56 protein-coding genes and 1 pseudogene (2 of these 57 only partly in view) are annotated in these 55,876 nt (G+C 61.3%); 39 read left to right on the top strand and 18 right to left on the bottom strand.

All coding sequences use genetic code 11. The features are described from left to right. The 5 genes from HFO99_RS01045 to HFO99_RS01065 all read left to right on the top strand — a co-directional run. Positions 1 to 508: the 3' portion of an invasion associated locus B family protein gene (locus HFO99_RS01045; protein ID WP_011653884.1), read on the top strand. It extends 2 nt beyond the left edge of the window; 508 of the gene's 510 nt are visible here — the last part of the coding sequence; the start codon is cut by the window's left edge — 1 of its three bases falls inside, at position 1; its stop codon occupies positions 506 to 508. A 250-nt stretch (positions 509 to 758) separates the two neighbouring features. Further along, positions 759 to 1,985, top strand: coding sequence for a 23S rRNA (adenine(2503)-C(2))-methyltransferase RlmN (gene rlmN, locus HFO99_RS01050; RefSeq protein ID WP_222358568.1), 1,227 nt, complete (start codon positions 759 to 761; stop codon positions 1,983 to 1,985). A 93-nt stretch (positions 1,986 to 2,078) separates the two neighbouring features. Beyond that, positions 2,079 to 3,032: an ABC transporter substrate-binding protein gene (locus HFO99_RS01055; protein WP_222358571.1), complete on the top strand. Its 954-nt coding sequence runs from the start codon at positions 2,079 to 2,081 to the stop codon at positions 3,030 to 3,032. A 129-nt stretch (positions 3,033 to 3,161) separates the two neighbouring features. Beyond that, the gene (locus HFO99_RS01060; protein ID WP_222358574.1) at positions 3,162 to 4,040 is read left to right on the top strand and encodes an ABC transporter permease; all 879 of its coding nucleotides are present in this window, start codon (positions 3,162 to 3,164) and stop codon (positions 4,038 to 4,040) included. Further along, entirely contained in the window at positions 4,037 to 4,831 is a 795-nt protein-coding gene (locus HFO99_RS01065; protein ID WP_222358577.1) for an ABC transporter ATP-binding protein, read from the top strand. Before HFO99_RS01060 ends, HFO99_RS01065 begins: the two co-directional genes overlap by 4 nt. Before the next feature lie 67 nt (positions 4,832 to 4,898). Here HFO99_RS01065 and HFO99_RS01070 read toward each other — a convergent pair whose 3' ends face one another. After that, positions 4,899 to 5,540, bottom strand: a complete 642-nt coding sequence (locus HFO99_RS01070) for a LysE family translocator (RefSeq protein WP_222358579.1) — start codon at positions 5,538 to 5,540, stop codon at positions 4,899 to 4,901. Positions 5,541 to 5,729: 189 nt separating this feature from the next. After that, positions 5,730 to 6,581: an SDR family NAD(P)-dependent oxidoreductase gene (locus HFO99_RS01075; protein ID WP_222358582.1), complete on the bottom strand. Its 852-nt coding sequence runs from the start codon at positions 6,579 to 6,581 to the stop codon at positions 5,730 to 5,732. Positions 6,582 to 6,758: 177 nt separating this feature from the next. Here HFO99_RS01075 and HFO99_RS01080 point away from each other — a divergent pair, with 177 nt between their 5' ends. The 3 genes from HFO99_RS01080 (at position 6,759) to HFO99_RS01090 (ending at position 11,132) form a co-directional block, all read left to right on the top strand. Then, the gene (locus tag HFO99_RS01080) at positions 6,759 to 7,982 is read left to right on the top strand and encodes an argininosuccinate synthase (RefSeq protein ID WP_222358585.1); all 1,224 of its coding nucleotides are present in this window, start codon (positions 6,759 to 6,761) and stop codon (positions 7,980 to 7,982) included. A 325-nt stretch (positions 7,983 to 8,307) separates the two neighbouring features. After that, on the top strand, positions 8,308 to 10,029 hold the full coding sequence (locus HFO99_RS01085) for an AIPR family protein (protein ID WP_222358588.1): 1,722 nt from the start codon (positions 8,308 to 8,310) through the stop codon (positions 10,027 to 10,029). 461 nt (positions 10,030 to 10,490) lie between these two features. Beyond that, positions 10,491 to 11,132, top strand: coding sequence for a LysE family translocator (locus tag HFO99_RS01090; RefSeq protein WP_222358591.1), 642 nt, complete (start codon positions 10,491 to 10,493; stop codon positions 11,130 to 11,132). Positions 11,133 to 11,195: 63 nt separating this feature from the next. Here the strand turns inward: HFO99_RS01090 and HFO99_RS01095 are convergent, their stop codons facing one another. Beyond that, complete coding sequence (locus HFO99_RS01095; protein ID WP_222358594.1) at positions 11,196 to 11,627, bottom strand: hypothetical protein; 432 nt, start codon at positions 11,625 to 11,627, stop codon at positions 11,196 to 11,198. Positions 11,628 to 11,851: 224 nt separating this feature from the next. Here HFO99_RS01095 and HFO99_RS01100 point away from each other — a divergent pair, with 224 nt between their 5' ends. From HFO99_RS01100 to ppa, 4 genes are all read left to right on the top strand, one after another. Next, positions 11,852 to 13,939, top strand: a complete 2,088-nt coding sequence (locus HFO99_RS01100; RefSeq protein WP_222358597.1) for a M3 family metallopeptidase — start codon at positions 11,852 to 11,854, stop codon at positions 13,937 to 13,939. A gap of 157 nt (positions 13,940 to 14,096) precedes the next feature. Further along, positions 14,097 to 15,917, top strand: a complete 1,821-nt coding sequence (typA, locus tag HFO99_RS01105) for a translational GTPase TypA (protein WP_222358600.1) — start codon at positions 14,097 to 14,099, stop codon at positions 15,915 to 15,917. Positions 15,918 to 16,164: 247 nt separating this feature from the next. Further along, complete coding sequence (locus HFO99_RS01110; RefSeq protein WP_017966220.1) at positions 16,165 to 16,671, top strand: GNAT family N-acetyltransferase; 507 nt, start codon at positions 16,165 to 16,167, stop codon at positions 16,669 to 16,671. A gap of 202 nt (positions 16,672 to 16,873) precedes the next feature. Further along, positions 16,874 to 17,410 carry an inorganic diphosphatase gene (gene ppa, locus HFO99_RS01115; protein WP_222301084.1) on the top strand — a complete coding sequence of 179 codons (537 nt, stop codon included), beginning with the start codon at positions 16,874 to 16,876 and terminating at the stop codon, positions 17,408 to 17,410. Between the two features lie 4 nt (positions 17,411 to 17,414). Here ppa and HFO99_RS01120 read toward each other — a convergent pair whose 3' ends face one another. Both HFO99_RS01120 and HFO99_RS01125 read right to left on the bottom strand, forming a co-directional pair. After that, a complete protein-coding gene (locus HFO99_RS01120) occupies positions 17,415 to 17,726 on the bottom strand; it encodes a DUF167 domain-containing protein (protein WP_222334685.1) in 312 nt (103 codons plus the stop codon). Continuing rightward, complete coding sequence (locus tag HFO99_RS01125; protein WP_025396317.1) at positions 17,723 to 18,013, bottom strand: YggT family protein; 291 nt, start codon at positions 18,011 to 18,013, stop codon at positions 17,723 to 17,725. The genes HFO99_RS01120 and HFO99_RS01125 overlap by 4 nt, the downstream gene beginning before the upstream one ends. Positions 18,014 to 18,152: 139 nt before the next feature. Here HFO99_RS01125 and HFO99_RS01130 point away from each other — a divergent pair, with 139 nt between their 5' ends. Then, a complete protein-coding gene (locus HFO99_RS01130) occupies positions 18,153 to 19,403 on the top strand; it encodes an MFS transporter (RefSeq protein ID WP_222358603.1) in 1,251 nt (416 codons plus the stop codon). Between the two features lie 6 nt (positions 19,404 to 19,409). Here the strand turns inward: HFO99_RS01130 and HFO99_RS01135 are convergent, their stop codons facing one another. From HFO99_RS01135 to hemC, 6 genes are all read right to left on the bottom strand, one after another. Then, complete coding sequence (locus HFO99_RS01135; protein WP_222358606.1) at positions 19,410 to 20,183, bottom strand: glutamine amidotransferase; 774 nt, start codon at positions 20,181 to 20,183, stop codon at positions 19,410 to 19,412. Beyond that, positions 20,152 to 20,637 (bottom strand): TerB family tellurite resistance protein, encoded by a 486-nt coding sequence (locus tag HFO99_RS01140; RefSeq protein WP_222358609.1) that lies wholly within the window; start codon positions 20,635 to 20,637, stop codon positions 20,152 to 20,154. The genes HFO99_RS01135 and HFO99_RS01140 overlap by 32 nt, the downstream gene beginning before the upstream one ends. Before the next feature lie 17 nt (positions 20,638 to 20,654). Then, on the bottom strand, positions 20,655 to 22,277 hold the full coding sequence (locus tag HFO99_RS01145; protein WP_222358614.1) for a heme biosynthesis protein HemY: 1,623 nt from the start codon (positions 22,275 to 22,277) through the stop codon (positions 20,655 to 20,657). A gap of 4 nt (positions 22,278 to 22,281) precedes the next feature. Further along, complete coding sequence (locus HFO99_RS01150) at positions 22,282 to 23,553, bottom strand: COG4223 family protein (RefSeq protein WP_222358617.1); 1,272 nt, start codon at positions 23,551 to 23,553, stop codon at positions 22,282 to 22,284. Positions 23,554 to 23,891: 338 nt separating this feature from the next. Continuing rightward, the gene (locus HFO99_RS01155; protein WP_222358620.1) at positions 23,892 to 24,599 is read right to left on the bottom strand and encodes a uroporphyrinogen-III synthase; all 708 of its coding nucleotides are present in this window, start codon (positions 24,597 to 24,599) and stop codon (positions 23,892 to 23,894) included. Between the two features lie 7 nt (positions 24,600 to 24,606). Beyond that, positions 24,607 to 25,536: a hydroxymethylbilane synthase gene (hemC, locus tag HFO99_RS01160; RefSeq protein WP_222358623.1), complete on the bottom strand. Its 930-nt coding sequence runs from the start codon at positions 25,534 to 25,536 to the stop codon at positions 24,607 to 24,609. Between the two features lie 72 nt (positions 25,537 to 25,608). Here hemC and tsaD point away from each other — a divergent pair, with 72 nt between their 5' ends. The 5 genes from tsaD to HFO99_RS01185 are packed head-to-tail and all read left to right on the top strand — an operon-like array spanning position 25,609 to position 29,090. Next, positions 25,609 to 26,730, top strand: coding sequence for a tRNA (adenosine(37)-N6)-threonylcarbamoyltransferase complex transferase subunit TsaD (tsaD, locus tag HFO99_RS01165; protein ID WP_222334677.1), 1,122 nt, complete (start codon positions 25,609 to 25,611; stop codon positions 26,728 to 26,730). Then, the gene (locus HFO99_RS01170) at positions 26,727 to 27,710 is read left to right on the top strand and encodes an NAD(P)H-dependent glycerol-3-phosphate dehydrogenase (RefSeq protein WP_222358626.1); all 984 of its coding nucleotides are present in this window, start codon (positions 26,727 to 26,729) and stop codon (positions 27,708 to 27,710) included. Before tsaD ends, HFO99_RS01170 begins: the two co-directional genes overlap by 4 nt. A 9-nt stretch (positions 27,711 to 27,719) precedes the next feature. Then, positions 27,720 to 28,013 (top strand): YciI-like protein, encoded by a 294-nt coding sequence (locus HFO99_RS01175; RefSeq protein WP_003543605.1) that lies wholly within the window; start codon positions 27,720 to 27,722, stop codon positions 28,011 to 28,013. A 1-nt stretch (position 28,014) separates the two neighbouring features. Further along, positions 28,015 to 28,446, top strand: a complete 432-nt coding sequence (locus HFO99_RS01180) for an EVE domain-containing protein (RefSeq protein ID WP_222358629.1) — start codon at positions 28,015 to 28,017, stop codon at positions 28,444 to 28,446. Continuing rightward, positions 28,443 to 29,090 carry a class I SAM-dependent methyltransferase gene (locus HFO99_RS01185; RefSeq protein ID WP_222358633.1) on the top strand — a complete coding sequence of 216 codons (648 nt, stop codon included), beginning with the start codon at positions 28,443 to 28,445 and terminating at the stop codon, positions 29,088 to 29,090. Before HFO99_RS01180 ends, HFO99_RS01185 begins: the two co-directional genes overlap by 4 nt. A gap of 53 nt (positions 29,091 to 29,143) precedes the next feature. Here the strand turns inward: HFO99_RS01185 and HFO99_RS01190 are convergent, their stop codons facing one another. The 5 genes from HFO99_RS01190 to speB all read right to left on the bottom strand — a co-directional run bounded on the left by HFO99_RS01190 (position 29,144) and on the right by speB (position 33,675). Then, positions 29,144 to 30,115, bottom strand: a complete 972-nt coding sequence (locus tag HFO99_RS01190; protein WP_222358636.1) for an ornithine cyclodeaminase family protein — start codon at positions 30,113 to 30,115, stop codon at positions 29,144 to 29,146. A gap of 158 nt (positions 30,116 to 30,273) precedes the next feature. After that, positions 30,274 to 30,921 carry an amino acid ABC transporter permease gene (locus tag HFO99_RS01195; protein WP_170257126.1) on the bottom strand — a complete coding sequence of 216 codons (648 nt, stop codon included), beginning with the start codon at positions 30,919 to 30,921 and terminating at the stop codon, positions 30,274 to 30,276. Further along, complete coding sequence (locus HFO99_RS01200) at positions 30,918 to 31,586, bottom strand: amino acid ABC transporter permease (RefSeq protein ID WP_222358639.1); 669 nt, start codon at positions 31,584 to 31,586, stop codon at positions 30,918 to 30,920. The genes HFO99_RS01195 and HFO99_RS01200 overlap by 4 nt, the downstream gene beginning before the upstream one ends. A gap of 145 nt (positions 31,587 to 31,731) precedes the next feature. Beyond that, a complete protein-coding gene (locus HFO99_RS01205) occupies positions 31,732 to 32,529 on the bottom strand; it encodes a transporter substrate-binding domain-containing protein (RefSeq protein ID WP_222358642.1) in 798 nt (265 codons plus the stop codon). An 84-nt stretch (positions 32,530 to 32,613) separates the two neighbouring features. Continuing rightward, positions 32,614 to 33,675: an agmatinase gene (gene speB / locus HFO99_RS01210; RefSeq protein WP_222358646.1), complete on the bottom strand. Its 1,062-nt coding sequence runs from the start codon at positions 33,673 to 33,675 to the stop codon at positions 32,614 to 32,616. Positions 33,676 to 33,936: 261 nt separating this feature from the next. Here speB and HFO99_RS01215 point away from each other — a divergent pair, with 261 nt between their 5' ends. The 5 genes from HFO99_RS01215 (at position 33,937) to HFO99_RS01235 (ending at position 38,897) form a co-directional block, all read left to right on the top strand. Beyond that, positions 33,937 to 35,013, top strand: coding sequence for an extracellular solute-binding protein (locus HFO99_RS01215; RefSeq protein ID WP_222358649.1), 1,077 nt, complete (start codon positions 33,937 to 33,939; stop codon positions 35,011 to 35,013). A gap of 87 nt (positions 35,014 to 35,100) precedes the next feature. Further along, positions 35,101 to 35,985, top strand: a complete 885-nt coding sequence (locus HFO99_RS01220) for an ABC transporter permease (protein ID WP_222358652.1) — start codon at positions 35,101 to 35,103, stop codon at positions 35,983 to 35,985. Further along, on the top strand, positions 35,982 to 36,821 hold the full coding sequence (locus tag HFO99_RS01225; protein ID WP_222248932.1) for an ABC transporter permease: 840 nt from the start codon (positions 35,982 to 35,984) through the stop codon (positions 36,819 to 36,821). Before HFO99_RS01220 ends, HFO99_RS01225 begins: the two co-directional genes overlap by 4 nt. A 10-nt stretch (positions 36,822 to 36,831) precedes the next feature. After that, positions 36,832 to 37,896, top strand: coding sequence for an ABC transporter ATP-binding protein (locus HFO99_RS01230; protein ID WP_222358654.1), 1,065 nt, complete (start codon positions 36,832 to 36,834; stop codon positions 37,894 to 37,896). A gap of 131 nt (positions 37,897 to 38,027) precedes the next feature. Continuing rightward, a complete protein-coding gene (locus HFO99_RS01235) occupies positions 38,028 to 38,897 on the top strand; it encodes a LysR family transcriptional regulator (protein ID WP_222248928.1) in 870 nt (289 codons plus the stop codon). A gap of 115 nt (positions 38,898 to 39,012) precedes the next feature. On the opposite strand, the gene HFO99_RS01240 is transcribed toward HFO99_RS01235, so the two are convergent. After that, a protein-coding gene (locus HFO99_RS01240; RefSeq protein ID WP_222358657.1) for an IS5 family transposase occupies positions 39,013 to 39,773 on the bottom strand; the annotation gives its coding sequence in 2 pieces (ribosomal slippage) (positions 39,013 to 39,446 and positions 39,446 to 39,773; 762 coding nt in all). Positions 39,774 to 40,032: 259 nt separating this feature from the next. Here HFO99_RS01240 and HFO99_RS01245 point away from each other — a divergent pair. After that, positions 40,033 to 40,386 carry a RidA family protein gene (locus HFO99_RS01245; protein WP_222248926.1) on the top strand — a complete coding sequence of 118 codons (354 nt, stop codon included), beginning with the start codon at positions 40,033 to 40,035 and terminating at the stop codon, positions 40,384 to 40,386. Between the two features lie 73 nt (positions 40,387 to 40,459). Here HFO99_RS01245 and HFO99_RS01250 read toward each other — a convergent pair whose 3' ends face one another. Further along, the gene (locus HFO99_RS01250) at positions 40,460 to 40,954 is read right to left on the bottom strand and encodes a hypothetical protein (protein ID WP_222301122.1); all 495 of its coding nucleotides are present in this window, start codon (positions 40,952 to 40,954) and stop codon (positions 40,460 to 40,462) included. A 314-nt stretch (positions 40,955 to 41,268) separates the two neighbouring features. Here HFO99_RS01250 and sdhC point away from each other — a divergent pair, with 314 nt between their 5' ends. The 15 genes and pseudogenes from sdhC to HFO99_RS01325 all read left to right on the top strand — a co-directional run. After that, on the top strand, positions 41,269 to 41,664 hold the full coding sequence (sdhC, locus tag HFO99_RS01255; RefSeq protein ID WP_222248922.1) for a succinate dehydrogenase, cytochrome b556 subunit: 396 nt from the start codon (positions 41,269 to 41,271) through the stop codon (positions 41,662 to 41,664). A 10-nt stretch (positions 41,665 to 41,674) separates the two neighbouring features. Then, complete coding sequence (sdhD, locus tag HFO99_RS01260; RefSeq protein WP_222248920.1) at positions 41,675 to 42,055, top strand: succinate dehydrogenase, hydrophobic membrane anchor protein; 381 nt, start codon at positions 41,675 to 41,677, stop codon at positions 42,053 to 42,055. Between the two features lie 6 nt (positions 42,056 to 42,061). Continuing rightward, on the top strand, positions 42,062 to 43,903 hold the full coding sequence (sdhA, locus tag HFO99_RS01265) for a succinate dehydrogenase flavoprotein subunit (RefSeq protein ID WP_222301124.1): 1,842 nt from the start codon (positions 42,062 to 42,064) through the stop codon (positions 43,901 to 43,903). A gap of 18 nt (positions 43,904 to 43,921) precedes the next feature. Continuing rightward, entirely contained in the window at positions 43,922 to 44,701 is a 780-nt protein-coding gene (locus HFO99_RS01270; RefSeq protein ID WP_017989667.1) for a succinate dehydrogenase iron-sulfur subunit, read from the top strand. A 315-nt stretch (positions 44,702 to 45,016) separates the two neighbouring features. Then, positions 45,017 to 45,532, top strand: coding sequence for a protease inhibitor Inh/omp19 family protein (locus HFO99_RS01275; RefSeq protein ID WP_222249349.1), 516 nt, complete (start codon positions 45,017 to 45,019; stop codon positions 45,530 to 45,532). Positions 45,533 to 45,596: 64 nt separating this feature from the next. Next, positions 45,597 to 46,760: a cell division protein ZapE gene (gene zapE, locus HFO99_RS01280; RefSeq protein ID WP_222358660.1), complete on the top strand. Its 1,164-nt coding sequence runs from the start codon at positions 45,597 to 45,599 to the stop codon at positions 46,758 to 46,760. 176 nt (positions 46,761 to 46,936) lie between these two features. Beyond that, positions 46,937 to 47,899: a malate dehydrogenase gene (mdh, locus tag HFO99_RS01285; protein ID WP_003543522.1), complete on the top strand. Its 963-nt coding sequence runs from the start codon at positions 46,937 to 46,939 to the stop codon at positions 47,897 to 47,899. Positions 47,900 to 47,935: 36 nt separating this feature from the next. Next, positions 47,936 to 49,129, top strand: a complete 1,194-nt coding sequence (gene sucC, locus HFO99_RS01290; protein WP_170278713.1) for an ADP-forming succinate--CoA ligase subunit beta — start codon at positions 47,936 to 47,938, stop codon at positions 49,127 to 49,129. A gap of 8 nt (positions 49,130 to 49,137) precedes the next feature. Continuing rightward, positions 49,138 to 49,629 (top strand): DUF1579 family protein, encoded by a 492-nt coding sequence (locus HFO99_RS01295; protein WP_018497678.1) that lies wholly within the window; start codon positions 49,138 to 49,140, stop codon positions 49,627 to 49,629. 13 nt (positions 49,630 to 49,642) lie between these two features. Further along, a complete protein-coding gene (sucD, locus tag HFO99_RS01300) occupies positions 49,643 to 50,545 on the top strand; it encodes a succinate--CoA ligase subunit alpha (RefSeq protein ID WP_017966256.1) in 903 nt (300 codons plus the stop codon). A gap of 170 nt (positions 50,546 to 50,715) precedes the next feature. Further along, positions 50,716 to 53,700 (top strand): 2-oxoglutarate dehydrogenase E1 component, encoded by a 2,985-nt coding sequence (locus HFO99_RS01305; RefSeq protein ID WP_222336167.1) that lies wholly within the window; start codon positions 50,716 to 50,718, stop codon positions 53,698 to 53,700. A 16-nt stretch (positions 53,701 to 53,716) separates the two neighbouring features. Then, complete coding sequence (locus HFO99_RS01310) at positions 53,717 to 54,025, top strand: YciI family protein (RefSeq protein WP_033181816.1); 309 nt, start codon at positions 53,717 to 53,719, stop codon at positions 54,023 to 54,025. A gap of 39 nt (positions 54,026 to 54,064) precedes the next feature. Then, on the top strand, positions 54,065 to 55,324 hold the full coding sequence (odhB, locus tag HFO99_RS01315) for a 2-oxoglutarate dehydrogenase complex dihydrolipoyllysine-residue succinyltransferase (protein ID WP_222358663.1): 1,260 nt from the start codon (positions 54,065 to 54,067) through the stop codon (positions 55,322 to 55,324). A 95-nt stretch (positions 55,325 to 55,419) separates the two neighbouring features. Beyond that, positions 55,420 to 55,602, top strand: a pseudogene (locus HFO99_RS01320) (DUF4241 domain-containing protein); the annotation flags it as partial. Then, positions 55,599 to 55,876: the 5' portion of a hypothetical protein gene (locus HFO99_RS01325; protein WP_222358666.1), read on the top strand. It continues 253 nt past the right edge of the window; only the first 278 of its 531 coding nucleotides appear in the window; the start codon lies at positions 55,599 to 55,601; the stop codon falls past the right edge of the window. The pseudogene HFO99_RS01320 and the gene HFO99_RS01325, both read left to right, overlap by 4 nt.

The raw sequence follows: 55,876 nt of genomic DNA on the forward strand, positions 1-55,876 counted from the left end.
GTTTGTAAAAAGTATCGTATCCGCTCTCGCACTCACCCTTGTTATGGCCGGAGTTGCGACAGCGCAGCAGGCCGCGCCGAACCGCATCCAGCAGTTCCAGGCATGGGGCGCCTACTCCTACAAGTCGGGCAACAGCACCGTCTGCTACGTGCTTTCCGTTCCGACGGCAAAGCAGCCGGCAAGCGTCGACCACGGGGACAATTTCTTCATCGTCTCTCAGCGTCCGGGCCAGAACATCTCCTACGAGCCGCAGGCGATGATGGGCTACACGGTCAAGGAAAGTTCGAAGATCAACGTCGTCATCGACAACAAGACCTTCGTGATGTTCACCAAGGACAAGGCCGGCTGGGTCGAGAACGCGGCGCAGGAGCCGGCCCTCGTCGCCGCGATGAAGACCGGTCATTCGATGACGGTGAATGCCGTTTCGCGCAAGGGCACCGGCACCTCCTACAGCTATTCGCTCTCGGGTATCTCGGCTGCGTTGAAGCAGATCGAAACCTGCAAATAAGCGGTCCTTTAGGCCGAAGAGTTTCATGGGCCGGCCTTGCGCCGGCCCATGCCGTTTCCATCTATGGTGACGCGCGGGCAAAATGATGCTAAAGCCGGCGCCAACAGCGGACAGATCGCGATTTCACTCGCCGTTCCGCCATTCAACTTCTGCCGATGTGCTGTCATGCGCCCACAGGTCTTCCGGCTTACCGCTGAAGTCCACGGGGTTGCGAGGAGCAGCCACATGTTTGAATTCGGGATGAATGCCTATGTCCGTCATGGATGCGATCGTTGTCACCAAGCCGCAGACCCGCCCGCCCGTCAACATCGAGAAACCATCGTTGATTGGCCTGTCGCGCGAGGAGATGGGGGCGGCACTCCGGGAAAAGGGTGTGGCCGAGAAGCAGATCAAGATGCGCGTCTCGCAGCTCTGGAACTGGATCTATGTGCGCGGGGTCTCCGACTTCGACCATATGACGAATGTCGCCAAGGACATGCGGGAAATGCTGAAGCAGCATTTCACCATCGCACGTCCCGAGATCGTCGAGGAGCAGGTCTCCAACGACGGCACGCGCAAATGGTTGCTGCGCTTTCCCGCCCGCGGCGCGGGGCGTCCCGTCGAGATCGAGGCCGTCTACATTCCGGAAGAGGGCCGCGGCACGCTCTGCATCTCCAGCCAGGTCGGCTGTACGCTCACCTGTTCCTTCTGTCATACCGGGACGCAGCGTCTGGTGCGCAACCTGACGGCGGAGGAAATTCTTTCGCAGCTGCTGCTTGCCCGCGACCGGCTTGGGGACTTTCCGGACCGTGAAGCGCCGCAGGGTACGGTCATGCCTGCCGAGGGCCGCAAGGTCAGCAACATCGTCATGATGGGCATGGGTGAGCCGCTTTATAACTTCGATGCCGTCAAGCAGGCATTGCTGATCGCCACGGATGGTGACGGCCTGTCGCTGTCCAGGCGCCGCGTGACGCTTTCCACCTCCGGCGTCGTGCCGGAGATCTTCCGCACCGGCGAGGAAATCGGCGTCATGCTGGCGATTTCGCTGCATGCGGTGCGCGACGATCTGCGCGACATTCTGGTGCCGATCAACAAGAAGTACCCGCTGAAGGAGCTGATCGAGGCCTGCCGGACCTATCCCGGCCTTTCGAACGCGCGGCGCATCACCTTCGAATATGTGATGCTGAAGGATGTCAACGACAGCCTGGAAGACGCCAAGGGGCTGATCAAGCTGTTGAAGGGCGTGCCGGCGAAGATCAACCTTATTCCATTCAATCCCTGGCCCGGCACCAATTATCAGTGTTCCGACTGGGAGCAGATCGAGAAGTTCGCCGATTTCATCAATTCGGCGGGTTATGCCTCGCCGATCCGCACACCGCGTGGCCGCGACATTCTTGCCGCCTGCGGCCAGCTGAAATCGGAATCCGAACGTATGCGCAAGACCGAACGTCTGGCCTTCGAGGCGATGATGATCGCCAATCACGGCGCTGACGACTGATCAGCAAGTTTGATCCTCGCTACAATTCTCCGCGATTGATTTCAGGGGGCGCTTTTCCTAAAAGTGCCCCCAAAATCATTCAGGAGGATCCCCATGCGCCCGATTTTACTCGCTCTTGCCGCCAGTTTGGCCCTTTCCCTGCCCGCAAAGGCCGATGACGTCACCGTCGCCGTGACGGCGATCGTCGAACATCCGGCGCTGGATGCAGCACGCAAGGGCGTTCTCGATGCGCTGATGGCTGCGGGCTACAAGGAAGGCGAGAACTTGAAATTCGTCTTCGAATCGGCGCAGGGCAATCCGGCGACGGCGGCCCAGATCGCCCGCCAGTTCGCCGGCGACGAGCCCAATGTCATCGTGCCGATCTCGACTCCCTCGGCCCAGGCCGTCGTTTCCTCGACGCGTGACATTCCTGTCGTCTTCACGGCCGTGTCCGATCCGCTCGGCGCCCAACTCGTCAAGGATATGGACAAGCCCGGCGGCAACGTCACCGGCCTCTCCGATATGTCGCCTGTCGCCGAACACCTTGCGCTGATCAAGGAGATCCTGCCCGATGTGAAAACCATCGGCTATCTCTACAATTCCGGCGAAGCGAATTCCGTTTCGCTGCTCGCCGTGTTGAAGGCTGAAGCCGAAAAGGCTGGCCTGAAAGTGGTCGAATCGGCCGCCACGAAGTCGGCTGAGGTCCAGGGTGCGGCACGCGCGCTCGTCGGCCGCGCCGATGCGATCTACATTCCAACCGACAACACGATCATCTCCGCGCTTGAAGGTGCTGTCGCGGTTGCCGAGGAGAGCAAGCTGCCGCTCTTTACCGCCGATACGGATTCGGTTTCGCGCGGTTCGATCGCCGCCCTCGGCTTCAACTATTATGATGTCGGCAAGCAGACCGGCGAGATCGTCGTGCGCGTGCTGAAGGGCGAGAACCCGGGCGACATCGCGGTCAAGACCGCCGCCGGCAGCGACCTCGTCGTCAACAAGGCGGCCGCCGAGAAGATGGGCGTCACCCTGCCGCAGAGCGTGCTTTCCCGCGCTACCAAAGTCATCGAATAAGGAAGGCGACTGCCGTCGCTGATCGAGTTTGCAGCCGCTCCCGTTTGCGCGGGGGCGGCTGATCGTATTAAAAGCCTGATGTTTCGCCTGAGGCGCGGAGCGGAAACGGAAGAAAAGGGGCTGAAAGCCTTGAGCCAAATCGCATTCTGGGGGGCCGTCGAGCTCGGACTGGTCTATTCCTTCGTCGCTCTCGGCGTCTATCTCGCCTTTCGAGTTCTCGACTTTCCCGACCTGACGGTCGATGGCTCCTTTCCGCTTGGCGCGGCGGTGACGGCCGTGCTGATCATTGCCGGCGTCAATGCTTGGCTTGCGGCTCTGATCGCTATGGCGGCCGGTGCCGCTGCGGGCATGGTGACGGCGCTGCTCAATGTGCGCTTCAAAATCCTCAACCTGCTCGCCTCGATCCTGACGATGATCGCACTGTTCTCCGTCAATCTGCGCGTGATGGGCAAACCCAATGTCGCCCTCATCAATGCCGACACGATGATCAGCCCGTTCTTCGGCCATGGCCTTCGCGATTTCTACGTGCGGCCGCTCTTCGTCGGTGTTCTGGTCGTCATCGCGCTCATCCTGGTCTGGCGTTTCCTGGAAAGCGATGCCGGCCTGGCAATGCGGGCGACCGGCGCCAATGCAAGGATGGCGCGGGCCCAGGGCGTCGATACCAGCCGGCAGATCTATCTCGGCATGGCGATCTCGAATGCGCTGGTGGCGCTCGGCGGCGCGCTGTTTGCCCAGACGAACGGCTTTGCCGATGTCACCTCAGGCGTCGGCACAATCGTCGTCGGTCTGGCCGCCGTCATCATCGGCGAGACGCTGCTCGGGCGCCGCGGTCTGCTGATCGCGCTTGTTGGATGCGTGCTCGGCTCGATCCTCTATCGCATCGCGATCCAGCTGGCGCTTTCGAGCGACGTCATCGGCCTGCAGGCGTCCGATCTCAATTTCGTCACAGCCGTGCTGGTGACCGTGGCGCTCATCCTTCCCCGTATGCGCGGAGGTGTTGCGTCGTGATCAACCTCAAGAACATCAAGGTCGTCTTTGGGCGCGGCACGCCGCTGCAGAAGCAGGCGCTCTCGGGTGTCAGCCTGACGATCGAGGAAGGCTCCTTCGTCACCGTCATCGGCTCGAACGGCGCCGGCAAATCGACGCTGCTCGGCGTGCTCGCCGGCGATGTGCTGGCGAGCGAAGGGCAGGTGCTGATCGGCAATAGCGACGTGACGCGCAAGACGACGGCGGCGCGCGCCGGGCTGGTCGCCCGTGTCTTCCAGGACCCGCTGACTGGAAGCTGCGGTGCGCTGTCGATCGAGGAGAACCTGGCGCTTGCCGCGCGGCGCGGTGAGCGGCGCGGGCTCGTCTCCGCCCTTGGTGCAAAACGGCGCGAGCATTTTCGCGCGAGGATCGCCGAGCTCAATCTCGGGCTGGAGAACCGCATGAAGGACCGCATGGACCTGCTTTCCGGTGGCCAGCGCCAAGCGGTCTCGCTCGTCATGGCGACGCTGGCGGGCTCGGAAGTGCTGCTGCTCGACGAACATACGGCGGCCCTTGACCCCGGCATGGCGGAATTCATCATGGGCCTGACCCAGAAGATCGTTTCCGAGCGCAAGCTGACGACGCTGATGGTGACGCATTCGATGCGGCAGGCGCTCGACTATGGCCACCGGACCGTGATGCTGCATGGCGGCGAGATCGTGCTCGATGTCGCCAGCGACAGCCGCAAGACGTTGCAGGTCGAGGATCTGATCGCGATGTTCCGCAAGATGCGCGGGCAGACGCTGGATGACGATGCGTTGCTGATCGGCTAAGGCCGACAGCGTGCTGATCGGCTAAGGCCGACAGCGTGCTGATCGGCTAATCTAAGCGATCGCGGGGCTATTTCGCCTGGGTGAGCAGGATCTTCGCAGCGAAGACCGAGAAGACGCCGGCGAAGGTATAGTCCATGCCGCGCAAGACTTTCTTGTTTTTCTGCAGCCAGGAGGCCAGCCAGTCGGCAGCAAAGACGATGCTGGCGTTGACCGGCATGCCGATCAGGATGAAGCAGAAGCCGAGAAAGAGCAGCTTTTGGGTGACGGCTGGATCGCCGGCGCTGACGAATTGCGGCAGGAAGGTCATGAAGAAGATGATGACCTTGGGGTTCAGAAGATTGACCCAGAAGCCTGACGAGACGTTCGAAAGTGGCGTGCCCTTCTGCTCCTCGACCTTGGCGACGGTGAGCTTCGAGCCGAAACGGATCGCCTGCATCGCCAGCCAGAGCAGATAGGCGGCACCGCCGGTCTTCAGGATCAGGAAGGCGGTCGGCGAGGCGGTGATCAGCGCCGAAATGCCGAAAGCGACCAGCATGGTGTGGACGACGATGCCGAGGCTGGTGCCGACGACAACGAAGAGAGCCGCCTTCTTGCCCTGGGCGAGCGCGCGGCTGATCGACAGCGTCATGTCGGGGCCTGGGGTCGCCGCAAGCAGCAGTGTCGCGGCGGCGAAGGCGAGAAGGGTCGGCAGGCTGGGCAGAAAATCCATGACACACTCTGAAAGCCGGAAAGGATCTAAAGCATGTTGCGCAAAAGTGTGTAGCGGTTTTGCGGCAACGACATGCGTAAAAACAAAGACCTAAAGCGCGAGGAGCGAATCCGAAAAATCGCTACGCGCTTTAGGGATCTCCTACCCGGCTTTCAGAAAATTACCAATCAAACCTTCTGATGGTACCGATTACTTCTGTTCGAGGAAGGCCTTGAACTTATCTGCATAATCCTTGTGCCAGCGTGACAGCGGCGGGCGGTTCTCGACAATATCGCCGGCTGCCCAGAGCATGCGGCGCTCGTCGACCGGACGCGCGACGTCATTGTCGGGGCAGAGGATATAGAAATCGCCGCGTTCGAGGCTCTCGACCATGAAATCGACCGTCTGCTCGGCGGTCCAGGCGGCGGCCGGTTTTTCGGCGCGGTCGCCCTTGGTGAGGTCGGTGAAGACGAAGCCGGGGATCAGAAGATGGGCGGAAATCTTTCCGCCTTCGGTGTTGCGAAGCTCGTGCTGCAGCGCTTCGGTGAAGACTTTCACGCCAGCTTTGGAGATATTGTAGGCGGGGTTGCCGGGCGGCGTGGTGATGCCCTGTTTGGAGCCGGTGTTGATGATCAGGCCCGGCTCGCCATGCGACAGCATCTTCGGGCCGAAGGTGCGCGTGCCGTTGATCACACCCATCAGGTTGACGGCGAAGATATTGTCCCAGTTCGCCTGCGGGCTGAAGATCGAGGTTTCTGGACCGATGCCGGCATTGTTCATCAGCACGTGCACACGGCCGAAACGCTGGAGGACGGCGCGCTCGAGCGCTTCCAGCGAGTCTCTGCTGGCGACGTCGGTCTCGACCGCCATCACATTTTCCTCGCCGGCAATGGCCTTGAGTTCGTTGGCGGCGTCGGCCAGCCGATCGCCGCGGAGATCGGCGATTGCAACGCTCATGCCGCGTCCGGCGAAATATTTCGCCGCGGCAAGACCAATGCCGGAGGCGCCGCCGGTGATGACGGCAACATTAGATGTCTTGAAAATGTCTTGAATATTCGTCACGGGGGCAGCCTCTCCTCGAGCATTTGCGGACGCTGGCGAATATGGGCTCCGCTTTGGCGCTGTCAAACGGTATCGGCACCATCAGCGTCGCACTTGGCCTTGCGTCACGCGCCAATCTCGCTAAAAGTGCCGCGACACCGGGTTTTGCCGGCCTTTTATGCAACGGACCTCATCATCATGGCATCATACAAAGACGTGAAGAAAGTCGTTCTCGCCTATTCCGGCGGCCTCGACACCTCGATCATCCTGAAGTGGCTGCAGACGGAGCTGGGCGCCGAAGTCGTCACCTTCACCGCCGATCTCGGCCAGGGCGAAGAGTTGGAGCCGGCGCGCAAGAAGGCCGAGATGCTCGGCATCAAGGAGATCTATATCGAGGATGTGCGTGAGGAATTCGTGCGCGATTTCGTCTTCCCGATGTTCCGTGCCAACGCCGTCTACGAAGGCGTCTACCTGCTCGGCACCTCGATCGCCCGTCCGTTGATTTCCAAGCATCTGATCGATATCGCCCGCAAGACGGGTGCGGATGCGATCGCCCACGGCGCGACCGGCAAGGGCAACGACCAGGTCCGATTCGAACTGTCCGCCTATGCCCTCAACCCCGATATCAAGATCATCGCGCCGTGGCGCGACTGGGCGTTCAAGAGCCGCACCGACCTGCTGGCCTTTGCCGAACAGCATCAGATCCCGGTTGCCAAGGACAAGATGGGCGAGGCGCCGTTCTCCGTCGACGCCAACCTTCTGCATTCCTCTTCCGAGGGTAAGGTTCTCGAAGACCCCTCCAAGGAAGCGCCTGAATATGTGCATATGCGCACCATTTCGCCTGAGGCAGCCCCCGACAAGGCAACGACCATCAAGGTCGGCTTCGAAAAGGGTGATGCGGTTTCGATCAACGGCGTGCGCATGAGCCCGGCGACGCTGCTGGCTGCGCTCAACAATTATGGCCGCGACAACGGCATCGGCCGTCTCGACCTCGTCGAGAACCGCTTCGTCGGCATGAAGTCGCGCGGCGTCTACGAGACACCCGGCGGCACGATCCTGCTTACGGCGCACCGCGCCATCGAATCCATCACGCTCGATCGGGGTGCTGCCCATCTCAAGGACGACATCATGCCGCGTTACGCCGAGCTGATTTATTACGGCTTCTGGTTCTCACCGGAACGCGAGATGCTGCAGGCGCTGATCGACAAGAGCCAGGAGCATGTCGAAGGCGAAGTGACGCTGAAGCTCTACAAGGGCAATGTCATGGTCATCGGCCGCGAAAGCGAAAAGTCGCTCTATTCTGACAAGCTCGTCACCTTCGAGGACGATCAGGGCGCCTACGACCAGAAGGATGCGGCCGGCTTCATCAAGCTCAATGCGCTGCGCCTACGCACGCTCGGCAAGCGCAACCTCGCGAAGTAATCACGGTTCGCCTTCGAACTGGATATGAGCCCGCCGGCATTGCCGCGCGGGCTTTTTCGTGGAGTGAGGTAGCAAACGCCCACCAAATTCTTAGAGCGTTCTGGATGGCCGGATTGCCCAACAACGGACATCGGCTCGGCTTGGATAGATGTCCGTTACGGGGCCGCTTTCCGCCCGTCAAGTTTCAAGCGTGTTAACTGGGTTAGCTGACTTCGCGTGACCGCTTTCGTGAAAATCCTTGACAGAAATGAGTAGCCGATGTCGATAAAGGCTAGAACGAGGCGCCCGTCCACGGGAGGGCCATAGGGCAGGCGCGAGGGGGAACATGGCAGACAATTCACAGCAAATTCTGGACGACGTGCTGTCGCAACAACGTCAGGACCTCATCCCTGAGGTTTCTGAGCATGACTATTTCGAAGTTTTCTGTGCCGAGCAAATTCTGAAGGATTTCGATCTCTCTTATGACGAGATTCAGAGCGGAATCGTCGACGGCGAACACGACGGCGGCGTCGACTCCGCTTATGCTTTTGTTAATGGCGAACTGATTTACGAGGACTTCGATACGTCGCCCTTCAAGAAAGACGTGCAAATCGAGCTGCACATCATTCAGTCGAAGACATCGGGTGGCTTCAGTGAAGTCCCGGTCAACAAGCTCATTTCCTTAACACGACATTTATTGCGGCTCGACGCGGATTATAGTCAGCTTCAGCAGTATAACCAGGCGGTAAAGGCGGCGATTGATAACTTCCGCGTCGCCTATCGCAGCTTGGCCTCCCGGTTCCCCAACTTGCGAATCTGCTACTATTACGCGTCAAAGAAAGCGGACGCCCATGTTCATGCCAACCTTCAACTCAAGGCGGATGAGCTGAAGCAGGTCGCCGAAGAACTCTTCCAAGGCGCTGCGGTTTCGGTTGAATTCCTGGGCGCGCGCAAGCTCCTCGAGCTAGCCCGGCGCCGACCCAAGACTGCGTATGAGCTTCGCGTCAGCAAGAGCCTCAGCGCGGTCAACGGGCACGGCGTCTTGAGCACGCTCAGCGAGTATAATAAGTTCCTCCGGGGCGGCGGCGACAAGGTCAAGGCGGAGCTTTTCGAGTCGAACGTTCGTGACTTCCAGGGAGATACGGAGGTCAACGCCGAGATCGGAAATACACTCAGAAACGAAAAGACGGTTGAGTTCTGGTGGATGAACAATGGAGTCACGATCCTAGCGAGCCGTGCGACACTCAACGGCGACAGCGTCACGATCGAGAATCCGCAGATCGTGAACGGGCTTCAAACCTCCACCCAGATCGCGCGGTACTTTCAGAGTGAAAAAGGTGACGATCATCGAAACGTAATGGTCAAGATTGTGTCATCGGATAACGAGGAAACCCGGGACAAGATCATTAAGGCGACCAATAGCCAGAACGCGGTTCAGCCTGCGACTCTCAGGGCGACCGACAAAGTTCAACGAGATATCGAGGAGACGCTGAAGTCCACCGGGCTCTATTACGATCGCCGGAAGAACTTCTACAAAAACGAGGGAAAGCCGGCAGACAAGATCATCAGCATCCCGCTGATGGCACAAGCGGTGATGTCCGTGGTTCTCGCCAGGCCCGACACTGCGCGAGCGCGCCCGTCATCGCTCATCAAAGACAACTCGGTATATTCCCAAGTTTTCTCGGAAACGCACCCCATCGGCATGTATTCGAACGCGGCCGCGCTGATCCGACATGTCGATAGGGTCCTGAAGAGTCGCTCTGAGATGAGCGCACGTGATCGCTCAAATTTGCGCTTCTATATTCTTTTCTGGCTGAGTTGTGTGCTCGTCGAAAAGACCAGCCTCACGACCAGCGACCTGGCCGGCATCGACGTCAAGGCTGTGGACGATTCCGATATCGAGGCAGCAGCGGATGAAGTGTGGCAGATCTACGATGGCCTTGGCGGGACCGATCAGATCGCCAAAGGCCCCGAACTTAGACGGCTGGCGCTTGAGGCGCTCAATGTGAAGCTCAAGGGCAAATCAGCACAGCCGTCATTAGACAGCGCCATCAGCCTGGCCAATTGATATCGCAGGCTTTCAAGCCGCGCTTGGGAGCCAAGATCTGGCGCGTCCGTACGGTCGAGGACGCGCCGAACACGCACCTTTAGCCGTTCACCTTGCCCTCTGGCCGGTCTTGGACAGGGTGTGATGAACGCGATGCTGTCGACAAGATCACTGATAGTCATATGCACCGTTGCATTCCTGTTAGTCAGGAATGGAACGGATACCGCGTGAGATAGCGACAGCCTTCCTCCTATGCCAATGGCTGAACGAGCGTCACCTTTCAGATCGTTCTAAGATCATTTGGACGCCGACAGTGGGGCGCAAAGCAGCCGCATCCTTCAACAGCGAACAGATGTCCGCCTCGGGCCGAAGGCCGCCTCCGGTAGCGTTTGCTACCCGATCCCATTTTCACGACCGTGAACCACCCTTGACGAACGCCCGTGATCGCCTAGTCTGCCGTCATCATCCTCCGGAGCATTTCCATGACGCAGTCTTTGCTCTTCGGCGCCTTTCTGGCGGCGCTGTTTTATGTGCTCATTCCGGGACCCGCCTTCCTGCAGCTGCTCGGCATCGGCGCCGGGCAGGGCCGCAAGGCCGGCGCCCTCTTCATGATGGGGCATCTGGTCGGGGATATCATCTGGTCGTCGCTGGCGCTGATCGCGATCGTCGGCGCAAAGACGATCGGAACCTTGGTCTTCGACCTGCTCGGCCTTGCCTGCGGCTTCTACCTCGCCTGGATTGGCTGGAGCGCCGTCAATGCCAAGCCGAAAACGGAGGGGCAGGCGCTTGTTGTGGTCGAGCGGCCGTTTCGCCGCGGTCTGATTTTCGGCGTCACCAATCCGAAGGGTTATCCGGTGGCGCTCGCCACCTTCACCGCACTCGTTGCAGGCTCGGCCGGCGCGCTCGATTTCGAGGCGCTGCCGGTGCTGCTCGGCGTGTCGTTCGTCGGTTTCGTGACGGCCGACATCATCCTGATCGGCATCATCGGCGCCGGTACGGTGCGGCGCTTCTATCGCGCCCATGAGCGGCTGATCGTGCGCTGCTCCGGCGTGCTTTTCATGGGATTTGCCGCCCAGGCGCTCTGGCACGCAACGCCCGGCCTGCTCGGCTGGCGCAAGGCCTGACCTAAAGCGCGTCGCGATCTTTCAGATTCGCTCCTCACATCACACTTTTCGGCGTCATGCCGATCAGCCGTCCAGGAAATTGACGATCGAGTTCAGCGTCTGGACCTCGTCAGAATCGCCGATCGACATGGCGATCTGCAACTGATTCTTGTAGTAATCGAGGAAATTGAAGCTGGTGCCGTCGGTGACGCTGGAGAGATCGACGACGTTGCCGAGCGGATCGATCGCATGCATTGGCAGCGGTTCGGAGATTGCGGCGTAGGTGTTCTGATCGATCAGGCCGCTGTCGAAACTCTGGCGCGCGTAATTGCGCAGTTCTCCAGGGCTGACCGCGGTGAAATCCGGGCCTTCGCCAACTTCGTCTTCGATCTGGAACGAGGCCGGGGCGGGAGCTCTGGTCTCGATTTGAATATCAGAGGTCTTCGAACTTTTTGCGTTATTGGGATTGTTTTTAAAAAGCAAACTCTGAGAAGACCGCACAGAAAAAACTTCCATGGCGCATGTCCCCTTACAAGAAGATCACCTATGAAGCGCTCGCGCGTGATTCGCGTCAATCGTTAACGATGGGTTAATTTTCACGTATCAATTGTTGTCCACCAGATCTGACAGGCGTCCACAAGATTGGCAGGCGAGGCAAAAGGCCATCCCGGAAACATACCAATTCTGTGGCCGCTCTCCTATATTGCCGATTCACTTGCATGCCAAAAAGGAATTCTCCGATGTCTTCTCCACATGATTTTAATCCGGCGCTGGTGACCTGGGACGGTCTTCACGGTCTGCCGCGTTTCGATGCCTTGAATGACGGCGATTTCGCCGCCGCCTTCGAAGCCGCACTTGCCGCGCATGAAAGGGAGATCGACGAGATCGCCGCAAACGGCGATGCGCCGACATTCGACAATACGGTCGTGGCGCTGGAGATTGCCGGCGACGCACTGTCGCGCGTTTCGGCGCTGTTCTGGAACAAGGCAGGCGCCCATACCAATGATGTGATCCAGGCGCTGGAGCGGGAGATCTCCCCGAAGATGTCGCGCCACTATTCGAAGATCGGCATGAATGCAGCACATTTTGCCCGCATCGACACGCTCTGGGAGAGCCGCGAGAGCCTTGGCCTGACGCTCGAACAGACACGCGTGCTGGAACGCCACTGGAAAGGCTTCGTCAAATCGGGCGCCAAGCTTGAGAAGGCCGAGCAGGAAAAACTCGCCGCGATCAATGAAAAGCTTGCCGGCCTCGGGACGCAATTCGGCCAGAACGTGCTGGCCGACGAGAAAGCCTGGGCGCTGCTGCTTTCTGATGGAGCCGAGCTCGACGGGCTGCCGGAGTTCCTGCGCGATGCGATGGCGGCGGCGGCGCGTGAACGCGGCGAGGATGGCAAATATGCAGTGACGCTGTCACGCTCGATCATCGAGCCGTTCCTCACCTTTTCAGAGCGTCGCGATCTGCGTGAGCAGGCTTTCAAGGCGTGGGTGGCGCGCGGCGAAAATGACGGGGAGACGGACAACCGCGTCGTCATCCGCGAAACTTTGGCACTGCGCCATCAGGTGGCGACGCTGCTCGGCTACGGCAACTTCGCCGAGCTGAAACTCGACAATACGATGGCGAAGACGGCGGATGCGGTGAACGGCCTGCTCAAGGCCGTTTGGGCGCGGGCGGTGAAACGCGCGGGCGAGGAGGAGATCGATATCGCGGCACTGATCGCCGAAGAGGGTCGGAACCACGAGGTGATGCCCTGGGATTGGCGCCATTACGCCGAAAAGATCCGCGCACGGAAATTCGATTTCTCCGAGGCCGAGCTCAAGCCTTATCTGCAGCTCGAGAAGATCATCGAGGCCTGCTTCGACGTGGCCGGCCGGCTGTTCGGCATCCGGGTCGTGGAGAAAAAGGGCGTGGCTGCCTATCATCCGGATGTCAGGGTGTTCGAAATCAGGGATCGCGACGACAAGCTGGTCGCGCTGTTCCTCGGCGATTATTTTGCCCGTAGCTCGAAACGATCAGGCGCCTGGATGAGCTCGCTGCAATCGCAGCACAGGCTGGAGCTGAAGAACGGCCGCCACGGCGAATTGCCGATCATCTACAATGTCTGCAACTTCGCCAAGCCGGCTGAAGGCAAGCCGGCGCTGCTGTCGCTCGACGATGCCCGCACGCTGTTCCACGAATTCGGTCATGCGTTGCACGGCATGCTTTCGAACGTCACCTATCCCACGGTTGCAGGTACCGGCGTTTCGCGCGATTTCGTCGAGCTGCCGTCACAGCTCTATGAGCACTGGCTGACGGTGCCCGATATTCTGAAGCGCTATGCCGTGCATGTCGAAACCGGTGAGCCGATGCCGCAGGCCCTGCTCGACAAGGTGCTTGCCGCCCGCACCTTCAATGCCGGCTTCAATACCGTCGAGTTCACCTCGTCGGCGCTGGTCGATATGGCCTTTCACACGAGAACGGCCGTCGAGGATCCGATGGCGGTGCAGGGCGAGGTACTTGCCGAGATCGGCATGCCGAAGTCGATCGTCATGCGCCATGCGACGCCGCACTTCCAGCACATCTTCTCCGGCGGCTATTCGGCCGGCTATTACTCCTACATGTGGTCGGAGGTGCTCGACGCCGACGCCTTTGCCGCCTTCGAGGAGACGGGAGACGCCTTCAACGGTGAGATGGCGCGCAAGCTCAAGGACAATATCTATTCCGTCGGCGGCTCGGTCGATCCGGAAGACGCCTACAAGGCCTTCCGCGGCAAGCTGCCGAGCCCGGATGCGATGCTTGTCAAAAAAGGACTTTCGACCTTCGAGGAATTGACAGGCAGCGACGCCTAAGACAATTTGATGACATGCCATGATGCGGCGGGGCGACAGCCTTGCCGCAGCTTTTGCGCGTTCCCCCCTTTCGCAAACGCAAAAAAAACTGTATGGACGCCCCAAACTAATAGGCGCGTCCTCTAGAGCGTGCGCCCCAGCCTCAGAGATTTCACATATGTCACTTCGCAATATCGCGATCATCGCGCACGTTGACCATGGCAAAACGACCCTGGTGGATGAGCTTCTCAAGCAGTCCGGCTCGTTCCGCGAAAATCAGCGTGTCGCTGAACGCGTGATGGACTCGAACGATCTCGAAAAGGAACGCGGCATCACCATTCTCGCCAAGGCGACCTCGGTGGAATGGAAGGGTGTCCGCATCAACATCGTCGACACCCCCGGCCACGCCGACTTCGGTGGTGAGGTTGAGCGCATTCTCTCGATGGTGGATGGCGCGATCGTTCTCGTCGATGCGTCCGAAGGCCCGATGCCGCAGACCAAGTTCGTGGTCGGCAAGGCGCTGAAGGTCGGTCTTCGTCCGATTGTCGCGATCAACAAGATCGACCGTCCGGACGGCCGCCACGAAGAAGTCATCAACGAAGTCTTCGATCTTTTCGCCAATCTCGACGCCACCGACGAGCAGCTCGACTTCCCGATCCTCTACGGTTCCGGCCGCGACGGCTGGATGAACGTCAATCCGGAAGGTCCTAAGGATCATGGCCTTGCGCCGCTTCTCGACCTGGTGCTCAAGCATGTTCCGGAGCCGACCGTCCACGAAGGTCCGTTCACGATGATCGGTACGATCCTCGAAGCCAACCCCTTCCTCGGCCGCATCATCACCGGTCGCATCAATTCCGGTTCCATCAAGCCGAACCAGGCAGTGAAGGTTCTCCACGCCGACGGCAAGACGATCGAAACCGGCCGTATTTCCAAGATCCTCGCTTTCCGCGGCATCGAGCGCACGGCAATCGACGAAGCGCATCAGGGCGACATTATCGCGATCGCCGGCCTTTCCAAGGGCACGGTCGCCGACACTTTCTGCGATCCCTCGATCACCGAGCCGCTGCAGGCGCAACCGATCGATCCGCCGACCGTCACCATGTCCTTCATCGTCAACGATAGCCCGCTGGCCGGCACCGAAGGCGACAAGGTGACATCACGCGTCATCCGCGACCGTCTCTTCAAGGAAGCGGAAGGCAACGTCGCCCTGAAGATCGAAGAAGCCGAAGGCAAGGATTCGTTCTACGTGTCCGGCCGTGGCGAACTTCAGCTCGCCGTTCTCATCGAGACCATGCGTCGCGAAGGCTTCGAGCTTGCCGTGTCGCGTCCGCGCGTCGTGATGCACAAGGATGAAAACGGCCAGCTTCTTGAGCCGATCGAGGAGGTCGTCGTCGACGTCGACGAAGAACATTCCGGTGTCGTCGTGCAGAAGATGTCCGAGCGCAAGGCCGAAATGGTCGAGCTGCGCCCGTCGGGCGGTAACCGTCTTCGCCTGCGTTTCTACGCACCGACCCGTGGCCTGATCGGCTACCAGTCGGAACTGCTGACGGATACGCGCGGCACGGCGATCATGAACCGCCTGTTCCACGACTACCAGCCCTACAAGGGTGTGATCGGTGGCCGCGTCAACGGCGTGCTGCTCGCCAACGCTCCCGGCGAAGCCGTCGCCTATGCGATGTTCAACTTGGAAGATCGCGGCCCGATGATCATCGAGCCGGGCGAAAAGGTCTATGCCGGCATGATCATCGGCATCCATTCGCGTGACAACGACCTTGAAGTCAACGTGCTGAAGGGCAAGCAGCTCACCAACATCCGCGCCGCCGGCAAGGACGAAGCGGTGAAGCTGACGCCGCCGATCCGGATGACGCTTGATCGCGCGCTCTCCTGGATTCAGGATGACGAGCTGATGGAAGTGACACCGAAGAACATTCGTCTGCGCAAGATGTATCTCGACGCAAACGATCGCAAGCGTTTCGAAAAGACGAAGGCGGCGCTCTAAGAGCCATTCAAAGTGCGACAGCGTCTTGCGGCTCTCGAAAAGAGGCGCGACGCTGGAGAGAAATCCTTCAAAACCCCGGCCTTCGCGCCGGGGTTTTTTATTGTGCGCCGCGTCGATTCCGTCTTGTGACAATCGTTAAAAAAGCGTTAACTTTTGATCGTCGTCCACATATCAAGTCTGTGGGCAATCAACCGGGATGCGACATCGCATATGGTTAATTGCCTCTAGCGGGACCAGAGTAAACGTTATGAAGACGTTGTCGATCGATGTCCGGCGGGCCGAGCCGCAAGACGCCCGAGCCATATCGGAAACACACAGGCTTGCCTGGCAACACACTTATGCCGGCATCATTCCCCACCGCGCACTGACGCAGATGATCGAGCGGCGCGGCGAAAGCTGGTGGCGCAAGGCAACGCGCGGACCGGCGACGCTGCTGGTTCTCGATGTTGCCGGGACAGTCGCCGGCTACGCGACCCTCGGCCTCAACCGCGCCCGCGCTCTGCCGCAGGAAGGCGAGATTTACGAGCTTTATCTGCGGCCTGAGTATCAGGGCATCGGCCTCGGCAGGATGCTGTTCGGCGAGGCGCGCCGGCTCTTGAAGTCGCTTGGCTGCAACGGGCTGGTCGTCTGGTGCCTCGAGGAAAACGAGACCGCCAGCCACTTTTATCGCCATCATGGCGGCGTCGATTTCTGCGAAGGCATGGAAAGCTTCGACCACAGGCAATTGAAGAAGATCGGCTTCATCTGGAGCTGAGCGGCCATTCAAAGTGCCGCAGCGTCCTTTGCTCGTCTGAAAAGACGCGCGGCGCTGGAGTCGGCGTTCCACTATCTCCTATTAGACACTTTTGATGTGAATGTGCGCCGCTGCGGTCGAGCATTGGCGCTGTGCGATGTTGCGTTGCCACATGAAACTGATTATCTGGCTGCCGGCACATTCAACCTTGCGGGAGTTTCTTATGCGCATCGACGCCATTGCAATCGGTCATAATCCACCTGAGGACGTCAACGTTATCGTCGAGGTTCCGGTCGGCGGCCATCCCATCAAGTATGAGATGGACAAGGAAGCCGGCACGCTGGTGGTCGATCGTTTCCTCTATACGCCGATGACCTATCCCGGCAATTATGGTTTCGTGCCGCACACACTGTCGGAAGACGGCGACCCGATCGACGTGCTGATCGCCAGCACCCGCCCGCTGGTTCCCGGCTGCGTCATCAATGTGCGCCCGATCGGCGTCCTGAAAATGGAAGACAATTCCGGCAAGGACGAGAAGATCATTGCCGTGCCGTCGCCGAAGCTGACGCTGCGCTATGAGAAGGTGAAGGACTTCACCGATCTTCCCGAGATCACGCTGAAGCAGATCGAGCACTTCTTCCAGCACTACAAGGATCTGGAGCCCGGCAAGTGGGTGAAGATCTTCGGCTGGGGCGACTCCAAGGAAGCAGGCGAACTCATCCTCGAAGCTGTCGAGCGCGCCAAGAAGACGAAAGGCTGATCGCTCAGCCTAAAAACATCTCGAGCTTTTTAAGCAAATCCTCCGGATCGCCGTCGATCCGGAGGATTTTTTTGCGCGCGGTCTCACCCGAGACGAGGCTGACGCTGGATTTGGGAATGCGCAGGGATTTTGCGATCAAAAGGATAAGCGCCTTGTTGGCCTTGCCCTTCTCGGGCACTGATGTGACGCGTGCCTTCAGGAACGCTTTGCCCTCGCCGTCGGCCTCAATGCCGTCGAGAGCGTCGCGCCCGCCATTCGGCGTCAGCCGGACGGCGAGGCGCAGATGGTCATCGAAAAGGCTCCAGGGACGGCTCAAGCGACCAGCGGGTACAGCGTGGTCCAAAGCAGGGTGCGCAGGAAGAAGATGATCAGCAGCAGGATGATCGGCGAAATATCGATGCCGCCAAGGTTCGGCAGCCGGCGGCGGATCGGCTTCAGCACCGGTTCGGTGACATTATAGAGGAATGTGCCGACCGAATTGACGAACTGATTGCTGGAATTGATAACATTGAAGGCATAGAGCCAGGAAAAAATCGCACTGGCAATCAGGATCCAGGTGTAAATATTCAAAGCCAAATCAATGGTTTGAAACAGCGCAAACATCGTCGTCTCCAATTCGTTGTTGACAGACATGTAGACATTGGCGACTAAACGGGCAAGTGCCGTGTGGAAACGCATGGTGAATCTTGTTTAACGGGCGGCTTTGCAGCTATTCCGGCGCCCGTCTCCTCGGAAAACATCCATGTCGTTTTCGCCCACCGGAGATCGTTTTGCCGCGTTCCGGCATTCGTCCTACACGCGTTTCTTCTTCGCGCGCTTCCTGCTTTCCTTCTCGCAGCAGATCGTCAGCGTTGCGGTCGGCTGGCAGATGTACGACCAGACGGGCAGCGCGATCTACCTCGGTTTGATCGGTCTCGTGCAGTTCCTGCCGTCGCTGCTGCTCATCCTCGTCACCGGTTCGGTGGCCGACCGGTACAATCGCCGGGCGATCGCGGCTCTCTGCTCGCTGGCAAGCGCGCTCTGCACGCTGGCGCTGCTGGTGATGACTGTCATGGGGACCTTCACGCCCTTGCCTGTCTTCGCCGTGCTATTGATCTTCGGCGTTGAACGCGCCTTCATGTCGCCGGCAGTGCAGTCGCTGGCGCCCAATCTCGTGCCGGAGCAGGCACTCTCCAATGCGATCGCCTGGAATTCGTCGTCCTGGCAACTCGCGGCAATCACCGGGCCGGTGCTCGGCGGTCTCCTTTATGGCGTCAGTGCGTCAACCGCCTATACGGTGGCGGTGATCTTTTCCGTGTTCGGTGCCGCCCTTCTCTACATGATCCCGAAACCGGAGCAGAAGACGACGGGCGAGACCAAGAGCTGGGCGATGATCCTCGGCGGCTTCAGTTTCATCCGCGCCGAAAAGGTGGTGCTCGGGGCGATCTCGCTCGATCTCTTCGCCGTGCTGCTCGGCGGGGCGACGGCGCTGATGCCGATTTTTGCGCGCGATATCCTCACCCTCGGTCCCTGGGGGCTCGGACTGCTGCGCGCCGCACCGGGACTTGGCGCCATCGTCATGGCGATCTTCCTTGCCGCCTATCCGCTCAAACATCGCGCCGGCATCTACATGTTCATCGGTGTCGCCCTGTTCGGCGTCGGAACGATTATCTTCGGCGTCTCGACCAATACCGAGGTCTCGATCGCGGCGCTGGCGCTGATGGGGGCGGCCGACATGGTGTCGGTCTATGTGCGCGAGAGCTTGATTGCGCTCTGGACGCCGGACCAGCTGCGCGGCCGTGTCAATGCGGTCAACATGGTCTTCGTCGGCGCTTCGAACGAGCTCGGGGAATTCCGGGCGGGCACGATGGCGGCGATCTTCGGCGCGGTGCCGGCGGTCGTTATCGGCGGGATCGGAACGCTTGTCGTGGCGGCGATCTGGGTTTCGAGTTTCGCCAAACTGCGCAGGATCGATACGCTCGACGCGCCCGCTGTATCGTCGGAAGCGATTTAGAAACGATTATGCGCGAAGAGCGATGGAAGACGCCGCCTTCGCCGTCTTTCCCTCGAAGACGATGTCGAGGAATTCGCTCAGCCAGGCTCTCAGCGGCGCATCGAACAGCATGCGGCCTTCGAGATGTTCGCGGCCCTGCTGGGCGTTCGGCAGGATGAAGCGATGGGCGCCATGCACGACCCAGCGATGCATCATCACCCGGGTCAGTTCGGCATGGAACTGCAGCCCCCAGGCGTTGCCGTCGTAGCGAAAGGCCTGGTTCGGATAAGCATCGCCTTCGGCCAACAGGTCGGCGCCGCGCGGCAGTTCGAAGCCCTCGCGGTGAAAATGATAGACCATCTTCGGCCAGTGCATCAGCAGGCGGCCCTTCTCGGTCGGGTGCAGCGGATACCAGCCGATCTCCGTCGAGCCATCGGTATTCGGCTGCACCTTGCCGCCGAGATGATGCACCAGCATCTGCGCGCCGAGGCAGATGCCGAGGTAGGGGCGCTTTTCGCGGAGCGGCACGTTGATCCAGTCGATCTCCTTCTTGACGAAGTCATCGGGATCATTGGCGCTCATCGGCCCGCCGAAGACGACGGCGCCGGCATGGTCTTCAAGTGTTGTCGGAAGCGGCTGGCCGAGAACCGGGCGACGGATATCGAGGCGATAGCCCTTTTCGACGAGCAATTGGCCGACACGGCCGGGGCTCGACCGTTCCTGATGCAGGACGATGAGGATCGGGCGCTCGTCGCGGTTCGGATTTTGCTCAGTCGGCATCATCTTGCGCAACCTGGACATCCGTCACCCTGGCGGCGGCCTCCTGCCGCTTCTGGATGCGCTCGCGCGAGGAGACGCCGAGCAGATCGGCGATACGCCAGATCACATGGTCTTCCATCTCGCTGCGCTCGCCATCGGCATAGACGATGTCCCATAGGACGCCGATCAGCTCGAGCCGTTGCTCGATATTGAGATGGCGTTTCAGGTCGGCGGTGAAGCGATAATAGTCGACGGCGGAGCTTTCGGCCTCAAGGCCGGCGGCTATCAGAGCATCGAGCTGCTTGCCGTCGAGTGCATACTGCTCCTTCAGGAGCTTGCGCAGCCGCTTCTTCTCGCTGGCTTTGATCTGACCGTCGGCCTCCATGACCTGCATGCAGAGCGCTGCCACTGCGATGCGCGGATCATCAGGGGCAAAACCTTTCTTCGGGTGGTCGGCGGTGAGATTCTGGAAGAATGCTTGAAAGCGTTCGAACATGCGGTTTTCGTTCCATTTCAGAAAAGGCGGAGCCGTGTCTTGGGTTCCGGTTCCACCCTGGGATCGCGAACGCCGGGATCATCCGGCAATCCGCCAAAGAAAGGTTTCGCCTCGCTCGGCGCGGTCGGTTTATCGCCCGCGGTCGGTTCGACGGGTTTCGGTTTGGCCGACGTCGGTGCCGGTGTCGGCGTGGGGCGCACAGCCTCGGCAATCGTCGCGGCGCGTTCCAGCTCAATGATGCGATGGTCGTTAACCGGACTTTCCGGCCTGACATCACGCAGCGGCGGCAATGTCTTCAAAGCCGTTTCGATCGAGGCCGGCGCCGAACCGTCTTCGAGCGGACCCTCGATCTGGCCGAAGGGCGCCTTCCATTCGAAGGCGTCGAGGCGGCCGGTCACGGGTGATACCGGCAGCCATTTGTCGGAGACGAAGCCGTCTGCCACCCAGGCCGGGTCGCGCGGCGCCTTGAGTGCCTGGGCCAGCCAGTGGCGCACGCGGCCCTGGTCGCCGGTCTCGGCTTCTTCGATGTCGGCCAGCAGCAGGTAGGCGCCTTCACGCGGCTGCATGCGGGCCGCCGCTTCCGCCTTGGCGCGGGCCTTGGCGAATTCCTGCGCGTCGAGGGCTGCCTGGGCGACGACGAGAAGGGATTCGACATTGTTCGGGCGCTGCCCTTCCAGCCGCTCGGCACGCTTCAGCCGGTCGAGCGTGGAATCGCCGCTGCGGGCCCTGACATAGGCTTGACCGATCTCGGGATGAGGTGCCGATTTCCATGCCTGTTCGAGGATCGAGGCGGCCTTGCGCACGCCGCCTTCGCGAAACAGCGCCTTTGCGGCAATGAGGGCTGCCGGAATGAAATCGGCGGCGAGCTTCAGCGCCTGCAGGGCGTCGTCGCGGGCACCGGTCGGGTTGCTTTCCAGCTTCTCGCCGGCGCGCGCCGTCAGGAGGACGGCGTGCAGACGGTTGGCTTCGGCCTTTTCGACGACGCGGGCGGCCTTCTGCTGTTCGAGCAGGCGGATCGCGTCGTCCCAACGGCCGGCCTGGCTGCGATATTCGAGCGTCGCCTGTGCGGCCCAGGGAAGATAGGGGGCGTTGTCGGCAGCCGTTTCGGCATATTGGCGGGCGGCCTCGTTGGCGCCGAGACGGCGGGCTTCGAGATAGAGACCGCGCAGACCGAGCTCGCGCGTCTCGGGATCGTTGGCCATGGCCTCGAACTTGGCGCGCGCTTCGTCATGGCGACCTTCGATGAGGGCGGCCTGGGCCTCGAGCAGGTTGATCAGAGGTTCCTGATTGGCGCGAATGAGGCCGCGCGAGCGGGCCGCCATCTTGCGGGCAAGCAGGGCATTGCCGGCGCCGGCGGCGATCAGGCCGGTCGACAGCGCCTGATAACCGCGGTCCCGCTTGCGGGCGCGGAAATAACGCGTCACCGAATGCGGCGAGGTCCAGACCAGGCGGACGAACCACCAGGCGATCATCACGGCGGCAATGAGAGCGATGATCGCGCTGGCGGCGACGATCAGCTTCGTCTGGTAGATCTGGCCCTCCCAGATCAGCGAGAGGTCGCCGGGACGATCGGCGAGCCAGGCGAAGCCAAGGGCGAGAAGCAACACGAAGAGGGCGAAGACGACAAGGCGGATCAGCATGGTCTTATCCTTCCTTGCCGGTGCCGGAAACCGCTTTCGACAGCGCCCCGCCGACCAGCTCCTCGACGCGGATGCGCGCTTCGAGCGATTGCTTGAAGGCGGCGGACGCCTGCTTGCCGGAAGCGGGCAGGTTGTTCCATTCGGCGGAGGCGCCTGGCAGGTCGCCGCTCTTCACCTTCTCCTCCATGCGGGCGGCAATGGCTTCGACGCTTTCGCCTTCGATATTGCCGACGGGACGGACGCTCACCAGCGACTTGGCGCTCGACATCAGCCGATCCGACCAGCTCTGGTTCGGGTCCGGCTGGTTGACGGCTTCAACGATCGCGGTGGCGACATCGGGAACCTCGCGCACCAGCTCGGTGCGTGAGGGAATGCCGGTCTCGGCAAAGGTTCTAAGGTCGGCGACGGCTGGATCGTCGGGTGCGACGCCGGCGAAGGTGTCGAGTTCGGCCAGGAACGGGCCACCGCGATCGATTGCCGCCTTCAGTGCGGCCGCCGCGATCGCCCGGGCAACGGCGACATCCTCGCGCGGCTCGTTCAGCTTCTTTTCGGCCTCTTCCAGGCGCTTAGCGATATCGGCGCCGTTCGTCGTCTGCTGCTCGGATGACTGGGCAAGCGTCGAGCGCAGCTGGTCGACCTGACCGGTCAGTTCTGCAATCTTCTGGTTGAGTGCCTCGACGTTGGCAGCATCGGCCGGCGCACCGGCTGCGGGGGCCTTTGCAGCCGTTTCCAGCGCAGCGACGCGTTTCGCAAGCTCGCCGTCATCCGGGCTCGCCGGATTGGCGGCAAGGTTGGCGATGGTCTGTTTCAGAGCGTCGATCTCGCCGGCAAGATCGGCCGTCTCCGGCGAGGTCGTCTGCGGTGCGGCGGAGCCTGGGAGGTAACCGGCATACTGGATGGCGCCGGCGCCAAGCAGCGCCACAAGGCCGCCGACGATGCCGGCGGCAATGAGACCGGAGGTGCCGGCGCTCTTCGGCCCAGGCTGTTCGGGAGGAGGGGTGAAGGAAGGTTCTGGAGCTACCGGTTCCTCCTCCGGCGCATCGATCACAGGCTTCTCTTCATCTTCGGCATGCGACGCAGTCTCGGTTTCGGGCGGCAGGCCGTCATCCGCGGCGGCGGTGCTGTCGGCCCCGCCAGTTTCGTCGTCTACCGGTTTTTCGGTATCGGCTGCAGAGGCGAATTCCTGTGAATCGAGGTCGATCGTGACCGGCTCGTCGGCGCTCTTCGAATGGCGTGGCGGGTTTCCCGATACCATGAGGTCCTCTTTATCCTGCATTGCAACGAAACTAGACAGTGATGCCAGTTAAGGGAAGAGGTTAGATCAAATTTGGGCGGTTAGAGCCTTTCCTGGTCAGATTGCAGCATTCTGCCGGAGCAGATTTTCGTCAGGGCAGAGGCGATTGGCGACGGGCATACCTCTTGGTACGTCCGAGCCGATCGCCTCTGATCCTGGCGCAAAGATGCCCGGCCCTTCGGGTTGGCTGAAACGGGCCGGCTGATCGACCGGCCGGCTTGGCCGTAGAGCTGGGCTACGACGCGCGCCGGCCGGTCGACCATCCGACTCCGTTTGAGCCAACAGAATGCTGCAATCTGACCAGGAAAGGCTCTAAAGCCTCAAAGCAGCGACAAAAGGCTTTTCTCATCCGCCATCGGTGAAATCTCGACGCTTTTTTTCAAAGTCGTCGGGATGGCTTGCGCCACCGCTTCGCTGAGGCAGAGAAGGCGGATTCCACTGTGTTTCGGGGCGGCTGATCGCAGTTCCGGCATGCGAAAGAAATCCTCTGCCGTCTGGCGGGAATAGAAGAGGATGGCGTCCGGGTAACCGCTAGCGAAGATCGAGCCGATCTCGGTGGGATCGGGGACGGCCGGTTGCATACGGTAGCATTCGGCGACGGAAAAATGGATGCCGAGTTCGCGCAATCTTCTTTCAAAAGTCTCGGCGCGCGGGGTGCCGGCGAGGTAGAGCAGCGTGCCCGGTTTCTCCGCCGCGACGAGATCGGCGAGATCGCGGCCATTGCCCTGGGAAGAGGCGACCGATCGGAAGCCGAGGCTGCGCGCCTCTTCTGCGGTCGTTTCTCCCACCGCGAAAAGCGGGCGGGCGAGATGCGGACGAAGTTTTTCGCCGAGTGCGGAGAGGATCCTGATGGCTTCGGCGCTCGTCACTGCGATTGCGCCGCTGGTGGCTGCAAGCGCGCCTGCGGCAGCGGCGCTGTCGTGCAGCGGCTGACGCAGTGGCAGCAGCAGCGGCTCGTGGCCCATATCGCGCAAACGTTGTGCGGTTCTAGTCGCCGAGTTCGCAGGGCGGGTGACGAGCACGCGCATGGCCGCTTCAGTGCCAGTCGTCGAAAAAGGCGCTGCCGGCTCTTGCGCGCACGTCCTGGCCGGCGCGGGTGCCGAGCGCTGCCGCATCGCGGCGGTGGCCGTCGGTCGTCACCGCATGCTGGCTGCGGCCGTCGGGAGTGATGATGAGGCCGGAGAACCGGATCAAGTCGCCTTCGCAGACGGCATAACCACCGATCGGCGTGCGGCAGGAGCCGTCGAGTGCGGCGAGGAAGGCGCGTTCGCAGGAGACTGTGTCGAAGGTCGTGGCATCGTTGACCGGCGCCAGCAGATCGTCAATCCCCGTATCGCCGATGCGGCTTTCGATGCAGATCGCTCCCTGCGCCGGCGCCGGCGGGAAGGTGTCGGGATCGAGGATATCGGTCAGCACATCGACCTTGCCGAGGCGCTTCAGGCCGGCAAGCGCCAGCAGGGTCGCATCAACCTCGCCTTCTTCGAGCTTGCGCAGGCGCGTTTCGACGAGGCCGCGGAAGGTGATGACATTGATATCCGGCCGCATGCGGCGGATCAGTGCCTGGCGGCGGAGCGAGGATGAACCGACGGTGGCGCCATGCGGCAGGTCGATCAGTTTGCGCGCAGTGCGGCCGATGACGGCGTCGCGGATATCCTCGCGCGGCAGATAGGCAGAGAGATAAAGCCCCTCGGGCAGCTTCGTCGCCATGTCCTTGGCGGAATGCACCGCGAAATCGAGCTCGCCGGCGGCAAGCTTCTGTTCAAGCTCCTCGGTGAACAGGCCCTTGCCGCCGATCTCGGCCAGCGACCGGTCGGTGATGCGGTCGCCCTTGGTCGAGAGAATGACGATCTCGAACATGTCCTCGGGCAGATGATGCGCCGCCATCAGCCTGTCGCGGGCCTCATGCGCCTGGGCAAGCGCCAGTGGGCTGCCGCGCGTGCCGATACGGAAAGGTTTTGTTTGCATCCGCTCTATTCCGTTGTTACCGGAGTTCTCGTAAACGGGATTCCATCCCATCGCAATCAACGAACAGGCCTTATGGTTCCCTTTCTGCGCATCCTTGGCATCGAAACGAGCTGCGACGAGACCGCCGCGGCGGTCGTCGAGCGCGATGCAGAGGGGCATTCCAACGTGCTGTCGGACGTGGTGCTTTCCCAGCTCGACGAGCACAGCGCCTATGGCGGCGTGGTGCCAGAGATCGCCGCACGCGCCCATGTCGAAGCGCTGGACGAGCTGATCGAGGAAGCGCTGAAGCGCGCCAATGTGTCGCTCAACGATGTCGACGCCATCGCCGCCACTTCGGGGCCGGGGTTGATCGGCGGGCTGCTGGTAGGGTTGATGACCGGCAAGGCGATCGCCAGAGCCGCCGGCAAGCCGCTTTATGCGATCAACCATCTCGAGGGCCATGCGCTGACGGCGCGGCTGACGGACGGGCTCTCCTTTCCCTATCTGATGCTGCTCGTCTCCGGCGGCCATACCCAGCTCATTCTGGTGCGGGGCGTCGGGCAATATGAGCGCTGGGGCACCACGATCGACGATGCGCTCGGCGAAGCCTTCGACAAGACTGCAAAGTTGCTCGGCCTGCCCTATCCCGGCGGCCCGGCGGTGGAGCGGATGGCGCGGGACGGCAATCCCGGTCGCTTCGACTTTCCGCGGCCACTGGTCGGCGAGGCACGGCTCGATTTTTCCTTCTCCGGCCTGAAGACGGCGGTGCGGCAGGCGGCGCAGGATATCGCGCCGCTCAGCGATCAGGACGTGGCTGACATTTGCGCCTCGTTCCAGAAGGCGGTTTCGCGGACGCTGAAGGACCGTATCGGCCGCGGCCTGCAGCGGTTCAAGACGGAATTTCCCGCGACATTCTCGGCGACTGGCCCAGCGACTGGCGAAAAGCCGGCGCTGGTCGTTGCCGGCGGTGTCGCCGCCAATCTCGAACTGCGCGGCACGCTGCAGGCGCTGTGCGACAAGAACGGTTTCCGCTTCATTGCACCGCCGCTGCACCTCTGTACCGACAATGCCGCAATGATCGCCTGGGCAGGATTGGAGCGGATGGCGACCGGTGCCGCACCGGATACGCTCGACGTGCAGCCGCGCTCGCGCTGGCCGCTCGATTCCAATGCGGAAACGCTGATCGGTTTCGGAAAACGAGGGGCCAAGGCATGAGCGAAAATATCGCCGTCGTCGGATCGGGGGCTTTCGGCACGGCGCTTGCGGCCGTCATCGCCCTTGCCGGCCGCAGCGCCGTGACACTCGTCGGGCGTGATCCGTCACTGATTGGCGATCTGAAGGCCGAACGGCTGCATGATGCGGTGCTGCCCGGTATTCTCCTGCCCGATACGCTGGAATTTTCCGCCGAGGCGGATGCAATCACTGGTGCCTCCATCGTGCTTTTTGCAATGCCGTCGCAGGCGCAGGCCGATGCGGCGCGGCAATACGCACCTTATCTTGCCAAGGATGCCGTGGTCGTCACCTGTGCCAAGGGCATCGAGCGGGCGACGGGCAATCTTCTGACCGACATGCTGGAACAGGAACTGCCGGATCATTCCGTCGCCGTGCTCTCCGGTCCGGGTTTTGCCGCCGATATCGCGAAAGGCTTGCCGACAGCGATGGCGATCGCGGCAGCCGACATGGAGACCGCGGAGCGGCTCGCTCAAGCCATATCAGGCCGAACCTTCCGGCTCTACGCCTCCAACGATCGGATCGGCGTGCAGCTCGGCGGCGCGCTTAAGAATGTGCTGGCGATCGCCTGCGGCATCGTCGAAGGCCGCGGCATCGGCGATTCCGCGCGTGCGGCGCTGATTGCGCGCGGGCTTGCGGAGATGTCGCGTTTCGTCGTCGCCAAGGGCGGGCAGGCGGATACGGTGCGCGGGCTTTCCGGCCTCGGCGATCTGGTGCTGACGGCGACGAGCCATCAATCGCGAAACCTGCGCTTCGGCATCGCGCTCGGGCGCGGCGAAAAGACCGATCCGCTGCATGGCGCGCTGGTGGAAGGCGCGTTTGCTGCCTCCGTCGCCTCGCGGCTTGCGGCGGAATTGAAGGTCAGCATGCCGATCACCGATGCCGTTTCCGCCATCATCGACGGCAGGCTCGATATATCAGAGGCGATAGAGCAGCTGATGACGCGTCCGATCACCACCGAATAGGAGACAGACATGCTTTTTGCCCTTCTCTGCAAGGACAAACCGGGACATCTGAACGTGCGCATGGACACGCGCCCCACGCATATCGAGCATCTGAACAAGCTGAATGCCGAGGGCACGCTGAAGATCGCCGGCCCGTTTCTCGATGACGACGGCAAACCCTGCGGCAGCCTGATCATCGTCGAAGCGGAATCGAAAGAGGCGGCGCGTGCGCTTGCCGATGCCGATCCCTATGCCAAGGCCGGGCTGTTCGAAAGCGTCGACGTCAAGGCCTACAACTGGGTCTTCAACAAACCGGAGGCGTGACATGGCGCACTGGCTCTATAAATCCGAACCTGCTTCCTGGTCCTGGGAGCAGCAGAAGGCTGCCGGCGAAAAGGGCACGGAATGGACCGGCGTCCGCAACTATCTGGCGCGCAACAACATGCGGGCGATGCAGATCGGCGACAAAGGGTTCTTCTATCATTCCAATGACGGGCTCGAGATCGTCGGCATCGTCGAAGTCTGCGCCCTGTCGCATCCCGATTCTTCCGCCAAGGGCGATCCGAAGTGGGATTGCGTCGATATCCGCGCCGTCATGGACGTGCCGAAGCCGGTGACGCTGAAGGATGTCAAGTCGAGCGAGAAGCTTGCCAAGATGGCGCTCGTCACCTCAATGCGGCTTTCGGTGCAGCCGGTGACCGAGGAGGAATATCTCGAAGTCTGCCGCATGGGTGGGCTGGACAATCCGCCGCGTTGAAGACCGATCCAGAAGCCTTCATCCGCGCCAATACCAGCCTGATGCCGCCGCCGCATGTGCCGGAGATTTCGCTCCACCTGGCGAGCGAGGCGCATGAGCTCTGGTTGAAGACGGAGGAAGAGCTGGAAGCGATCGGTCTGCCGCCGCCCTTCTGGGCTTTTGCTTGGGCGGGCGGCCAGGGACTGGCACGCTACGTTCTCGATCATCCGGAAACGGTGCGCGGCAAGCGGGTGCTGGATTTCGCCAGCGGTTCCGGCCTTGTCGGCATTGCGGCTGTGATGGCCGATGCCCGGGAGGTCATGGCTAGCGATATCGATCCCTGGGCGGAGACGGCAGTCCGGCTGAATGCCGGAGCCAACCGCGTTTCGCTCGGCTTTATCGCCGCCGATCTGATCGGGGAGGCCGTCGATGCGGATATCGTGCTTGCCGGCGACGTCTTCTACGATCGCGCTTTCGCCGATGCGCTCGTTCCCTGGTTCGCGAAGCTGGCAGCCGACGGCAAGCGGGTGCTGGTCGGCGATCCCGGGCGCAGTTATCTGCCGCGAGATCGGCTGGAATTCTGCGCGGTTTATGAGGTGCCGGTAACGCGGGCGTTGGAAGACAGCGAAATCAAGAAGACGACGGTGTGGCGGTTCGCTTCCTAAGTCCGATCGACATTCAGGATTCGATCATTCGCGATCACCCGGACCAAAAGACGTCAGCCGGCGATCGAGGCGGCCTCATACACCATCGTCGCCGCGGCAAGATCGGCCAATGCCGTTCCGACGGCCTTGTAGAGAGTGATCTCGTCGTTGGACGTCCGCGCTGGAACATTCCCGCGACACAGTTCGTCAAGTGTCGCACGCACCGCATCTGCGGCAATGACGCCAGCCCTGATCGGCTGAACCAGATCGCCCGCTTCGTGAAGGGCCTCGTGCGTGTCGATATAGACCGAGGAGCGCCGAAGCGCCTCGTCATCGGCCTCGCGCATCGCCGGGGTGAAGCCGCCGATCAGGTCGACATGGGTGCCCGGCCGCAGCCATTCGCCGCGGATAAGCGGCGCCGTCGCCAGCGTCGCCGCGCTGACGATATCGACTTGCCGCGCCGCGGCTTCCAGATCGGTGACGGCAGCGGCCTGGAGCCCCTGTTGCCGGAGGCTCTGCGCCAGCCGTTCGGCGCTGGCGGGATCGATATCCCAGATATCGACATGCGCGATCGGCCGGACCGCGCGATAGGCATCAGCTATGAGGCTCGCGACGCGGCCTGCGCCGATTACCAGCAGGCGGCGGGCGTCCTTTCGGGCAAGATAGTCCGCGGCAAGGGCCGATGCCGCTACCGTACGGCGTGTGGTGATCGTGTTTCCGTCAAGTAGCGCAAGCTGCATCCCCGTCCGGCCATCATAGAGCATGTAAGTCGAGGTCAAACCGGGAATGCCGCGCACCGTGTTGCCGGGAAAGACGGTGACGATCTTGATGCCAAGGTAGCGCTCCGACCGGTGCGTTTCATGCCAGGCCGGCATCAGAAGCAGCGTCGCATCCGGCTCGCCGTTGTTGGCTATCGTGTGGTGATGCCGTACCGGCACGACACAGCCTTCGGCAAATGCTTGCCGCAGGGTCGCGACCAGCGCGCCGAAAGGCAGAAGCTCGCCCGTTGTCCGGGCATCGAGAATACGGATTTGTGTGTCTGTCATTGAAGCGATCTCTCAGGAAGTTCTAACGGCGGGATAAGGCGAGTTCTGTGTGATTGAACGAGAGCCGCGTTGCCGCTGCGCGGCGCACCAGCTTTTCAACCGGCGTCGGCCCATTGGACACGCCGTTGCGATCGGAACGCGGAGCAACTCGGCACCGCTCAGCCAAACGCCGCTTTCTTCTCCAGAATTCTGGCGTATTGAGTCAGCGGATAGCACAGGGCGAAGAAGATCACCGCGACGAGACCGTAGACCTTGAAAGGTTCAAAGGTCGCGTTGTTGATGGCGTTTGCGGTTTTCAGCAGTTCGTCGAAGCCGAGGATCGAGGCCAGTGCGGTGCTCTTGATCAACTGGACCAAGAACCCGACGGTCGGCGCGCGCGTGATCCGGAAAGCCTGCGGCAGGATTACAAGGCGAAGTTCGAGGAGACGATGCAAGCCCAGGCTGGCTGCGGCGTCCCATTGCCCGCGCGGCACCGCCTCGACGCCGCTCCGCCAGATTTCCGCGAGATAAGCGCTGGCGTAGAACGTCAGGCCGCAGACGGCCGCGGTCCATGACTCGATCCTGAAACCGAGCATCGGCAGGCCGAAGAACATCAGAAAGAGCTGCATGAGGAGCGGCGTCCCCTGAAACAGGGCTATGTAGCCGGACGCGAAGCTGCGCGGCCAGCGCGTTTTCGATATTCGTGCAGACAGGATCGCCAGGCCAAAGATGGCGCCGCCGGCAAAAGCTGCGAGCGAAAGCATAAGGGTCCAGCGTGTCGCGAAGACAAGATTGCGCAGAATGTCCCAGAAGGTGAACTCAATCATGCCAGACCGGCTCCCAGAAAACGGCGTTTCCCGGTGACGAGGAGCCGGCGAAGTGCGGCGGACATTGAAAGGTAGATCAACGTCGCAACCAGATAGGTCTCGAAGGAGCGGAAGGTGCGCGACTGAAGCAGATCGGCCTCCTGCGCCAGCTCGCGGACGGATATTTGGGAAACCACCGCCGATTCCAGCATCATGATGATGATCTGGCTCGTCAGCGCCGGAAAAATGATGGCGATCGCTTGCGGCAGGATGATCTTGAAGAACACCAGCCGAGGCCTCAGGCCGAGTGCCTGCGCCGCCTCCTTCTGGCCTCTCGGTATGGCATCGAGCCCGGCCCCGACCACCTCGATCGTGTAGGCGGCCATGTTGAGGGTCATGGCAAGCACGGCGGCAGTGACCGGATCGAGGCGAATGCCGAGGCTGGGCAAGCCAAAGAAGATGAAGAACAACTGCACCAGGAATGGCGTATTGCGCATGATTTCCACATAGAGGCCGACGACCTTGCGCAACCATGGGTAAGGTCCCCGGCGCGCAGCCGCGCCGAGAATGCTGAGAACGATCCCGAGCACCGATGTGGAGGCCGTCAGGGCAAGCGTCGTGCCTGCGCCATAAGCCAAGGCTCCCATTCCGTCCCAAAGCCAATTGAAATCGAGGCTGTATCTCATCGCTTGTCCTTTGGAGCCGGATGATCCGGGCCGGATCGCCCCGGAAATCTGGATCCGCCTCTCAAGCAAAGAATTGGAGCATGATGCCACCGGAATCGCTTCCAATTTTCGGCATCATGCTCTGGTGAGTGGGAGGCTGTCGTCGTCAGTCCTTCAGGTTTTCCGGGTTGAGCGGCGCTTTCAGCCAGCTCTTCGAGCCGGCGTCGAGCGAACCATCGGCGATCATTGCGGCGACGCTGTCATTGACAGCCTTCTTCAGGCCTTCCTCACCCTTGCGGAGCGCGATGTGCGAGGGTGAGCTGAGGAGCTGGAACTTCTGCTCCGGCTTCAGGGCTTCCTGTCGTGCCAGCACCTGCGCACCGACATCGTTGCCGACGACCATCAACTGGGTCTGGCCGGATATGAAGGCCTGGATGACCGAATTGTAGTTCTCGAAACGCTGGATCGCGGCCGAGCCGGGTGCGGCGGCCGTCAGCGACGTGTCTTCGAGCGTCCCACGATTGACGGCAATTGTCTTGTCGGCAAGGTCTTCCTTGCCGCTCACCTTCAGCATAGCCGGACCGATGACGGCGATATAGTAGGGGGCGTACGGGGCGGCATAATCGATCACCTCGGCGCGCTCCTTCGAATAGCCAACGCTCATCAGCAGGTCGACGCGGTCGTCGTTCAGGTAGGCGATCCTGTTCTGGCCAGTAACGCCGACGAGATTGAGTTTCACGCCGAGCCCGTCGGCGATCTTCTGGGCGACGTCGACGTCATAGCCCTTGATGCTCATGTCTGCGCTTGCCGAAGAGAAGGGCGGGAAATCGGAGAAGATGCCGATGTTGATCTCGCCTGCGGCTTTGATATCGGCAAGTTCGTCGGCCTGTGCGGCCCCTGCCAGGATGCCGAACACGGCAATTACCGCAGTAGCGGTGAAGCGTAATTTCATAAGAGCAGTCATGTCGTTCCCCTTTTTGAGACGTGTTGTGCGACAGGTGATGGATGGCAGCGGGCACGAGGCACGCTACCGTTGTGGAGCTTGTTCTCAGGTCAGCTTTGTCCTGACCGCGGGACTGAACATCGCGAGGCACAGGAGTTCGAACAGGACCTGCGCGGCGATCTGCGCGGTGTTGGTGGTGTTGTCGTATTGCGGCGCGATTTCCACGACGTCGCCGCCGACGAGGTTGACGCCCTTGAAGCCGCGCAGCAGGGTCAGAGCCTCCCTCGGCTGAAGCCCGCCGACTTCTGGCGTGCCGGTTCCCGGAGCGAAGGCCGGATCGAGGCTGTCCACGTCGAAACTGAGATAGGTCGGACCGGCGCCGACAACCTCCAGAGCCTTTGCGATCACCGCCTTGAGGCCCATCTCCGCCACCTCTTCCGCGTGAATGACGGTCATGCCGGAGGCAAAGGAGAACTCCCAGAGATATTCGCCGCCGCCGCGGATGCCGATCTGGATCGTACGCTTCGGATCGAGCACGCCCGCCAGAACCGCCTCGCGGAAGGGCGCGCCGTGGTGGAACTTGGAGCCCTCATAGGGACCAGCGGTGTCGCAATGAGCGTCGATGTGGATCATGCCGACCGGCTGGCTGGCCGCCAGGCCCTTGAGGATGGCGCCGGAGATCGAATGGTCGCCGCCGACCGACAGCGGGATAACCCCGGTTGCCGCGATCATCCGGTAGCAGGCCTCGATGTCGGCATGGCATTCGGCCAGGCCGAACCGGCTGCGCATCGGCACGTCGCCGACATCGGCGACCTTTAGCCCTCCCATCGGCGCGACACGCAGAACATGCTCGTAGGGACCGATACGCTCGATCGCCCGGACGGCCCGCGGTCCCAGCCGCGCACCGGCGCGATTGGTGACGCCGAGGTCCATCGGCACGCCGATCAGAGCCACGTCAAGCGCCTCAAGCACCTCGGGCCGCAAGCCGTTCTCGATGAAACGGGCATCCAGAAAGGTCGCAGGATCGGCGAAAGGCCATTTGCGGCTGTCGCCGTCCTTGAACACGCTCGCCGCCACGGCGCGGAAGTGCGGATCTTCCATCTCCCCGCCTGCAGCGTTGCCGAAGCGCTTTCTCAAGTCTTCCAGAAAATCCCGGTCAATGGTCAAGGCAGGCTCCCACGGTATTGATGCTGCCATCATCATCGGCGCCGCCCACTTCTCTTGGAACCGCGAAAATTCGAGAGGGGATATAACGATTATTGATAGCTTGGATCCGCCGAGGCTCCGCGATGGGGGTAGCGCGACCATCGGTGCATTCAGAAAACTTTATAACCCTGCGAGAATTTTCCCACTACCGCGGCTGGCAACCTCCAAGCAGTCTCCGATGCGAACGGTCCGGCAGAGGGCCGACAACAAAGGGAACCTATCATGTTGCACGATATGACACGCCGCCGCTTCCTCGGATCCGCCGCAGCCGCGGGGATTGCCGGCACGATGACCGGGTTTGCAAGATCCGCCGCAGCCGGCAACGGCAATCTCACCGCCGTCGAATGGGGCGGCGATGTCGTCGAAGCGATGAAGCAGATTGCCGCCGGCCAGAATGCGGCGACATTTAACTGGGTTCTTCACCAGGGCGGCGCGGGCGCGATCCTGCCAAAGATCAAGGCCGTCTGGCCGAATGTCGACTACGACTATGTCGCCGGCTGGGAAGGCTCATTCAACAGCATGGTGAAGGAGGATTGGCTCGAGACCATCAATCCTGCCGATATTCCCAACCTCGCGAATATTCCCGAGAAAATCATCATTCGTGACGGCAAGGGCAATATCAAAGCGGTCCCACGCGCAGTTGGCGGCATGTATTTCGGTGCCCGAACCGACACGGCTCCGATCGCCGTGAAGACCATCGATGATCTGCTGAACCCCGATCTCAAGGGCGCGATCTGCTGGCCAGGCCCGACACAGAGCATGATGCTCCAGATTGTTGCGCTCGCCCTTCACGCCGGCGGCAGTGAAACGAATATGGAGCCCGGGTGGAAGCTCATGACGGAACTGGCGAAATCCGGCAATATCGGCCGCGTCGCCGTCACCGATATCGATTTCACCAATTCGCTGACGTCGGGCGAAACCTCCGTCGGCTTCTTCGCGGAGCCCGGCTGGGCGGCGGTGGCGAAAAACTTCCCAGTTACGCGCTTCACCAAGGACAGCAACTTCAAAGCCTTCCTCTACCAGAGCGGCTTCGGCGTCCTGAAGAACAGACCGAACACCAAGGCGACGCTCGATTTCGTCAACTTCGCGATCAGCCCGGACATGAACGCGCTCTACGCCAAGGTGGCTGGCGAGGCGCCGTTGAACAGCAAGGCAGTCACGCCCGACAATCTCAAGCATCTGTCCTTCACGTCGGACGAGTTTTCGAGCTTCGTCTATGTGCCGGACTACAATGTCGTTCTTGAACAGCAGGATGCCTGGTCGAAGCGCTGGGAGCAGGATATCGCCCCGTTGCTCTAAGACACCTCGCGGCAGGTTGTCGTAGGCGCGGGCTTCGACAACCTTCCTTTCTCATGGCCGCAAGGGCGAGGAAAAGGCTGTTTCATCATGACTAAGGCAAGGCGGCAACCCGTTGCCATTTCAATTCCGGATCGCCGCGATGCGGCCCTGACGCTCGGGCCAGCCCTGCTGGTGTTCGCACTCGGTTTTCTGTCACCGCTCATCAATCTGGCAATCGAAAGCTTGAAGGAGTTTACGCCGGGGCGCGTCGGCTCCGTGGAAAATGCCGCGGCAACGGTTCAAAACTATTACGAGCTTGCAAACCAGGCGTTTGCAAGCGTTCTGCTGACGACCTTCTGGATCGGTGGAGTTGCCGCGATCATCGGCCAGCTTATGGCATTCCCGCTGGCCTATTTCATCGTGCGGCGCATTTCGCCGCGGATGCGCACGCTCACACTCGGCTTTTTGATTACGCTTGTACTTTCCAGCGTCCTGATCAAGACGTACGCGATCGAACTGACCTTCGGGTCGGTCGGCATCCTCCGACCCTTCCTCTTGACACTGGGCCTTTCGCCCAACAGCCGCGAATATATCAATATCGTCGTTATTGCGGGTCTGGTTCACTCGATCATACCGGTCGCAACGCTAACGTTGATTGGCGCGATGCAATCGATCGATCCGCGCCTGCTCGATGCAGCCCAGTCGCTCGGCGCGCCGGGATGGAAAGCCCATCTGTCGATCACGCTTCCCCTGAGCTTCCCGGCGCTGATCTCAAGCACGCTTGTGTCGCTGACTTTCGCGATCAGCGCCTTCGTCATTCCCATGGTGCTCGGGAGGGGCCGGGTGCTTTTCATGTCGAACGTCATCTACACCCGGTTCAGCGATATCGCCGACTACCCAAGCGGCGCGGCGATCTCGCTCGTCATGCTTGCCGTGGCGTTGGCGGTCGTCGCCGTCATAACGTTTGCGCAGGCGCGGAGGGTTTGCCGATGAGCATGCAGTCTCTTGCAGCGAGAACCGGAGACCGGATCGCCGGTTCCCTTGCTTACGGTGTCATCGGCCTTGGATTGGCGTTCCTCGCCATCCCGTTGGTGATAACATGCGTCATGGCTTTCGACGCCAGGACCTACCTCGGCCCGATGCCGCCACCTGCCTTGTCGCTTCATTGGTTCGAACGGCTCATGTCCCAGGCGGATATCCTTGCCAGCCTGCGCATCAGCCTCATCTTGGCGGTATTCACGACGGTTCTGTCCGTCACGATTGGAACTGCGGCGGCAGTCGGTCTTGCCCGGGGCAATTTTCCGGGAAAGGCAGCGCTGACTTCGGCCTTTCTCTCGCCACTCATCGTCCCGCCGGTCGTGATTGGATTTGGCCTGCTGCTTTTCCTTTCCAAGGCCGGTATCACAAATGGTATGGCGCGCCTGCTCCTCGGCCACGTGATCGTGACGTTGCCCTATTGCATAAGGACCAGTCTCGCCAGCCTTCTCGGCAGCGACCAACGATTGACGGAAGCCGCAATGGTTCTCGGCGCTACCGAGCGCCAGGCCTTCTGGACCATTACCCTGCCGCTCATGCGGACGGGCGTCGTCACCGGCGCGATTTTCGCCTTCGCAATTTCGATGGATGACGTATCGATCAGTCTCTTTCTGAGCGATCCGTCCGCAACGACCTTGCCTGTTACGCTGGTCAGCAACATGCGCGCGGCTTTCGATCTGACGATCGCTGCGGCGGCCGTGGTCCTGATTGCCGTCACCGCGTTGCTGATCGTCGTGCTGGACCGTGTCGTCGGCTTCGACACTGTCGTCGGTCAGGGTTTGTTTCGTTCATGAGGACAATACGATGATTTCTGCCGTGGAATTTCAAGGGGTCAGCAAGCGCTTCGGCGAAACGGTCGCCCTCGACAATATCTCCTTGTCGGTGAACCCAGGCGAAACAATCGCGCTGCTTGGGCCGAGCGGCTGCGGCAAGACCACGATTCTTCGGCTCATTGCTGGATTCGAGCGGCCCGACAAAGGCTCGATCTCGATCGACGGCGAGCCGATGGCCGGATTGAAACCCTATGAGCGCAATGTCGGGCTGCTGTTCCAGCACTACGCTCTTTTCCCGCATATGACCGTCGAACAGAACATCGGCTACGGACTTCGCCATCGCAACCATCCGCCGGGGCAAATACCGCGCCGCATTGCCGAGATGCTTGAGCTCGTCCGGCTCGTCGGTTTCGGACAGCGGCGGCCGCACCAGTTGAGCGGCGGCCAGCAACAGCGTGTTGCGCTTGCGCGGGCGCTCGCCACTCATCCAAGTCTCGTTCTTCTGGATGAGCCCCTGTCGGCCCTCGACGCCAAACTTCGCCATGAGCTGCGCACCGAATTGAAGGATGTGCTCGCCGCAGTCGGCTCGACGGCCATCGTGGTAACCCACGACCAGGAGGAGGCGATGAGCCTGGGAGAGCGGATATTCGTGATGAACCGCGGAGCAATCATGCAATCCGGCAAGCCGGATGATGTGTATTGGCGTCCAGACTCGCGCTTCGTCGCGGATTTCATGGGTCGGACGAATTGGATTCATGGCTCGATTTCGGCCGCGGGCGGAACGGCCGGCAAATTTCGCTCCGAAGCCGGCTGGGAGTTCCCGGTCGCGTCCACGGCAAGTCTTTCAGGTGCCGCCGAGATTTGCGTGAGGCCGGAAAGCGTCGAGATATCGTCCGGCACTCCGGCTGCCGGAGCCATGACCGGACGCGTCGCCGACGTTGTGACACTCGGTGCCTTCAGGCATGTCGTTCTGGACCTCGTCAGTGGCGACCGGATAATCTCGGCTTGCCCGAACCGTCCAGATATAGCCTTCGCTCGTGGGCAGGAGATCAGCGTTTCCATTCCCCCCGAGGCATGCGTTCTCTTTGCGCGATAAGCTGGCATTGATGGGGCGCAGCCTGCACTGCGCCCGGGCTCAGGGTCACATGTTGCCGGAAGGACATGGTTCGTCCAATATCCACCTACGGGCAGAGGGGCCCTCGGCTCTCGAGCGCCACAAAGTATGGAATGCGGCTTCTGATGCTTGATCTTGATTCCTATCTGCTTCGTGCATTTCTGACCGTCGCGGAAATCGGCACCGTCAATGGAGCAGCCGTCAAGCTGAACAGAACGCAGGCGGCCGTGAGCATGCAGATCCGCAAGCTGGAGGAGCTTGTCGGCGTTACGTTGTTTTCGCGTTCGTCAAAGGGCCTCGAACTCACGAGTCATGGGCAGATCATGCTGGCTTATGCCCGCGAAATGGTCGCCCTCAGCGACGAGGTCGGGAAAAGACTGACGGGCAAGATGATCGAGGACCGCATTCGCCTCGGCGTCGTCGAGGACTTCGCAGCCGGCCACCTGATCGACATTCTTAGTGCCTTCAGAGCCCAGAACCCGAAGGTCGAGATCGACATCATCGTCGAGCCGAATCGTCGCCTCGCCAGCCTGTTTGAAGACAGGAAGCTCGATCTCGTGGTTTGCGACATCACCTGCCTCGCGCGAAAACCGACCCTGATCTGGACCGAATATTTGATGTGGACGGTCAGATCCGACTTTGTGGCGGATACGGAAAAGCCGCTTCCCGTCATCATGTTCGAGGAGGAGTGTCCCTGGACGCTTCCGACGATTGCGGCTCTGTCCCAGCGGAACATCAAGTGGAAGACGGCGTGCGTCGCATCGACGCTGGTGGCCATGGCGACCGCGGTTCGCGTCGGTATTGGTATCGCGCCAATGATGCTCAACACGAAACCGGAGGGGTGCCGGACGCTTGACCGATCGGCGGACCTGCCCGGTCCGGTGCGCATCGAAATCGGTCTGTATGCTCAGTCCGAGACGGCCGAAGGCGCGCGCTACCTTGTGGACTTCATTTCGCGGCATACGGCCATATTGTCCAGCTAGAGCAATTCCAGGAAAAGTGCGAAGCGGTTTTCCGTCCGGAATTGCGTAAAAACAAAAGGCTGGAGCGGTGCTGCGTTTCCGTTAAAAGCTGAACCGCTCTAGGAAGTGTGGACAGTTATCTGATCCATAGGACGATTGCTGCGATAGTGACGACTGCGAGGTAGTTTTCGGCGGTTTTTTCGAAGCGCGTAGCGACCCTGCGGAACTGCTTGAGTCTCGAGAAGCAGCATTCGATCAGGTGGCGCTGGGCGTAGAGATGCTTGTCCAGCGGGTATTTTTGCGCGCGGGAAGGATTGTTGGGGATCACCGCCACCGCGCCTTTATCGGCGATGGCATTGCGCAGGCGACCGCTGTCATAAGCGGTGTCGGCCATGACGATGTCGGCGGGTAGGCCCTCGATCAGGGCATCGGCTTGCGGCGCATCGCCCTTTTGGCCTGCGGTCAGTGTGAAGCGGACCGGGCAGCCGAGACCACGCACGGCCATGTGGATTTTGGTGCTCAGGCCGCCGCGAGAACGGCCAAGGGCTTGATCTGCAGCCCCTTTTTTGCGCCGGCAGCGTGCTGATGGGCGCGGATGATGGTGGAATCAACGATCAGGTATTCGAAGTCCGGATCGTCCGACATCGCGGCGAACATGCGCCACCAGACGCCCTTCCGGCTCCAGCGGCTGAAACGGCGGAAGACACTGTTCCACTCGCCGAACACCTCTGGCAGGTCTCGCCAGGGCGAGCCGGTGCGCACAATCCAAAGCACGGCTTCCACGAACATGCGGTTGTTGCGGCCAGACGAGCCGCGCGTGCGCTCGTCACCAATGATGTGATGCGCTATCCGCGCCCACTGCTCGTCCCGAAGGATCAGACGATCCAAAACACCCATGACTGCCTCCAAAAGACAGTCTTGAATCTGATTTGCTCAGCCTTGGAAACCCAAGAGTTCACACTTCCTAGAGCATGATGCCGAAAAGTGTGATCGGTTTTCGGACGACATCCTGTTCCAACTCCTCCTGGGAGCGTTCAGCTTCCATTATATCGGGTCAATTTAATTCCCCCTACCGGAATGGCGAGCGAAGCCCCACAGTGATCGGATGAAGGGTCGACGGCCCAATCTCAAGCATTCATGGAAGTCTGCGAATACGATGATGGGGCAAGCCAAAGTTGACGAAGCTCTCCTCGCAGATGCCGCCTATCTGCCCGGCCAGGTCGCAAACCTGACGAGGGGAGCAAGCGTGACGGCGCAGACCAACGAAATACTGGAGCGCATCAATGACATGCTGCTGCGCGAAGGTACCAACAAGTCGGAGATCATTCTCGTCAACATCTGGCTCAGGGACCTTGCCTCATTCGAGGAAATGAACAGAGCTTGGGATGCTTGGATGCCGGATAGCGGAACGCCACGGCGGGCGACGTTTGAGGACAAGAATCTCCCGCCGATGTGCGCCATCCGTATCGACGTAGCCGCGTCGCGAAAGGATGGGGCCGGGCAAATTTGAGCCGCCTGCGCTCGTCATCCTCATAGCCTCGTCAGCGAAGCCGAGCGGAATTCGGCACTTTCGGCAGCATCCGCTAAGGCCGAATGACGCAGACATTGGCCTCGTAGGCGCAGGGATCGTCCTGCACCGCGATATCGATGACTTTCGCCTTCGGTGCCAGTTGCTCAGGCCGTGCTGTGGGATAGAAGCCATAGCCGTCGCCGCCGACATAGGTTCCGCCATCGCCCTGATAGACATAGGAAGAGCCGGCATAGGTGCCGCCGCCGTCACCACCCTGCGCCTGGGGCACGACGACGATAAGATTGCTGCGGGCGAAGCGATTGGTCGCCGGCGATGAAAACTGTTTCAGGAACGGCATCCGTTCTTTGCGGTTCCGATATCGATAGGCGTTGTCGAAACGGATGCCGCGATCGCGCCAGCCGATACGTTCGCCGAGGAATAATCCACCGTGGAAATCGTGACGGTGGCCGGAAAAGCGATGATCGTTGCGGCGGTCACCGGCTTCGGCGGGAAGTGCAGCAAGCGCCGAAAGGGCAAGCAGGGCGACTGCGGACAGACTGCGAAACATGGGTGGCCGGCCTCCGGAATTCCGATCCCTAACAAATCGTTAACTCCAGATTGCGCCAAAAGCCTAAGCTTGTCCATTCGGGCCGGAGAAACAGCGCAAAATTTGAGCGCAAATGGCCAGTTTTGTTAGTCCGCAAACTTCCCGGTAACGCGAATCGATTAAATTAAAAGCAGACAGCGATTGTGCTTGTCGTCAGCGTTCCCGGTGATTAAACGTCGCAATTGATGCGACGCACACAGAGAATTTTGTCATTCGTGTGGTTGACTGAGCATGCTCCGAATTCGGGAGCGCAGAATAGCCGCCGCGAGGTTCTGATGGCGAATGTGACAAATAACCGGCCCCTGTCGCCGCATTTGCAAATTTACAAGCTTATTCCCACCATGGTCATGTCTATCGTCCACCGCATCACCGGTAGCGCGCTCTACGTCGGCACGCTGCTTGTCGCCTGGTGGCTGATCGCGGCGGCAAGCGGCCAGAGCTCCTATGACTGGGCCAACTGGGTGCTCGGCAGCCTTCTCGGCAAGTTCGTGCTTCTCGGCTACACTTGGGCGCTGCTTCACCACATGCTCGGCGGCTTCCGCCATCTCATGTGGGATCTCGGCTATGGCTTCGGGAAAGAATTCTCGACCAAGCTCGCCATCGCCAACATCATTGGGTCGATCTGTCTGACCGTGCTGGTCTGGGTGATCGGCTTCCTCATTCGCTTCTGAAGGTCCTCTCATGGATATGCGCACCCCCCTCGGCAAGGTTCGCGGGCTCGGCTCCGCCAAGGAAGGCACGAGCCATTTCTGGCGTCAGCGGCTGACCGCAGTCTCCAATATTCCGTTGATCCTCTTCTTCGTCATATTCATGATCGCCTATGCGGGCGCGCCCTATGCGGATGTGGTTCGCGCGCTGTCGAACCCGTTTGTCGCGGTCGTCATGGGCCTGATGGTAATATCAGGCGTCATCCATATGAAGCTCGGCATGCAGGCCATCATCGAGGACTACGTGCATGGCGAATTCGGCAAGATTGCTCTGCTGATGCTGAACACGTTCTTTGCGATCGTGATCGCCGGCCTCTGTCTCTTCGCCATTCTGAAAATCGCATTCGTAGGATAAGCTGACATGGCACCGACTTCTCCCGCCCAGAATGGCAAGGCCTACAAGTATGTCGATCACTCCTACGACGTGATCGTCGTCGGCGCCGGCGGCGCCGGGCTGCGCGCCACGCTCGGCATGGCCGAGCAGGGTTTCCGCACGGCCTGCATCACCAAGGTATTTCCGACCCGCTCGCACACGGTCGCGGCCCAGGGCGGCATCGCCGCCTCGCTGCGCAACATGACGCCGGATAGCTGGCAGTGGCACCTCTACGACACCGTCAAGGGTTCCGATTGGCTCGGCGACGTCGACGCCATGCAGTATCTCACCATGGAAGCGCCGAAGGCGGTCTATGAGCTCGAGCATTACGGCGTGCCGTTCTCACGCAACGAGGAAGGCAAGATCTATCAGCGCCCGTTCGGCGGCCACATGCAGAATTACGGCGAAGGCCCGCCGGTCCAGCGCACCTGCGCCGTGGCCGACCGTACCGGCCACGCCATCCTGCATACGCTCTACGGCCAGTCGCTGCGCAACAATGCCGAGTTCTTCATCGAGTATTTCGCGCTCGACCTGATCATGTCGGAGGACGGCAGCCGCTGCACTGGCGTCGTCGCCTGGTGCCTCGATGACGGCACGATCCATCGCTTCGCCGCCAAGATGGTGGTGCTGGCGACTGGCGGCTACGGCCGCGCCTATTTCTCGGCAACATCGGCCCATACCTGCACCGGCGACGGTGGCGGCATGGTGGCGCGTGCCGGCCTGCCGCTGCAGGACATGGAATTCGTTCAGTTCCACCCGACCGGCATCTACGGTTCGGGCTGTCTGATCACCGAAGGCGCGCGCGGTGAAGGCGGTTACCTCGTCAACTCCGAGGGCGAGCGCTTCATGGAGCGTTATGCGCCCTCGGCCAAGGACCTTGCCTCGCGCGACGTCGTGTCGCGCTGCATGACTTTGGAAATCCGCGAGGGCCGCGGTGTCGGCAAGGCGAAGGACCACATTTTCCTGCATCTCGACCACCTCGATCCGGCCGTTCTGCATGAACGCCTGCCAGGGATTTCCGAGAGCGCCAAGATCTTCGCCGGCGTCGACGTGACGCGCGAACCGATCCCGGTCCTGCCTACCGTTCACTACAATATGGGCGGCATTCCCACGAATTATTGGGGCGAAGTGCTGAACGCCGACGGTGCCGATCCGGAACGGATCATTCCCGGCCTGATGGCTGTGGGTGAAGCCGGCTGCGCCTCGGTGCACGGCGCCAACCGCCTCGGCTCCAACTCGCTGATCGATCTGGTGGTCTTCGGCCGCGCCGCGGCGATCCGCGCCGGCGAGGTGATCGACCGCGCAGCGCCGATCCCGCATCTCAATGTCGCCGCCTGCGACAAGATTATGGACCGTTTCGACGGTCTGCGTCATGCCAGCGGCGGCACGCCGACGGCAGAACTGCGCGAGAAGATGCAGCGCGCCATGCAGGAAGACGCCGCCGTCTTCCGCACGCAGGAATCGCTGGAATCCGGCTGCCGGCGCATCTCGGCGATCTGGGGCGAGATGAAGGACATCAAGGTCACCGACCGCTCGATGATCTGGAACTCGGATCTGGTCGAGACGCTGGAGCTGCAGAACCTGATGGCCAACGCCATCACGACGATCTACGGCGCCGAGGCCCGCAAAGAGAGCCGCGGTTCGCATGCCCGCGAGGACTATACCGAGGGTGCATTCGCCGGCCGCGACGACGTCAACTGGCGCAAGCACACGCTCGCCTGGGTGAACGAGGCGGGCGACGTGAAACTCGACTACCGGCCGGTCCATACCGAGCTCATTGCCGAAGGCATCGATCCGCACAAGATCGAGCCGAAGGCTCGCGTGTACTGATCTCAAGAGGAACCGGACATGGTTGAACTCGCTCTCCCCAAGAATTCTCAGATGCGCGAAGGCAAGGTCTGGCCGAAGCCGGCGGGTGCCAAGAATACCCGCGAATTCCGCGTCTACCGCTGGAGCCCGGACGATGGTCAGAACCCGTCTATCGATACCTTCTACATCGATATCGACGATTGCGGACCGATGGTGCTCGACGGTCTGCTCTACATCAAGAACAAGATCGACCCGACGCTGACGCTGCGCCGCTCCTGTCGCGAGGGCATCTGCGGCTCCTGCGCGATGAATATCGACGGCACGAACACGCTCGCCTGCACCAAAGGCCTCGACGATATCAAGGGCGCGGTGAAGATCTATCCGCTGCCGCATCTGCCCGTCGTCAAGGATCTGGTTCCCGACCTCACCAACTTCTATGCCCAGCATCGTTCGATCGAGCCATGGCTGAAGACGGTGTCGCCGGCGCCGGCCAAGGAATGGAAGCAGAGCCATGAGGACCGGCAGAAGCTGGACGGCCTTTATGAATGCATCCTCTGCGCCTGCTGCTCGACCTCCTGTCCGAGCTACTGGTGGAACGGCGACCGCTATCTCGGTCCGGCCGTTCTGCTGCAGGCCTATCGCTGGCTGATCGATTCCAGAGACGAGGCGACCGGCGAGCGCCTCGACAATCTGGAGGATCCATTCCGCCTCTATCGCTGCCACACGATCATGAACTGTGCGCAGACCTGCCCGAAAGGCCTCAACCCGGCCAAGGCGATCGCCGAAATCAAGAAGATGATGGTCGAGCGCCGGGTTTGATCAGCATGCATGCCGATGGCGGAAGGCTTGTCTCGGCGCGCGAGCAGGGTCTCCGCATTGGTTTTGCGACCGAAAGCGGCAACCGCGCCTGGGGTTTTCCATTTCCTGGCGGAGATGAACGTGCGCAACACCTTGCTGACAAATTCTATGTGCAGGAAGTTTTGCAGCGGGACAGTTGAACTGTATCGTCTTTCGGTTAGTTGTTGTCGCGGGCAATTTATGCAGCCTGACTTGATTAACCAAAGCGAATTACGATAATCGGACTTGTCTCACGCCCGTTTCTCTGCGGCGATGGCCGAATTCAGGAGTATGATGATGCAGTTGCGATATGCGATGACAGGTCTGGTGGTGGCTCTCGCGCTAGCCGGTTGTGATCGGACGGCATATAATTACAACTCCAGCTCAACCTCGGTGCCGACGCCGTTGACGGCGCAACCGGTTCCCTCCGTACAGGGCGGGCAGCTTCCGCCGCCGACCGGCAGCTCGCAGTTTCCGGCCGCACCAGCGTCGGCGTCGCCGATGCCGGGCGCCCAGCCTGGCGCAATGGCCGCGAATGCGCTCGATATTACCAAGGAATCGATGGTCGGAAGCTGGCGTGTCAACGGCAGCTGCGACATGTTCCTGACGCTCACCAATCTCGGCAGCGGTTCGCGCGGCGGAACGCGCGGCTGCGTCGGCGAGCTGACGGCGATGGGCTCCTGGGAGGTCGCCGGCAAGCAGGTGCTGCTCAAGGACCGCTCGGGCAACCAGCTCGGCAGCGTCTACAAGACGGCCGACAACCGCTTCCAGGGACAGACGAGCACGGGCCAGTCGATCAGCCTCAGCCGGTAAACAAACCGGCGCGGTAAACGAACCGGCGGGTCAGCGCCATTGACTGACAGGCGGATATGCCCTCATGCAACCAATGCCGGATTATGCGCTCAGCGTCTGCGAACAGCTTAAAGCGCTGACCGCATCGGGCGCCCTTCAGGTTGATTCCGCCCAGCTAGACGTGGCAAAGAGCCTCGACCGGGTGCTCGCCGCGCTGAAGCAGCGGCGGCCGGCGGCAAAATCGAGCGCGCTTGGCTGGCTGTTTGCTGCCAAGAAGAAATCCGCCGAGGGCATCAAGGGGCTTTATATCCACGGCAGCGTCGGGCGCGGCAAGACCATGCTGATGGATATGTTCTTCGCGATGGCGCCGTGCAGGAAGAAGCGCCGGGCGCATTTCCACGAATTCATGGCGGATGTGCACAACCGCATCGCGGCGCATCGGCTGAAGCTCAAGAACGGCGATACGAGACAGGCCGACCCGATGCCGCCGGTCGCCGCAGCGCTCTACGACGAGGCAGAACTGCTCTGCTTCGACGAGTTCACGGTCACCGACATCGCCGATGCGATGATCCTGTCGCGGCTGTTCTCCGAGCTTTTCGCGCGTGGATGCGTGCTGGTCGCGACCTCGAACGTCGAACCCGACAATCTCTACACGGATGGTCTCAATCGCGGCCTGTTCCTGCCCTTCGTTGCCTTGCTCAAGCAGCATGTCGATGTCGTCACCCTGGATTCGCCGACCGACTACCGGATGGAGAAGCTGAGCAGCCAGCCGGTCTATCTGGTGCCGATCAACGACCATAACGACATGGCGATGGATGCGTCCTGGACGCAGGCGCTGCACGGGCGTAAGGCGCAGCCGCTGGATATTCCGATGAAGGGGCGCCACATCCATGTGCCGCTCGCCGTCGACCGCATGGCGCGGTTCTCTTTCGCCGATCTTTGCGACAAACCGCTCGGCGCGGTCGACTTCCTGGCGATCGCCGAGCGCTACGATACGGTCTTCGTCGATCACATTCCCTTGCTCGGGCCGGAAAAGCGGAACCAGATCAAACGGTTCATCATTATGGTCGATACGTTCTACGATCATGCCGTGCGGCTTTACATTTCTGCGGCGGCCATGCCGGAGGAACTGCTGCTGCAACGCCGGGGCATCGAGGGCTTCGAATTCGACCGCACGGCTTCGCGCCTGTTCGAGATGCGCAGTGCGGAATATCTTGCGCTGCACCATGAGAAACGCGCCGCAGAGTAACAATCCGGTGACAGAATGTATTACGTTTACGTAAGAATTTTTCTATCTAAACGATTGAAAACGCTGCATCAAAAATAATGGATTGCCATTTTTAGGCTTTGGGTCTATGCGATTGCGTCATTGGGCGGTGCCTTGCGCGTCCGTTCGACGAATTTGATCGCAAAGGAAACAGCGAAATGGCGCGTAACAAGATCGCACTCATTGGTTCTGGCATGATTGGTGGCACGCTGGCACACCTCGCCGGCCTGAAGGAACTGGGCGACATCGTCCTCTTCGACATCGCAGACGGCATTCCGCAGGGCAAGGGTCTCGATATCTCCCAGTCTTCGCCGGTCGAAGGCTTCGACGTCAATCTGACGGGTGCCAGCGACTATTCCGCGATCGAGGGCGCCGATGTGTGCATCGTCACGGCAGGTGTTGCGCGCAAGCCGGGCATGAGCCGCGACGACCTTCTCGGCATCAACCTCAAGGTCATGGAGCAGGTCGGCGCCGGCATCAAGAAATATGCCCCGAACGCTTTCGTGATCTGCATCACCAACCCGCTCGACGCCATGGTCTGGGCGCTGCAGAAGTTTTCCGGCCTTCCCGCCAACAAGGTCGTCGGCATGGCCGGCGTTCTCGACTCCTCGCGCTTCCGCCTCTTCCTCGCCAAGGAATTCAACGTGTCCGTCCAGGACGTCACGGCTTTCGTGCTCGGCGGCCACGGCGACACGATGGTACCGCTCGCCCGCTACTCGACGGTTGGCGGCATTCCGCTCACCGACCTCGTCACCATGGGCTGGGTCACCAAGGAGCGGCTCGAAGAGATCATCCAGCGCACCCGTGACGGCGGCGCTGAAATCGTCGGCCTGCTGAAGACCGGCTCGGCCTATTATGCGCCGGCCGCCTCGGCGATCGAGATGGCCGAATCCTACCTCAAGGACAAGAAGCGCGTTCTGCCCTGCGCTGCCCACCTCAGCGGTCAGTACGGCGTCAAGGACATGTATGTCGGCGTTCCCACCGTCATCGGCGCCGGCGGCGTCGAGCGCATCATCGAGATCGATCTCAACAAGACCGAGAAGGAAGCCTTCGACAAGTCCGTCGGCGCCGTCGCCGGTCTCTGCGAAGCCTGCATCAACATCGCGCCTGCCCTCAAGTAGTCGACGGGCTGAAGTAATCGAAACAGGGATACACCCATGAACATTCATGAATATCAGGCCAAGGCTCTGCTGAAGGGCTATGGCGCCCCGGTTGCCGAGGGTGTGGCTATTCTCAAGGTTGAAGAAGCCGAAGCTGCCGCCAAGTCGCTTCCCGGTCCGCTCTACGTGGTCAAGAGCCAGATTCATGCCGGCGGCCGCGGCAAGGGCAAGTTCAAGGAGCTCGGCCCTGATGCCAAGGGCGGCGTTCGTCTCGCCAAGTCGATCGAGGAAGTCGTTTCCCATGCCAAGGAAATGCTCGGCAACACGCTGGTGACTGCCCAGACGGGCGAAGCCGGCAAGCAGGTCAACCGCCTTTACATCGAAGACGGCGCCGACATTGCCCGCGAACTCTATTGCTCGATCCTTGTCGACCGCTCGGTCGGTCGCGTTGCCTTCGTGGTCTCGACCGAAGGCGGCATGGACATCGAGGCCGTCGCCCACGACACGCCCGAGAAGATCCAGACGATCGCCATCGATCCGGAAGCTGGCGTGACGGCTGCCGACGTTGCTGCGATCTCCAAGGCTCTTCAGCTCGACGGCGCTGCCGCCGAAGACGCCAAGACGCTTTTCCCGGCGCTCTACAAGGCCTTCGGCGAGAAGGATATGGCTCTCCTGGAGGTCAATCCGCTGATCGTCATGAAGGATGGCCACCTGCGCGTCCTCGATGCCAAGATGTCTTTCGATGGTAACGCGCTTTTCCGTCACGACGACGTCAAGGTGCTGCGCGACGAGACCGAAGAGGACGCCAAGGAAATCGAGGCCTCGAAGTGGGACCTCGCCTATGTCGCGCTCGACGGCAATATCGGCTGTATGGTCAACGGCGCAGGCCTTGCCATGGCGACGATGGACATCATCAAGCTCTACGGCAAGGAGCCGGCCAACTTCTGCGACGTCGGCGGCGGTGCCGGCAAGGAGAAGGTTGCTGCCGCTTTCAAGATCATCACCGCAGACCCCAAGGTCGAAGGCATTCTCGTCAACATCTTCGGCGGCATCATGAAGTGCGACGTCATTGCCGAGGGCGTGATTGCCGCGGTCAAGGAAGTCGGTCTCAAGGTTCCGCTCGTCGTGCGCCTTGAAGGCACCAATGTCGAGCTCGGCAAGAAGATCCTGAACGAGTCGGGTCTGGCGATCACGGCGGCTGACGACTTGGACGATGCGGCCAAGAAGATCGTCGCGGCGATCAACGGCTGAGAACGATCATGGCCTTCCAGTCCACGCCCTCCGCTGCTCATTTCCGCCTCAACGCCTTCGCTGGCGTATGGGAAGGGGACGAGCGTGTCGCGGCGTCGGCGTGGACGAGTGAAGGCAAGGCCAGTGCTGAGTTTTCCGGTGAGGCGTTGTTCGGCGGGTTCTTTCTCGAGCAGCGCTATCGCCAGACGCGCGACGGTACTGTTTCGTTCGAGGCGCGAAATGTTTTCGGCTTCGATGCTTCGGACCAGACCTACAAACTCTACCAGTTCGACACCGCAGGTTTTGCGCCGCCCGTGCCGGCGTCCGGCGAGTGGAACGGCAATGAGCTTGTGCTGATGAAGACTTCGCCGCGCGGCAGCCAGCGCACCGTATTCACATTTGAAAATGAAGACTGCTACCGGATGGGCGTCAGCTTTTCGCCTGCAGGCAGCGATACTTGGCAGGAGGTCGTCAGCGGCGTCTATCGTCGCGCGTCCTCCACGTCTTCCAACCTCTCCTAAACAAAGGCCTCGCATGTCCATTCTCGTCAACAAAGACACCAAGGTTCTCGTTCAGGGCCTAACCGGCAAGACCGGCACGTTCCACACCGAACAGGCGCTCGCTTATTACGGCACCCAGATGGTCGGCGGTATCCACCCGAAGAAGGGCGGCGAAACCTGGACCGGCGCAAAGGGCGAAAACCTGCCGATCTTCGCAACCGTTGCCGAAGGCAAGGAAAAGACCGGCGCCAACGCAACCGTCATCTATGTTCCGCCGGCCGGCGCTGCTGACGCGATCATCGAGGCGATCGACGCCGAGATCCCGTTCATCACCTGCATCACCGAAGGCATTCCGGTCATGGACATGGTGCGGGTCAAGGCTCGCCTCGACCGCTCCAAGTCGCGCCTGCTCGGCCCCAACTGCCCGGGCATCCTGACGCCGGAAGAATGCAAGATCGGCATTATGCCGGGCTCGATCTTCCGCAAGGGTTCGGTCGGTATCGTTTCCCGCTCGGGCACGCTGACCTATGAAGCCGTGTTCCAGACCTCCAACGAAGGTCTCGGGCAGACGACGGCCGTCGGCATCGGCGGCGACCCGGTCAAGGGCACCGAGTTCATCGACGTCCTGGAAATGTTCCTGGCCGACGAAGCCACCCAGTCGATCATCATGATCGGCGAAATCGGCGGGGCGGCTGAAGAAGACGCAGCGCAGTTCCTCAAGGATGAAGCCAAGAAGGGTCGCAAGAAGCCGATGGCTGGCTTCATTGCCGGGCGTACGGCCCCGAAGGGCCGCACCATGGGCCATGCCGGTGCTGTGGTTTCCGGCGGCAAGGGCGATGCGGAATCGAAGATCGCGGCGATGGAATCGGCAGGCATCAAGGTGTCGCCATCCCCGGCCCGCCTCGGCAAGACGCTGGTTGAAGTCCTCAAGGGCTAAGCCACCTATAGACCGGGCGGAGGAACGGCATCTGCGCCTTTCGCCCGGCCTCGACAATACGAAACCAGCAGATGCGCCGCGGACAGGCGGCAATCGGAATGCGGCAGCCGGCCATCAAGCCGGCAAATTCATCAAAGTCAGGAGGCGGACGGAAGCGTCCGCATATCACCATGGCACGGCAAGAAGCCAACGAGCAGTTTCAGATCACCTCGTTTCTGGATGGCGCCAACGCTGCCTATATCGAGCAGCTTTATGCGCGATATGAAGAGGACCCGGCATCGGTCGACGATCAGTGGCGGTCCTTCTTCAAGGCGCTGGAGGAGGATCCCAGCGATGTGAAGAGGGCGGCCAAGGGGGCTTCCTGGCGCAAGAAGAACTGGCCGATTCCGGCCGGCGGCGATCTGGTATCGGCTCTCGATGGCGACTGGGGCATCGTCGAGAAGGTGATCGAGACCAAGGTCAAGGCCAAGGCCGAAGCTCAGGGCAAGCCTGCCGACAGCACCGAGGTGCTGCAGGCGACGCGCGATTCCGTGCGCGCCATCATGATGATCCGCGCCTACCGCATGCGTGGCCACCTGCATGCCAAGCTCGACCCGCTCGGCATCGCCGCTCCCGTTGACGACTATCACGAGCTGTCGGCGGAGAATTACGGTTTCACGGCCGCCGATTACGATCGCAAGATCTTCATCGACAACGTGCTCGGCCTCGAATACGCGACCATCCGCGAGATGATCGAAATCCTCGAGCGCACCTATTGCTCGACGCTCGGCGTCGAATTCATGCATATCTCCAATCCGGAAGAGAAGGCCTGGATCCAGGAGCGCATCGAAGGACCGGACAAGGGTGTGGCCTTCACGCCGGAAGGCAAGAAGGCGATCCTTGCCAAACTCGTCGAAGCCGAAGGCTACGAGCAGTTCCTCGACGTCAAGTTCAAGGGCACGAAGCGTTTCGGCCTCGATGGCGGCGAATCGCTGATCCCGGCGCTGGAACAGATCCTCAAGCGCGGCGGTCATCTCGGCCTCAAGGAAGCCGTGTTCGGCATGGCCCATCGCGGCCGCCTGAACGTGCTCTCCCAGGTCATGGGCAAGCCGCACCGGGCGATCTTCCACGAGTTCAAGGGCGGCTCGGCCGCTCCCGACGAGGTCGAGGGTTCGGGTGACGTCAAGTACCATCTCGGCGCCTCCTCCGACCGCGAATTCGACGGCAACAAGATCCACGTTTCGCTGACAGCGAACCCGTCGCATCTCGAAATCGTCGATCCCGTCGTCATGGGCAAGGCCCGCGCCAAGCAGGACATGAACGCCACCGTCTGGGACGGCGACATCATCCCGCTTTCTGAACGCGCCAAGGTGCTGCCGCTGCTGATCCATGGCGACGCGGCCTTTGCCGGCCAGGGTGTCATTGCCGAAATCCTCGGCCTTTCCGGTCTGCGCGGCCACCGCGTCGCCGGCACCATGCACGTGATCATCAACAATCAGATCGGCTTCACCACAAACCCGGCCTTCTCGCGCTCGTCGCCTTATCCGTCCGACGTCGCCAAGATGATCGAGGCGCCGATCCTGCACGTCAACGGCGACGATCCGGAAGCGGTTGTTTATGGGGCCAAGATCGCCACCGAATTCCGCATGAAGTTCCACAAGCCTGTGGTGCTCGACCTGTTCTGCTACCGCCGCTACGGCCACAATGAGGGCGACGAACCGTCCTTCACGCAGCCGAAGATGTACAAGGTGATCCGCGCCCACAAGACCGTGCTGCAGCTCTACGCGGCCCGCCTCGTCGCCGAGGGCCTGCTCACCGACGGCGAAGTCGAGAAGATGAAGGCCGATTGGCGCCTCCATCTCGAACAGGAATTCGAGGCCGGCCAGCAGTACAAGCCGAACAAGGCCGACTGGCTTGATGGTGAGTGGTCGGGCCTGCGCACGGCCGACAATGCCGACGAGCAGCGCCGCGGCAAGACCGCCGTGCCGATGAAGACGCTGAAGGAGATCGGCCGCAAGCTCTCGGAGATCCCGGCGGGCTTCAACGCACATCGGACGATCCAGCGCTTCATGGAAAACCGCGCCAACATGATCGCCACCGGCGAGGGTATCGACTGGGCGATGGCCGAAGCGCTCTCCTTCGGCGCGCTCTGCGTCGAAGGCAGCAAGATCCGCCTCTCCGGTCAGGATTGCGAACGCGGCACCTTCTCGCAGCGCCACTCCGTTCTCTACGATCAGGAAACCGAAGAGCGCTACATCCCGCTCGCCAATCTTTCGCCGACGCAGGGGCGCTACGAAGTCATCAATTCGATGCTTTCGGAAGAGGCCGTGCTCGGTTTCGAATACGGCTATTCGCTCGCGCGTCCGAATGCGCTGACGCTCTGGGAAGCCCAGTTCGGCGATTTCGCCAACGGTGCGCAGGTAGTCTTCGACCAGTTCATCTCGTCGGGCGAACGCAAGTGGCTGCGCATGTCGGGCCTCGTCTGCCTGCTGCCGCACGGCTATGAAGGTCAGGGTCCCGAACACTCCTCGGCCCGCCTCGAGCGTTTCCTGCAGCTTTGCGCCGAAGACAACATGCAGGTCGCCAACGTCACCACGCCGGCGAACTACTTCCACATCCTGCGCCGGCAGCTGAAGCGCGACTTCCGCAAGCCGCTGATCCTGATGACGCCGAAGTCGCTGCTGCGCCACAAGCGGGCGGTCTCGACGCTTGCCGAAATGGCCGGCGAATCCGCCTTCCATCGCCTGCTCTGGGACGATGCCGAGGTGATCAAGGACGGCCCGATCAAGCTGCAGAAGGACAACAAGATCCGCCGCGTCGTCATGTGCTCCGGCAAGGTCTATTACGATCTTCTCGAGGAGCGTGAAAAGCGCGGTATCGACGACGTCTATCTCTTACGTGTCGAACAGCTTTATCCGTTCCCGGCAAAGGCGCTGATCAACGAGCTGTCGCGCTTCCGCAACGCCGAGATGGTCTGGTGCCAGGAAGAGCCGAAGAACATGGGCGCATGGTCGTTCATCGACCCCTTCCTCGAATGGGTGCTCGCCCACATCGACGCGAAGTACCAACGCGTCCGCTATACCGGCCGTCCGGCCGCCGCCTCGCCGGCGACGGGCCTGATGTCCAAGCATCTGTCGCAGCTCGCCGCATTCCTCGAGGATGCATTGGGCGGTTAAAACACGGGGGGGCGCAATGGCTTATTTCTTTCTGAGACTGCAGCCACCGCGCCCCACTTTCCCGCATGACGGGACCGGGGAGGAAATGGCGGCGATGAAACGCCATGCCGAATACTGGCATCGGAACGCCCTTGCGGGATCGGCGATCATCGTCGGTCCGGTCTTCGAGGGTGAAGGCGCCTGGGGCATGGCGATCGTCGAAGTCGAGGATCAAGCAGCTGCACAGCTTCTTGCCGACGGCGATCCGATCATCGCTTCCGGTTTCGGTTTCCGTTTCGATATCCTGCCGATGCCCTCGATCATCTCGCGGCCGCCCGCCGTCTGAAACGCATAAACGAAAACACACGAAATCAGGATCTGAACAATGGCCACAGAAATCCGCGTTCCAACTCTCGGTGAATCCGTCAGCGAGGCAACCGTCGGCACCTGGTTCAAGAAGGTCGGCGACGCCATCAAGGCCGACGAGCCGATTCTCGAGCTTGAAACCGACAAGGTGACCATCGAAGTTCCAGCACCGGCCTCCGGTACGCTTTCGGAAATCGTCGTTGCCGCCGGCGAGACCGTCGGCCTCGGCGCGCTGCTCGGCCAGATCGCCGAAGGTGCTGCCGCTGCGGCTGCACCGGCTGCTGCTGCACCAGCTGCCGCGCCTGCCCAGCCAGCTGCGGCTGCCCAGCCAGCGCCAGTTGCCGCCGCTGCTGCGTCGTCGTCGAGCGCCTCCATCTCCACCATGCCGCCGGCCCCGGCGGCTTCGAAGATGCTTGCCGAAAACAATCTTTCCGCCGATCAGATCGACGGTAGCGGCAAACGCGGCCAGGTCCTGAAGGGCGACGTCATCGCCGCCGTCGCCAAGGGCATTTCCGCTCCGGCCGCCGCACCCGCGGCAACGCCTGCCGCCGCGCGCGGCCCGTCGACGGTCGAGGATGCCTCGCGCGAAGAGCGCGTGAAGATGACGCGCCTGCGGCAGACGATCGCCAAGCGCCTCAAGGATGCGCAGAATACCGCCGCCATGCTGACCACCTACAACGAGGTGGACATGAAGGCGGTCATGGACCTGCGCAACAAGTACAAGGACATTTTCGAGAAGAAGCACGGCGTCAAGCTCGGCTTCATGGGCTTCTTCACCAAGGCGGTGACGCATGCGCTGAAGGAATTGCCGGCCGTCAACGCCGAAATCGACGGCACCGACGTCGTCTACAAGAACTACTGCCATGTCGGCATGGCCGTCGGCACGGATAAAGGCCTCGTCGTTCCTGTCATCCGCGACGCCGACCAGATGTCGATCGCCGAAATCGAGAAGGAGCTCGGCCGTCTTGCCAAGGCCGCCCGCGACGGCTCGCTCTCCATGGCCGACATGCAGGGCGGCACCTTCACCATCACCAATGGCGGCGTCTACGGTTCGCTGATGTCTTCGCCGATTCTCAACGCGCCGCAATCCGGCATTCTCGGCATGCATAAGATCCAGGAGCGGCCGGTTGCGATCGGCGGTCAGGTGGTCATTCGCCCGATGATGTATCTGGCGCTGTCCTACGATCACCGCATCGTCGACGGCAAGGAAGCGGTCACCTTCCTCGTGCGCGTCAAGGAAAGCCTGGAAGATCCGGAACGTCTGGTTCTCGATCTCTAAGGGAGCGCTTTCGATGCGGAACCGGATCATGCGAGCGGCGCGCCTTCTTCTTTGCGCTGCCGCCGCGCATGTCCCGGTCTCCGCCTCGGCTGTGTTATGCGCTGCACCGGCCTGTTGCCCGCAAGAAGGGCAATGTCGCAGTCTTCTGGAGCGGCTGGGGCGACGGTCTCCATCCGGTTTTCTGGGGGCTCGACAGGGATGGCCACGCGCTGGTGCTGCTGACGGATTTCAGCGTCGTCGAGAATGCCGACGGGCGGAAGGAGCCGAAGCTGCAATGAGCGGAAGGATCGTGATCTCGACGAGACGGACAGGCGTGGCTGCAATCGCAGCTGCCGCGTTTTTCGTCGTTCCGGCCTCCACCTTCGGTGCCGCATGCAAGCAGGAGCAGGCTGTCTATGTCGATCGCGATGGTGCCTATGAATTGCGCTTTGCACCGCTGAATTCACCGTCGGCCGCCGCCAGCAACCAATTCAAGGTCAGCGCACTGAAGACACCCGTCGTGATGGACGGTTATGTCATGCCATCGGAAGATCCGGTGCGCGCCATCGGCAT

Source organism: Rhizobium leguminosarum (assembly GCF_019798305.1).
Classification (GTDB): domain Bacteria; phylum Pseudomonadota; class Alphaproteobacteria; order Rhizobiales; family Rhizobiaceae; genus Rhizobium; species Rhizobium leguminosarum_U.

Excerpts from the sequence above, each read along its gene's own strand:
- HFO99_RS01090 (WP_222358591.1), top strand. The coding sequence starts at position 10,491 with ATGACGCAGTCTTTGCTCTTCGGCGCCTTTCTGGCGGCGCTGTTTTAT.
- HFO99_RS01295 (WP_018497678.1), top strand. The coding sequence starts at position 49,138 with ATGGCCTTCCAGTCCACGCCCTCCGCTGCTCATTTCCGCCTCAACGCC.
- HFO99_RS01095 (WP_222358594.1), bottom strand. The coding sequence starts at position 11,627 with ATGGAAGTTTTTTCTGTGCGGTCTTCTCAGAGTTTGCTTTTTAAAAAC.
- HFO99_RS01245 (WP_222248926.1), top strand. The coding sequence starts at position 40,033 with ATGATGGGGCAAGCCAAAGTTGACGAAGCTCTCCTCGCAGATGCCGCC.
- HFO99_RS01200 (WP_222358639.1), bottom strand. The coding sequence starts at position 31,586 with ATGAGATACAGCCTCGATTTCAATTGGCTTTGGGACGGAATGGGAGCC.
- typA (WP_222358600.1), top strand. The coding sequence starts at position 14,097 with ATGTCACTTCGCAATATCGCGATCATCGCGCACGTTGACCATGGCAAA.
- HFO99_RS01110 (WP_017966220.1), top strand. The coding sequence starts at position 16,165 with ATGAAGACGTTGTCGATCGATGTCCGGCGGGCCGAGCCGCAAGACGCC.
- HFO99_RS01170 (WP_222358626.1), top strand. The coding sequence starts at position 26,727 with ATGAGCGAAAATATCGCCGTCGTCGGATCGGGGGCTTTCGGCACGGCG.
- HFO99_RS01235 (WP_222248928.1), top strand. The coding sequence starts at position 38,028 with ATGCGGCTTCTGATGCTTGATCTTGATTCCTATCTGCTTCGTGCATTT.
- HFO99_RS01100 (WP_222358597.1), top strand. The coding sequence starts at position 11,852 with ATGTCTTCTCCACATGATTTTAATCCGGCGCTGGTGACCTGGGACGGT.
- HFO99_RS01275 (WP_222249349.1), top strand. The coding sequence starts at position 45,017 with ATGCAGTTGCGATATGCGATGACAGGTCTGGTGGTGGCTCTCGCGCTA.
- HFO99_RS01150 (WP_222358617.1), bottom strand. The coding sequence starts at position 23,553 with ATGCAGGATAAAGAGGACCTCATGGTATCGGGAAACCCGCCACGCCAT.
- sucC (WP_170278713.1), top strand. The coding sequence starts at position 47,936 with ATGAACATTCATGAATATCAGGCCAAGGCTCTGCTGAAGGGCTATGGC.
- sucD (WP_017966256.1), top strand. The coding sequence starts at position 49,643 with ATGTCCATTCTCGTCAACAAAGACACCAAGGTTCTCGTTCAGGGCCTA.
- HFO99_RS01230 (WP_222358654.1), top strand. The coding sequence starts at position 36,832 with ATGATTTCTGCCGTGGAATTTCAAGGGGTCAGCAAGCGCTTCGGCGAA.
- rlmN (WP_222358568.1), top strand. The coding sequence starts at position 759 with ATGTCCGTCATGGATGCGATCGTTGTCACCAAGCCGCAGACCCGCCCG.
- HFO99_RS01215 (WP_222358649.1), top strand. The coding sequence starts at position 33,937 with ATGTTGCACGATATGACACGCCGCCGCTTCCTCGGATCCGCCGCAGCC.
- zapE (WP_222358660.1), top strand. The coding sequence starts at position 45,597 with ATGCAACCAATGCCGGATTATGCGCTCAGCGTCTGCGAACAGCTTAAA.
- HFO99_RS01175 (WP_003543605.1), top strand. The coding sequence starts at position 27,720 with ATGCTTTTTGCCCTTCTCTGCAAGGACAAACCGGGACATCTGAACGTG.
- HFO99_RS01270 (WP_017989667.1), top strand. The coding sequence starts at position 43,922 with ATGGTTGAACTCGCTCTCCCCAAGAATTCTCAGATGCGCGAAGGCAAG.
- HFO99_RS01055 (WP_222358571.1), top strand. The coding sequence starts at position 2,079 with ATGCGCCCGATTTTACTCGCTCTTGCCGCCAGTTTGGCCCTTTCCCTG.
- HFO99_RS01250 (WP_222301122.1), bottom strand. The coding sequence starts at position 40,954 with ATGTTTCGCAGTCTGTCCGCAGTCGCCCTGCTTGCCCTTTCGGCGCTT.
- HFO99_RS01305 (WP_222336167.1), top strand. The coding sequence starts at position 50,716 with ATGGCACGGCAAGAAGCCAACGAGCAGTTTCAGATCACCTCGTTTCTG.
- hemC (WP_222358623.1), bottom strand. The coding sequence starts at position 25,536 with ATGCAAACAAAACCTTTCCGTATCGGCACGCGCGGCAGCCCACTGGCG.
- HFO99_RS01130 (WP_222358603.1), top strand. The coding sequence starts at position 18,153 with ATGTCGTTTTCGCCCACCGGAGATCGTTTTGCCGCGTTCCGGCATTCG.
- HFO99_RS01085 (WP_222358588.1), top strand. The coding sequence starts at position 8,308 with ATGGCAGACAATTCACAGCAAATTCTGGACGACGTGCTGTCGCAACAA.
- sdhD (WP_222248920.1), top strand. The coding sequence starts at position 41,675 with ATGGATATGCGCACCCCCCTCGGCAAGGTTCGCGGGCTCGGCTCCGCC.
- HFO99_RS01205 (WP_222358642.1), bottom strand. The coding sequence starts at position 32,529 with ATGACTGCTCTTATGAAATTACGCTTCACCGCTACTGCGGTAATTGCC.
- sdhC (WP_222248922.1), top strand. The coding sequence starts at position 41,269 with ATGGCGAATGTGACAAATAACCGGCCCCTGTCGCCGCATTTGCAAATT.
- HFO99_RS01070 (WP_222358579.1), bottom strand. The coding sequence starts at position 5,540 with ATGGATTTTCTGCCCAGCCTGCCGACCCTTCTCGCCTTCGCCGCCGCG.
- HFO99_RS01080 (WP_222358585.1), top strand. The coding sequence starts at position 6,759 with ATGGCATCATACAAAGACGTGAAGAAAGTCGTTCTCGCCTATTCCGGC.
- HFO99_RS01190 (WP_222358636.1), bottom strand. The coding sequence starts at position 30,115 with ATGACAGACACACAAATCCGTATTCTCGATGCCCGGACAACGGGCGAG.
- odhB (WP_222358663.1), top strand. The coding sequence starts at position 54,065 with ATGGCCACAGAAATCCGCGTTCCAACTCTCGGTGAATCCGTCAGCGAG.
- HFO99_RS01140 (WP_222358609.1), bottom strand. The coding sequence starts at position 20,637 with ATGTTCGAACGCTTTCAAGCATTCTTCCAGAATCTCACCGCCGACCAC.
- HFO99_RS01310 (WP_033181816.1), top strand. The coding sequence starts at position 53,717 with ATGGCTTATTTCTTTCTGAGACTGCAGCCACCGCGCCCCACTTTCCCG.
- ppa (WP_222301084.1), top strand. The coding sequence starts at position 16,874 with ATGCGCATCGACGCCATTGCAATCGGTCATAATCCACCTGAGGACGTC.
- HFO99_RS01125 (WP_025396317.1), bottom strand. The coding sequence starts at position 18,013 with ATGTTTGCGCTGTTTCAAACCATTGATTTGGCTTTGAATATTTACACC.
- sdhA (WP_222301124.1), top strand. The coding sequence starts at position 42,062 with ATGGCACCGACTTCTCCCGCCCAGAATGGCAAGGCCTACAAGTATGTC.
- HFO99_RS01220 (WP_222358652.1), top strand. The coding sequence starts at position 35,101 with ATGACTAAGGCAAGGCGGCAACCCGTTGCCATTTCAATTCCGGATCGC.
- HFO99_RS01225 (WP_222248932.1), top strand. The coding sequence starts at position 35,982 with ATGAGCATGCAGTCTCTTGCAGCGAGAACCGGAGACCGGATCGCCGGT.
- HFO99_RS01135 (WP_222358606.1), bottom strand. The coding sequence starts at position 20,183 with ATGTCCAGGTTGCGCAAGATGATGCCGACTGAGCAAAATCCGAACCGC.
- HFO99_RS01155 (WP_222358620.1), bottom strand. The coding sequence starts at position 24,599 with ATGCGCGTGCTCGTCACCCGCCCTGCGAACTCGGCGACTAGAACCGCA.
- HFO99_RS01180 (WP_222358629.1), top strand. The coding sequence starts at position 28,015 with ATGGCGCACTGGCTCTATAAATCCGAACCTGCTTCCTGGTCCTGGGAG.
- tsaD (WP_222334677.1), top strand. The coding sequence starts at position 25,609 with ATGGTTCCCTTTCTGCGCATCCTTGGCATCGAAACGAGCTGCGACGAG.
- HFO99_RS01145 (WP_222358614.1), bottom strand. The coding sequence starts at position 22,277 with ATGCTGATCCGCCTTGTCGTCTTCGCCCTCTTCGTGTTGCTTCTCGCC.
- mdh (WP_003543522.1), top strand. The coding sequence starts at position 46,937 with ATGGCGCGTAACAAGATCGCACTCATTGGTTCTGGCATGATTGGTGGC.
- HFO99_RS01195 (WP_170257126.1), bottom strand. The coding sequence starts at position 30,921 with ATGATTGAGTTCACCTTCTGGGACATTCTGCGCAATCTTGTCTTCGCG.